The sequence below is a fragment of the Mesorhizobium sp. M0074 genome (genome assembly GCF_040322975.1).
Taxonomy (GTDB): domain Bacteria; phylum Pseudomonadota; class Alphaproteobacteria; order Rhizobiales; family Rhizobiaceae; genus Mesorhizobium.
Genome location: NZ_JAMYUM010000014.1, coordinates 1 through 55,090, shown reverse-complemented (window position 1 = coordinate 55,090; position 55,090 = coordinate 1). Strand labels below are relative to the sequence as shown.

The 55,090-nt window shown below is 59.9% G+C and carries 56 protein-coding genes, 1 tRNA gene and 2 pseudogenes; 28 read left to right on the top strand and 31 right to left on the bottom strand.

Translation table 11 applies throughout. The features are described 5' to 3' along the window. Positions 1-127 precede the first annotated feature (127 nt). Positions 128-244, bottom strand: a pseudogene (locus NKJ73_RS34280) (NAD(P)-dependent oxidoreductase); the annotation flags it as partial. A 158-nt stretch (positions 245-402) separates the two neighbouring features. Then, a complete protein-coding gene (locus NKJ73_RS19550) occupies positions 403-594 on the bottom strand; it encodes a DUF6494 family protein (protein WP_023679340.1) in 192 nt (63 codons plus the stop codon). Positions 595-1,067: 473 nt separating this feature from the next. Here NKJ73_RS19550 and NKJ73_RS19545 point away from each other — a divergent pair, with 473 nt between their 5' ends. The 3 genes from NKJ73_RS19545 to NKJ73_RS19535 all read left to right on the top strand — a co-directional run bounded on the left by NKJ73_RS19545 (position 1,068) and on the right by NKJ73_RS19535 (position 2,229). Beyond that, the gene (locus NKJ73_RS19545) at positions 1,068-1,538 is read left to right on the top strand and encodes a tyrosine-type recombinase/integrase (RefSeq protein WP_502905390.1); all 471 of its coding nucleotides are present in this window, start codon (positions 1,068-1,070) and stop codon (positions 1,536-1,538) included. 166 nt (positions 1,539-1,704) lie between these two features. Further along, positions 1,705-1,947 carry a helix-turn-helix transcriptional regulator gene (locus NKJ73_RS19540; protein ID WP_352570690.1) on the top strand — a complete coding sequence of 81 codons (243 nt, stop codon included), beginning with the start codon at positions 1,705-1,707 and terminating at the stop codon, positions 1,945-1,947. A gap of 78 nt (positions 1,948-2,025) precedes the next feature. After that, complete coding sequence (locus NKJ73_RS19535) at positions 2,026-2,229, top strand: helix-turn-helix domain-containing protein (protein WP_352570688.1); 204 nt, start codon at positions 2,026-2,028, stop codon at positions 2,227-2,229. Positions 2,230-2,316: 87 nt separating this feature from the next. On the opposite strand, the gene NKJ73_RS19530 is transcribed toward NKJ73_RS19535, so the two are convergent. From NKJ73_RS19530 to NKJ73_RS19520, 3 genes are all read right to left on the bottom strand, one after another. Further along, on the bottom strand, positions 2,317-3,030 hold the full coding sequence (locus tag NKJ73_RS19530; RefSeq protein WP_352570832.1) for a HoxN/HupN/NixA family nickel/cobalt transporter: 714 nt from the start codon (positions 3,028-3,030) through the stop codon (positions 2,317-2,319). 21 nt (positions 3,031-3,051) lie between these two features. Beyond that, positions 3,052-3,696 (bottom strand): DUF1007 family protein, encoded by a 645-nt coding sequence (locus NKJ73_RS19525; RefSeq protein ID WP_502897230.1) that lies wholly within the window; start codon positions 3,694-3,696, stop codon positions 3,052-3,054. 115 nt (positions 3,697-3,811) lie between these two features. After that, positions 3,812-4,696, bottom strand: coding sequence for a class I SAM-dependent methyltransferase (locus tag NKJ73_RS19520; RefSeq protein WP_352570686.1), 885 nt, complete (start codon positions 4,694-4,696; stop codon positions 3,812-3,814). Between the two features lie 152 nt (positions 4,697-4,848). Between NKJ73_RS19520 and NKJ73_RS19515 the strand changes: the two genes are divergently transcribed. Then, positions 4,849-5,430: a TetR/AcrR family transcriptional regulator gene (locus NKJ73_RS19515; RefSeq protein WP_352570684.1), complete on the top strand. Its 582-nt coding sequence runs from the start codon at positions 4,849-4,851 to the stop codon at positions 5,428-5,430. Here NKJ73_RS19515 and NKJ73_RS19510 read toward each other — a convergent pair whose 3' ends face one another. The 4 genes from NKJ73_RS19510 to NKJ73_RS19495 all read right to left on the bottom strand — a co-directional run bounded on the left by NKJ73_RS19510 (position 5,431) and on the right by NKJ73_RS19495 (position 9,832). Continuing rightward, positions 5,431-5,952, bottom strand: coding sequence for a hypothetical protein (locus NKJ73_RS19510; RefSeq protein ID WP_352570682.1), 522 nt, complete (start codon positions 5,950-5,952; stop codon positions 5,431-5,433). A 149-nt stretch (positions 5,953-6,101) separates the two neighbouring features. Then, the gene (locus NKJ73_RS19505; RefSeq protein WP_352570680.1) at positions 6,102-7,283 is read right to left on the bottom strand and encodes an MFS transporter; all 1,182 of its coding nucleotides are present in this window, start codon (positions 7,281-7,283) and stop codon (positions 6,102-6,104) included. 140 nt (positions 7,284-7,423) lie between these two features. Then, entirely contained in the window at positions 7,424-8,839 is a 1,416-nt protein-coding gene (chrA, locus tag NKJ73_RS19500; RefSeq protein ID WP_352570678.1) for a chromate efflux transporter, read from the bottom strand. 15 nt (positions 8,840-8,854) lie between these two features. Next, the gene (locus tag NKJ73_RS19495; RefSeq protein ID WP_352570677.1) at positions 8,855-9,832 is read right to left on the bottom strand and encodes a chromate resistance protein ChrB domain-containing protein; all 978 of its coding nucleotides are present in this window, start codon (positions 9,830-9,832) and stop codon (positions 8,855-8,857) included. Positions 9,833-9,943: 111 nt separating this feature from the next. On the opposite strand from NKJ73_RS19495, the gene NKJ73_RS19490 reads away from it, so the two are divergent. The 5 genes and pseudogenes from NKJ73_RS19490 to NKJ73_RS19470 all read left to right on the top strand — a co-directional run bounded on the left by NKJ73_RS19490 (position 9,944) and on the right by NKJ73_RS19470 (position 13,380). Beyond that, positions 9,944-10,918, top strand: a complete 975-nt coding sequence (locus tag NKJ73_RS19490) for a Fe-Mn family superoxide dismutase (RefSeq protein WP_352570676.1) — start codon at positions 9,944-9,946, stop codon at positions 10,916-10,918. Then, positions 10,915-11,385: a chromate resistance protein ChrB domain-containing protein gene (locus NKJ73_RS19485; RefSeq protein WP_352570675.1), complete on the top strand. Its 471-nt coding sequence runs from the start codon at positions 10,915-10,917 to the stop codon at positions 11,383-11,385. The genes NKJ73_RS19490 and NKJ73_RS19485 overlap by 4 nt, the downstream gene beginning before the upstream one ends. Before the next feature lie 11 nt (positions 11,386-11,396). Continuing rightward, a complete protein-coding gene (locus NKJ73_RS19480; protein ID WP_502905389.1) occupies positions 11,397-12,311 on the top strand; it encodes a DUF1259 domain-containing protein in 915 nt (304 codons plus the stop codon). 63 nt (positions 12,312-12,374) lie between these two features. Further along, positions 12,375-12,461 (top strand): annotated as a pseudogene (locus NKJ73_RS34275) (ATP-binding cassette domain-containing protein); the annotation flags it as partial. A 151-nt stretch (positions 12,462-12,612) separates the two neighbouring features. After that, entirely contained in the window at positions 12,613-13,380 is a 768-nt protein-coding gene (locus tag NKJ73_RS19470) for a TSUP family transporter (protein WP_352570824.1), read from the top strand. Positions 13,381-13,409: 29 nt separating this feature from the next. Here the strand turns inward: NKJ73_RS19470 and NKJ73_RS19465 are convergent, their stop codons facing one another. The 3 genes from NKJ73_RS19465 to NKJ73_RS19455 are packed head-to-tail and all read right to left on the bottom strand — an operon-like array spanning position 13,410 to position 15,496. Further along, complete coding sequence (locus tag NKJ73_RS19465; RefSeq protein WP_352570674.1) at positions 13,410-13,844, bottom strand: YqaA family protein; 435 nt, start codon at positions 13,842-13,844, stop codon at positions 13,410-13,412. Between the two features lie 24 nt (positions 13,845-13,868). Continuing rightward, on the bottom strand, positions 13,869-15,206 hold the full coding sequence (locus NKJ73_RS19460) for a cation diffusion facilitator family transporter (RefSeq protein ID WP_352570672.1): 1,338 nt from the start codon (positions 15,204-15,206) through the stop codon (positions 13,869-13,871). A gap of 8 nt (positions 15,207-15,214) precedes the next feature. Further along, the gene (locus tag NKJ73_RS19455) at positions 15,215-15,496 is read right to left on the bottom strand and encodes a metal-sensing transcriptional repressor (RefSeq protein ID WP_352570671.1); all 282 of its coding nucleotides are present in this window, start codon (positions 15,494-15,496) and stop codon (positions 15,215-15,217) included. A 104-nt stretch (positions 15,497-15,600) separates the two neighbouring features. On the opposite strand from NKJ73_RS19455, the gene NKJ73_RS19450 reads away from it, so the two are divergent. Genes NKJ73_RS19450 through NKJ73_RS19440 form a run of 3 tightly spaced genes read left to right on the top strand, consistent with a single transcriptional unit; the run spans position 15,601 to position 17,568 of the window. Next, complete coding sequence (locus tag NKJ73_RS19450) at positions 15,601-15,984, top strand: hypothetical protein (RefSeq protein WP_352570670.1); 384 nt, start codon at positions 15,601-15,603, stop codon at positions 15,982-15,984. Between the two features lie 48 nt (positions 15,985-16,032). Further along, complete coding sequence (locus NKJ73_RS19445; RefSeq protein WP_352570669.1) at positions 16,033-16,767, top strand: HupE/UreJ family protein; 735 nt, start codon at positions 16,033-16,035, stop codon at positions 16,765-16,767. Positions 16,768-16,779: 12 nt separating this feature from the next. Continuing rightward, positions 16,780-17,568, top strand: coding sequence for a hypothetical protein (locus NKJ73_RS19440; protein WP_352570668.1), 789 nt, complete (start codon positions 16,780-16,782; stop codon positions 17,566-17,568). A 150-nt stretch (positions 17,569-17,718) separates the two neighbouring features. On the opposite strand, the gene NKJ73_RS19435 is transcribed toward NKJ73_RS19440, so the two are convergent. After that, positions 17,719-18,789 (bottom strand): NAD/NADP octopine/nopaline dehydrogenase family protein, encoded by a 1,071-nt coding sequence (locus NKJ73_RS19435; protein ID WP_352570667.1) that lies wholly within the window; start codon positions 18,787-18,789, stop codon positions 17,719-17,721. 315 nt (positions 18,790-19,104) lie between these two features. Here NKJ73_RS19435 and NKJ73_RS19430 point away from each other — a divergent pair, with 315 nt between their 5' ends. The 8 genes from NKJ73_RS19430 to NKJ73_RS19395 are packed head-to-tail and all read left to right on the top strand — an operon-like array spanning position 19,105 to position 25,717. Next, positions 19,105-20,076 (top strand): LysR family transcriptional regulator, encoded by a 972-nt coding sequence (locus tag NKJ73_RS19430; RefSeq protein ID WP_352570666.1) that lies wholly within the window; start codon positions 19,105-19,107, stop codon positions 20,074-20,076. Continuing rightward, entirely contained in the window at positions 20,073-21,542 is a 1,470-nt protein-coding gene (locus tag NKJ73_RS19425) for an NAD(P)-binding domain-containing protein (protein ID WP_352570665.1), read from the top strand. The genes NKJ73_RS19430 and NKJ73_RS19425 overlap by 4 nt, the downstream gene beginning before the upstream one ends. Continuing rightward, a complete protein-coding gene (locus NKJ73_RS19420) occupies positions 21,536-22,021 on the top strand; it encodes a CMD domain-containing protein (RefSeq protein ID WP_352570664.1) in 486 nt (161 codons plus the stop codon). Before NKJ73_RS19425 ends, NKJ73_RS19420 begins: the two co-directional genes overlap by 7 nt. Beyond that, complete coding sequence (locus NKJ73_RS19415; RefSeq protein ID WP_352570663.1) at positions 22,018-22,581, top strand: peroxidase-related enzyme; 564 nt, start codon at positions 22,018-22,020, stop codon at positions 22,579-22,581. The genes NKJ73_RS19420 and NKJ73_RS19415 overlap by 4 nt, the downstream gene beginning before the upstream one ends. 56 nt (positions 22,582-22,637) lie before the next feature. Then, positions 22,638-23,378 (top strand): amino acid ABC transporter ATP-binding protein, encoded by a 741-nt coding sequence (locus NKJ73_RS19410; protein WP_352570662.1) that lies wholly within the window; start codon positions 22,638-22,640, stop codon positions 23,376-23,378. A 24-nt stretch (positions 23,379-23,402) separates the two neighbouring features. After that, entirely contained in the window at positions 23,403-24,230 is an 828-nt protein-coding gene (locus NKJ73_RS19405) for a transporter substrate-binding domain-containing protein (protein WP_352570660.1), read from the top strand. A gap of 59 nt (positions 24,231-24,289) precedes the next feature. Next, positions 24,290-25,006, top strand: a complete 717-nt coding sequence (locus NKJ73_RS19400; RefSeq protein ID WP_352570659.1) for an amino acid ABC transporter permease — start codon at positions 24,290-24,292, stop codon at positions 25,004-25,006. An 18-nt stretch (positions 25,007-25,024) separates the two neighbouring features. Continuing rightward, on the top strand, positions 25,025-25,717 hold the full coding sequence (locus tag NKJ73_RS19395) for an amino acid ABC transporter permease (protein ID WP_352570658.1): 693 nt from the start codon (positions 25,025-25,027) through the stop codon (positions 25,715-25,717). A 190-nt stretch (positions 25,718-25,907) separates the two neighbouring features. Here the strand turns inward: NKJ73_RS19395 and NKJ73_RS19390 are convergent, their stop codons facing one another. Beyond that, the gene (locus NKJ73_RS19390) at positions 25,908-26,390 is read right to left on the bottom strand and encodes an Lrp/AsnC family transcriptional regulator (RefSeq protein WP_352570657.1); all 483 of its coding nucleotides are present in this window, start codon (positions 26,388-26,390) and stop codon (positions 25,908-25,910) included. A 100-nt stretch (positions 26,391-26,490) separates the two neighbouring features. Here NKJ73_RS19390 and NKJ73_RS19385 point away from each other — a divergent pair, with 100 nt between their 5' ends. Continuing rightward, complete coding sequence (locus tag NKJ73_RS19385) at positions 26,491-27,990, top strand: aminotransferase class V-fold PLP-dependent enzyme (protein ID WP_352570822.1); 1,500 nt, start codon at positions 26,491-26,493, stop codon at positions 27,988-27,990. Next, on the top strand, positions 27,977-28,855 hold the full coding sequence (locus NKJ73_RS19380; protein WP_352570656.1) for an MBL fold metallo-hydrolase: 879 nt from the start codon (positions 27,977-27,979) through the stop codon (positions 28,853-28,855). Before NKJ73_RS19385 ends, NKJ73_RS19380 begins: the two co-directional genes overlap by 14 nt. Before the next feature lie 618 nt (positions 28,856-29,473). Here NKJ73_RS19380 and NKJ73_RS19375 read toward each other — a convergent pair. From NKJ73_RS19375 to NKJ73_RS19335, 9 genes are all read right to left on the bottom strand, one after another. Next, a tRNA-Leu gene (locus NKJ73_RS19375) sits at positions 29,474-29,558 on the bottom strand. A 447-nt stretch (positions 29,559-30,005) separates the two neighbouring features. Then, positions 30,006-30,476 carry an aminotransferase class I/II-fold pyridoxal phosphate-dependent enzyme gene (locus tag NKJ73_RS19370; protein ID WP_352570655.1) on the bottom strand — a complete coding sequence of 157 codons (471 nt, stop codon included), beginning with the start codon at positions 30,474-30,476 and terminating at the stop codon, positions 30,006-30,008. Positions 30,477-30,693: 217 nt separating this feature from the next. After that, positions 30,694-32,187 carry a PAS domain-containing sensor histidine kinase gene (locus NKJ73_RS19365; protein WP_352570654.1) on the bottom strand — a complete coding sequence of 498 codons (1,494 nt, stop codon included), beginning with the start codon at positions 32,185-32,187 and terminating at the stop codon, positions 30,694-30,696. Between the two features lie 180 nt (positions 32,188-32,367). After that, complete coding sequence (locus NKJ73_RS19360; RefSeq protein ID WP_352570653.1) at positions 32,368-33,255, bottom strand: response regulator; 888 nt, start codon at positions 33,253-33,255, stop codon at positions 32,368-32,370. Positions 33,256-33,329: 74 nt separating this feature from the next. Beyond that, positions 33,330-33,737 (bottom strand): response regulator transcription factor, encoded by a 408-nt coding sequence (locus NKJ73_RS19355; RefSeq protein WP_352570652.1) that lies wholly within the window; start codon positions 33,735-33,737, stop codon positions 33,330-33,332. Positions 33,738-33,807: 70 nt separating this feature from the next. Next, entirely contained in the window at positions 33,808-34,467 is a 660-nt protein-coding gene (locus tag NKJ73_RS19350) for a response regulator transcription factor (RefSeq protein WP_352570651.1), read from the bottom strand. After that, positions 34,464-34,676, bottom strand: coding sequence for an ATP-binding protein (locus NKJ73_RS19345; RefSeq protein WP_352570650.1), 213 nt, complete (start codon positions 34,674-34,676; stop codon positions 34,464-34,466). The genes NKJ73_RS19350 and NKJ73_RS19345 overlap by 4 nt, the downstream gene beginning before the upstream one ends. Positions 34,677-35,142: 466 nt before the next feature. Further along, positions 35,143-36,144 (bottom strand): SLAC1 anion channel family protein, encoded by a 1,002-nt coding sequence (locus NKJ73_RS19340; RefSeq protein WP_352570649.1) that lies wholly within the window; start codon positions 36,142-36,144, stop codon positions 35,143-35,145. Between the two features lie 338 nt (positions 36,145-36,482). Next, positions 36,483-36,767, bottom strand: a complete 285-nt coding sequence (locus NKJ73_RS19335; protein WP_352570648.1) for a hypothetical protein — start codon at positions 36,765-36,767, stop codon at positions 36,483-36,485. Between the two features lie 865 nt (positions 36,768-37,632). On the opposite strand from NKJ73_RS19335, the gene NKJ73_RS19330 reads away from it, so the two are divergent. Both NKJ73_RS19330 and NKJ73_RS19325 read left to right on the top strand, forming a co-directional pair. Continuing rightward, positions 37,633-38,211 carry a helix-turn-helix domain-containing protein gene (locus NKJ73_RS19330; protein ID WP_352570647.1) on the top strand — a complete coding sequence of 193 codons (579 nt, stop codon included), beginning with the start codon at positions 37,633-37,635 and terminating at the stop codon, positions 38,209-38,211. 346 nt (positions 38,212-38,557) lie between these two features. Next, entirely contained in the window at positions 38,558-38,983 is a 426-nt protein-coding gene (locus tag NKJ73_RS19325; RefSeq protein WP_352570646.1) for a DUF983 domain-containing protein, read from the top strand. A 112-nt stretch (positions 38,984-39,095) separates the two neighbouring features. Here the strand turns inward: NKJ73_RS19325 and NKJ73_RS34270 are convergent, their stop codons facing one another. The 8 genes from NKJ73_RS34270 to NKJ73_RS19290 all read right to left on the bottom strand — a co-directional run bounded on the left by NKJ73_RS34270 (position 39,096) and on the right by NKJ73_RS19290 (position 44,946). Further along, positions 39,096-39,239 carry a hypothetical protein gene (locus NKJ73_RS34270; protein ID WP_502905388.1) on the bottom strand — a complete coding sequence of 48 codons (144 nt, stop codon included), beginning with the start codon at positions 39,237-39,239 and terminating at the stop codon, positions 39,096-39,098. Then, entirely contained in the window at positions 39,239-39,625 is a 387-nt protein-coding gene (locus tag NKJ73_RS19320; RefSeq protein ID WP_502905387.1) for a cyclic nucleotide-binding domain-containing protein, read from the bottom strand. The genes NKJ73_RS34270 and NKJ73_RS19320 overlap by 1 nt, the downstream gene beginning before the upstream one ends. Positions 39,626-39,648: 23 nt before the next feature. Further along, positions 39,649-40,245 (bottom strand): pyridoxamine 5'-phosphate oxidase family protein, encoded by a 597-nt coding sequence (locus tag NKJ73_RS19315; RefSeq protein ID WP_352570645.1) that lies wholly within the window; start codon positions 40,243-40,245, stop codon positions 39,649-39,651. A 272-nt stretch (positions 40,246-40,517) separates the two neighbouring features. Then, complete coding sequence (locus NKJ73_RS19310; RefSeq protein WP_352570644.1) at positions 40,518-40,991, bottom strand: nuclear transport factor 2 family protein; 474 nt, start codon at positions 40,989-40,991, stop codon at positions 40,518-40,520. Positions 40,992-41,065: 74 nt separating this feature from the next. Then, complete coding sequence (locus tag NKJ73_RS19305; protein WP_502905386.1) at positions 41,066-41,815, bottom strand: SDR family NAD(P)-dependent oxidoreductase; 750 nt, start codon at positions 41,813-41,815, stop codon at positions 41,066-41,068. A gap of 138 nt (positions 41,816-41,953) precedes the next feature. Next, on the bottom strand, positions 41,954-42,922 hold the full coding sequence (locus NKJ73_RS19300; protein WP_352570642.1) for an MBL fold metallo-hydrolase: 969 nt from the start codon (positions 42,920-42,922) through the stop codon (positions 41,954-41,956). Positions 42,923-43,025: 103 nt separating this feature from the next. After that, positions 43,026-43,937: an alpha/beta fold hydrolase gene (locus NKJ73_RS19295; protein WP_352570820.1), complete on the bottom strand. Its 912-nt coding sequence runs from the start codon at positions 43,935-43,937 to the stop codon at positions 43,026-43,028. Between the two features lie 181 nt (positions 43,938-44,118). After that, positions 44,119-44,946: an alpha/beta fold hydrolase gene (locus NKJ73_RS19290; RefSeq protein WP_352570818.1), complete on the bottom strand. Its 828-nt coding sequence runs from the start codon at positions 44,944-44,946 to the stop codon at positions 44,119-44,121. 397 nt (positions 44,947-45,343) lie between these two features. Here NKJ73_RS19290 and NKJ73_RS19285 point away from each other — a divergent pair, with 397 nt between their 5' ends. The 4 genes from NKJ73_RS19285 to tnpA all read left to right on the top strand — a co-directional run bounded on the left by NKJ73_RS19285 (position 45,344) and on the right by tnpA (position 55,011). Next, entirely contained in the window at positions 45,344-51,760 is a 6,417-nt protein-coding gene (locus NKJ73_RS19285; RefSeq protein ID WP_352570641.1) for an AAA family ATPase, read from the top strand. A 296-nt stretch (positions 51,761-52,056) separates the two neighbouring features. Beyond that, positions 52,057-53,727, top strand: coding sequence for an aminotransferase-like domain-containing protein (locus NKJ73_RS19280; protein ID WP_352570816.1), 1,671 nt, complete (start codon positions 52,057-52,059; stop codon positions 53,725-53,727). Positions 53,728-53,992: 265 nt separating this feature from the next. Beyond that, on the top strand, positions 53,993-54,490 hold the full coding sequence (locus tag NKJ73_RS19275; protein ID WP_352570640.1) for a Crp/Fnr family transcriptional regulator: 498 nt from the start codon (positions 53,993-53,995) through the stop codon (positions 54,488-54,490). 47 nt (positions 54,491-54,537) lie between these two features. Continuing rightward, a complete protein-coding gene (gene tnpA, locus NKJ73_RS19270; RefSeq protein ID WP_352496699.1) occupies positions 54,538-55,011 on the top strand; it encodes an IS66-like element accessory protein TnpA in 474 nt (157 codons plus the stop codon). The last annotated feature ends 79 nt before the right edge of the window (positions 55,012-55,090 follow it).

Here is a 55,090-nt window from a genome sequence, read left to right as displayed (position 1 = left end):
AAATGGGTAAACACACTACTTCGATTCAATAACCCCGTTCGAGGTCGATTTTGTTGGACAGAGGCTCTCCTCTTGCGACTTGACCGCAGAGATCGGCGACCTAGTCGATTCCAGAATCCACCCAGAAGCTCGCGACATGAGGTGTGATGGTCACCCTGGGATGAGTCCACAACGACGATGAAGCTTCCGGCGGTTCACGCTCAAACACGTAAAGGGTGATGGCCGTGAATTGACCCGGAGCGAGCGAGCTTCCGCTTAGGGTCGGTCTTTCGCGTTCCCTCGAGTCGCAAGAGCGTGGGGTGAGCGGTACTACATCGACCCGGCCAGACGCCATTCCAACCGCTGATCCGTCTCGACCGCTTTCGGCCGCGTCGGCCGTTTCGCTAGGTCGCTTCGCCCGGCTTATGGAAGTTCGATCTCGCCGTCCACCACGTGGTTGAGGCCGGTGCCTTCCGCCGTCAGCGTCATGCGGACCTTCAGCTTCTTGCCGCCGATTTGCCCTTCGCGCACCGTCTCCTCGATCTTGCGCTGGGAGGTGACGCCGACTTCCTTCAGGAACTTGCGGATCGACATGTTCACGGCGTCTTCGCTCATGGCGGAACTCCTCTGTGTCCGGAAGGGATTGTAACGGAAGGCAAGGGATCAAGGAAGCAGGACGGTGACGCACGGTTTTATTGAAATAGACCTCGAGCCGGGAGGAGACGTCGGGTCCTTAACTTGATCGACCCTGGCAGGAGGAGTGAACCGATCGACGTCTTGCGCAGAAGGAGCACTATGACGGCCATCTCGGCCTTGATCTGACCGATCAGGAAAAGGGTGATCTGATCGAGTACCTCAAATCGATCTGATCAGCACTCGGCGCTTCTTTGGGTTCGATTGGGAGGGCGCAAGCTCTTCACCTATCTCGATGCGGCGGAGCAGGACGGGCTCGAACATCCGTTCCTGACCTGGCGATCCGCCTGCAATTCGAATTCGCTGCTCGAATGTCAGAAGTGCTGTCACTAGAATGGTCCTGAATAGACCTTGAACAGCGCCGCGTCACTTGGCCGGACAGCAAGACCGGCGACATGATCAAACCGCTCAGCGACGAAGCCCATCGTCTTTTATACGAAGCGCCACGCTTCGAAAACTCGCCATTCGTCTGCCCGTCCATCTTCAACCCAGCAAAATCGATGACGGCGAACACCTACCATCACGGATGGCGACGTGTCCTGAAGCGGGCGGGCATTCCCCATGCCGGAACGCACGGCATCCGGCATCGCGCCGCTACGGACATTGCCAATTCCGGCGTGCCGTTGAAGGTCGGTATGGCCCTGACCGCCCATAAGACCGTCGCGATGTTCATGCGCTACATCCACAACGAGGACGACCCGGTCCGCTCGGCCGCCGACGTGGTCGCAGCTCGTCGCCGATCGGTACTGACGCCCCGTGCGCCGGCCATCATCCGCGCCGGAGACAGTCAAAGCCGAGCCAAGCAAAGTTCCGGGGTCGGCCAAGGAGGTCAGGCCGTCAGCCCCGCTCGCGGGCCTCGACGATGAGAAATACCAGCCTCGTATCAAGGTCGGAAATTATCGGCCGTTCCGCCACCGCAAGGGCGACAACCGCACTGCACCACCTGGAAGTCGGCGCGGGCCTGTCAGCGCGGAGGCGGCGGAATGAAAACCTCCAAACCCGTAGCCACAGGTCGGATATGGTCAGACCGCGATGGCCGATCGCGCAATCGCGCTCGGCTCGCGGTGGCTCCGCACGCGCCAGGCGGCGCTTTATCTCAACCTTTCCTATCGCACCCTAGAGAAGCTTCGCTCCTCCGGGGGCGGGCCTGCCTATCGAAAAGTCGGCGGGACCGTCCTCTATCGCATGGATGAACTCGACACCTGGGTCGACTCCCGCCGCTTCGCTTCAACGTCTGAGGAATCCCAGGCGGGTCGGGAGGGGCGCAATGCCTGACCGTTCGCACTCCGATGGCCCTCAGCCGATATTCTGAAACGCGCAGTCTTCATCAAAGACGCTGGCCCGATCCGCTTCGTGGACACTGAAGCCGCCGCCAAATACCTAGCCCTGGAGGCCCATTCTCTGGAATGCTACCGTTCCCTTGGCGGCGGCCCGATCTTCCACAAGTTCGGCAAATATGTCCGCTACGCGGTCGACGACCTCGACGCCTGGGCGGAAAGTTGCCGGCGTATGACGACGGCCTCGCCTGCAGCGCCCCGCATCCCCGCACAGCGTTGACACTCTGCGCCACCCACGGAGGACAGAAATCGCTACAGCGGAGTTCGGGTGCAGCGCTCCTGCACCGACAGTCGTGTCTTCATCAAATCAGCGAAGCAAGATTTCATGGATCGCGAGGGCGATCAGGGCAGCGCCAGCCAAGCCCTCGATAGAACGCGTGATCGCTTCGAACAGACGCGACCTGCCTTCGACAAACCAGACCAGGCGTTCGCGCAGTAGGATCGAGAGAATTGCGACGGCTGACAGCGTGATCGCCACGCCAATCATCATCGTGCCGGCGAACAGGATGCCGGCCGCCGGCACGCCGCGCGCGATCGCAAACGTCATGACGAACAGCGTGAGCGGACAAGGAATCAGTCCAGCCATGACTCCGACGGCTTCGCCTTCGTGCTTGTGATGATGCCCATGGCTGAGTGCCCGCCACAGCATCCATAGGCCGATCAACCCAAGCAGTCCGCGGCTGATGTCTTCCAGCAGAGGAGCGCGGCCAACACTACCCAGGGCGATTGAGACAAGCGGCAAGGAAAGGACCGCAATCAGAACCGCTGTTGTCACATGGGTGATCGATAGGGTTGTCGATACGAGGAGGCCTCGAGAAACCTTTGCGTCCGAACCCGCCAGATACGTGGCCAGGACCGCCTTGCTGTGTCCTGGTGTCAGCGCATGCGCTGCACCGAACAGAATGCCCATCGGCAGAAAAGCCGTGAAGGCCAGCCAATCGCCGCCGGCCGCAAGCAGTTTGATCTGCTCGGCAAGCGCCAGGTAGATCGTGCGTTGGAACTCGACCAGCGTCTGGAACATGGCCATCGAACCGGCTCCGCTTCAGCCGCAGGTCAGTTCGAGGCGTGTCGCGAAAATCTTGCCGAGATCCGTCCCCGTCGGATCACTGAAGAACGCGTCTGTCAGGCTCTTCTGGTTCTGCGCGATGGCCGTGTCCGGATCTGGACGCACGATCGCGCGTGAGCATCCTTCAGGCAGGCCAGCCACAGCAATCTTGTCGTCGTTCGTAAAATCGATCGCCGTGTAGAAGGTCGGGTCGTACACGCCGATGCTGACTTTTCCAGCTAGGGCCAAAGGGTCCTTCGGCTGCGTTTCGAACTTGACGACGAGTTGATCGTTTTCATAGCTGACGCTGAACTTCGGCGGTGGCGCCATCGTCACGTCCTTGCCGTTCAAGGTCACCATCTGAAAGTAGTTGTACTCGGCCAGCGACGCATGGACGGTGAGAGCGACTTCGTCGAGTTCCTTGGCATCAAGGACAAGGTCGGAATTCTTGTCGAATTCCATCAGCACAGTGCTGGAAAAGAGGTCGTCGAAACGCCAGGAATGCCGAAGCGACTTGACCGTCCTGTCTGGACCGACGGTCAGGTCCAGCTTCGCTTCGGCAAACACATGCGGATGAGTGTTCGCTGCCGCGGCGGAAGCGAGCAACAGCGCCGCGCCTGATACCATGCCCGTCAGTTGCATTTTTCACTCACATTTCGCTCGTCGATTCCGCATCGGGTAGGACACCTGCCATTGCAAGCAGGCCGAAATGGGTCATATCAGAACAGGTCGCCATGCAACCAGCGTCTGAGCATCATCACGACGCCTGACTTGGCTGGTCCTTTTTCATCGTTGCGCGAATATAGTTCAGGTTCTTGGTTCCGACGGCGCCGATGTCGCTGACCTGGAATCCGCTCTTGGTCAACAGCGAGGCGACCGAATGCATATCGACATGACCATGCTTGTGAAGCCTGGGCAATCTGGATTTGCGCACCGGCCTGCCGAAATCGATGAGCAACAGCCGGCCTGCGGGCTTCAGGACGCGTGCTGCCTCGCCGACGAAGGTCGATCGAACGGGCTTCGACAGGTGATGCAGCATCAGCGTGCCGACGACGATGTCGAATTGCTCGTCCTTGAAGGGAAGCTCCTGCGCCGTCCCGTTGACGAAAGTCAGATCGAGACCGGACTGCTCGGCCTTGGCGCGCGCCCTCTCGACCATTTCGGCCGACGCATCGACGCCGGTGACGCTTCCGTCCGAACCGACCAGTCGCTTCGCCGCAATGGCAAGGGTTCCCGTTCCACAGGCCACATCGAGCATCGCTTCGCCGGCCTGGAGCTTTGCCAGGCGAAGCATGAATTCGCGAAACCGGCCCTCCCGCCCAAAGGTCAGAACGCGCGCAAGTAAGTCATAGGCCGCCGCCCGATGCAGGACGATGCCGATGCCCCTGTCGCTCGCGCTCTGCGCACCGTTGCCAACGAGCCCCATGTGACGCAGGCTGCCCCACAGCGCCAATCCCGCGATCACCGCAAGGACGAGGCCGTGGAATGCCGCGGTCCAGGCGCCGGCCTCGATATAGCCCATGCCCAATTTGGCGAGCACGAGGAAGCCGGCGACCAGCGACAGTTTGGCAAGCAGGGCCAACGCTATCACCCTCTTGCGCGAATGCGGTCCGTTAACGGCGTGATGATCAGATGAGTGCATGTCCGGCGACCTTCTGCTTCATTGCGGCGTGCCCAAACCCGATTTGAGCTCCTGGACTTGGCGTATCATAATGGACACACTGTCTGGAAATGCTGTTGTCGGACACCGGACCGCCGAATGTCCGAAACCGGGCACTGCAGAAGGCCATGGCCATGAAAATCGAACGTGCGGGTGAGCGGAACACGATCGATCGACGCGTCGCGCGGACGCGCGGCCTGCTGCAGGACGCGCTCATCGCCCTGATCCCGGAGCAGGGCTATGCTGCCATCACTGTCGATGACATTTGCCAGCGGGCCAATGTCGGCAGGTCGACCTTCTATACGCACTATGCCGACAAGGATGCTCTGCGCAGCGCGACCATCGAGGCGCATCTGCGGTCGATCGGCCGCAGGCGCGAGGCGGCAGGTCAAGAAACAGGTAGCCGCCTGTTCGAGTTCAGCCTGCCCATGTTCGAGCACGCCCATGCATTCCGACCGCTTCATCACGCATTGCTTGCAAGCAGCGGCGATACGATCCACGACGAATTGCGAGAGCGTATCCGGCGAGCCGTCCGGGAAGAACTCGTCGAGAAACGGATCAGCGATCGCGGCATGCCCGCTGAATTCGCCATTCAGTTCATCGCCGGGGCATTTCTTGCGGTCCTCGCATGGTGGGTCGCCACCGACATGAACCTTTCACCGGCACAAGCAGACGACCTGTTCCAGAGGATGGCCGGAAAAGGCATTGGCGCCTGACTAGTCGTCGGCTATCGAGCTTGCAATGATCGAATCCGATCGCCCCGTGTCGACCCGCGAAGTCAAATGAACAAGCTGCCTGCGATTGCCTGCAATCAATATGTAAAGTTTGGAGACCTGATCTCCATTCCGGTCCTCGCCGATCTTTTCGGCGTCGGTCCGGGCGAAGAAACGCTGTTCGAATGTTGGGCGGTCGACGTCGAACAGTCTGATGGAGCAGGTCTGCACGGCCTTGCCGCTTAAGGTGGCTTTGGTCACCGCGATCATGGTTCCGGCAGGTAGATCATTGCCAGTCACCGTCCATCCCTGAAAGGCATCCACGTCATCGACTGGAGTAAGCGCTGCGTCACCGGATAGCGGTGTCCATCCACGCGTCTTGGCCACTGCGGCGGTTCGCTCGAAGTCTGGACCATGGGCAAGACAGGTTTCGTGAAAAGCTTCTAGCGCCAGATCGACATTGTCGGCATGCGCCGGCGTCAGGCAGACGCCTGCGAGCGCAAAAGCCAAGAGGGCTTTCCACATATCAGTTCCACCTCGCGCTGAAGAGCGAGCCATCGGTACGATTAAGATGGACCAATTGGTACCCTGGTCAAGCGGTGGCCAAGGCCTCGACCTGCAGAATGACGTGGGGCGCGCGCCGCTCATGTTGGCTCGGGCATGTCGTGGAGCAGCTACAGACCTTCCCACCGTTCCTCCGGCGGGCGAACCTTGCGGAACATCGCAAGCAGAAGGAGGTCGTAGACAATCTTCAAGGCGCCGGCGATCAGCAGCGGCCAACCGAAACCGGACATTGCGAGCAGCGAGCCGGCAAGCATCGGGCTGGCGGCTGCCGCGAGGCTGCGCGGGACAGCGGTGACACTCGCGGCGGCGGCCCGCTCACCAGGCGATACCACGGCCATGACGTAGGAGATGCGGGTCGGCACATCCATCTGCGACAACGCGCTCCTGATCAGCAGAAGTACGATAACGGGACCGAGGCTCGGCATGAAGGGAATGAACAAAAGGCAAAGACTGGATGGCAGATGTGTGAACACCATCGTGTTCACCAGCCCGATCCGTTTAGAGATTTGCACGGCCACCAGATACGACCCAGCCGAAAGGATACCCGTCAAGAAGAAGATTGCGCCCGTCGCAGCGAGCGATAGGCCGAACCGTTGGAAAAGCCAAAGAGCCAACAATGACTGAACCACGAAACCGCCCGCAAAAGCGTCAAGGCTGAAAAGTGCAGCGAGCGTGAGGACGATGGTTCGAGATTTGCGTAGTGGTTCCGCCGGTACCGCACTCGCATCGAGCGGCTCATCCGGCAGTTTCCGATAGAGGAGCAGCGCTCCTACTCCCAGAAAGGCATAAAGCAGGAAGGCGATCTGGAGACCTTGCTTGATGTCCAGTCCGACAATCTGGCGGAGTAGGTCTGGGACGCCAGCCGCCAGAGCACCGACCGCCCCTACTACTGAGCCGACAAGGCTGTAGCGTGCGAAGAGCGCGGTGCGGTCGCGGTCAGTGACACTGTGGGCGAGTTGCGCATGCTCCAGCGGCAGAAACACACTAACGTCGCCAGAGGATGGATTGAGCGTTCCGACGAATGCGACAAGGAGCAGCGGCCAGAAATCCTGAACCAACGCGAAGGCGATCCCGGTGACGACCATCAGGAGGGCAGCTGCGATCAGCAGGGAGCGGCGGGAGAAATGATGTGCGACAAACCCGACGGTCAAGGTGAGCGCCGCCGAACCCGCGAGCGTCGCTGTCGTGAGAATCCCGATCTTGAAAGCGTTGAAACCAAGTGTGGCCAAATAGGCGGGAAGCAGAAGACTGACGAGTCCGTCGCCGAATGCCCTCAATCCCCTGGAAATCAACAGAAGGGCAGCTGCCGGCCTGGCACCGGCAGGCAGCAGCGAAAACCTCTGTTTGACCGCTGGTTCGCGCGAAGCATTCGTCGGCGTCTGGGCTGTCAGGGATGCCTCCTGCCGCAGAGTGGTTGCGCCTATGGCACTGCTTAAATCGATCCCGTGGCAACGCCATAAAGCACGCCCAGGACAGAGCATGTCGCGAGCACGGGGATCATACCGATCTTGAAACGAAACACGGCCAGCAGCGCACCGACTGTCAGCACCAGCGACGGCAGGTTAACGGAGCTGAATACTGGCACATCCACCGTCGTGCCCAGCCAGCTGACCTCACGCAGTTCGCGGAACAGCACATGAAGCGCGAACCATACCGCCAGGTTCAGGATCACACCGACCACCGCCGCCGTGATGGCAGACAACGCTGCCGACAAGGCCTTGTTGCTGCGCATCGTTTCCATGAACGGCGCGCCGAGGAATATCCACAGGAAGCACGGAACGAAGGTGACCCACGTCGTCAGCAGACCGCCGAGTGTTCCGGCGACCAGCGGGCTGAGCATTCCTGGCGCCCGGTACGCGCCCATGAAACCGACGAACTGGGTGACCATGATGAGCGGACCGGGCGTGGTCTCGGCCATGCCGAGGCCGTCCAGCATTTCTCCTGGCTTGAGCCAGCCGTAGTGCTCGACGCCTTGCTGAGCGACATAGGCGAGCACTGCATAGGCGCCGCCGAAAGTGACCATCGCCATTTTCGAGAAGAAGATCGCGATGTCGGTGAAGACATTGCCTTGCCCAAGAAACACCAGAAGTGCCAGGACCGGAACGAACCACAGCAGCAGACATACCGCTGCGATCTTCAGCGACCAGCTGACGGATGGCCGGGTATGCGCAGGCACCCCTTCGCCAAGCGCCGTATCAGCGTCGGCAACCTGCTTGCCGCCGACCTTGCCATGTCCGTTGGCCGACTGGAATGCAGCCCACCCTGCCCGTCCCCCGACGTAACCGATCACACCCGCAGCCAGGATGACCAGCGGGAATGGCGCGTGGAAGAAGAACAGAGCGATGAAGGCCGCCGCCGCAAGCCCGATCATGGCATTGTTCTTGAGCGCCCGTCTGCCGATCCGCAACACCGCTTCGAGCACGATGGCAAGGACCGCCGCCTTCAAGCCGAAGAAGAGGGCCTGAACTGCTCCGACATTGCCCAAGATTGCATAGATCCAGCTCAACGCCATGATGGCGATCGCACCAGGCAGCACGAACAGGATACCGGCGACGAGGCCGCCTCTGGTTTTGTGCATGAGCCAGCCGATGTAGATGGCAAGCTGTTGTGCCTCCGGTCCGGGCAGCAGCGTGCAGTAATTGAGCGCATGCAGGAACCTGGTCTCGCCGATCCAGCGTTTTTCCTCGACGATGATGCGGTGCATCATGGCGATCTGACCGGCCGGACCGCCGAAGCTGAGAGCGGCCACACGCGCCCACACCCGCGTGGCCTCAGCGAACGAAATGCCATGGCCGGGCGTGTCGTTTGGTCGGTTCGGTGCCGTCACGGTGCTTTCTACATTGGCCATAGTTAGATCCTCGAATCACCCGCGCTTCGAGCGGAAATATCGGTAGAGGTTGTCGAACACCGAAGCGCCCTCGGCGATCCTTTGCTCGTCGCTCGCCTGCGCCATCGCTATACCGGAGATCAGGCTGGCAATCCCCGTGGTTTCCTCGCGGCCGAACTTGCTGTCCTTGAGATCAATATCGTGGACGACCTCGGCGATGGCCTGCAAAGCCGCATCCGTAATCCCGGCGCGGGCCAGCAGCACCTCAAAGCTGCAGCGGTCTCCCTCATGGGTGATTTCGCCCTCGAACATGTCGAAGCGCAATTCGCCCTCCTTTGGCACGTATCCCTTGCCAGCGACGAAGCGGATTGTTGCATTGGCATCGATAAAGCGACGGATCAGCCAGCTGCAGGCGATGCGATCGACATGCACGTCCCGGCGCGTGACCCAGGTCCGGCCCTTGAGCTCACCCGGCTCGGCCACCTTCTTCGGTTCCTTGGTCATGGCGTTGTCCTCTATAAGCTGTGCCTCGAGCTCGGCGATCAGTCCCTCGGCGGCGAGCCGCCCGCTGGCGCCGAAGAAGTCGATCGTCACGACGTCGGCGAGCCGCTTGCGCAAGCGGCCGAGTTGCGGACGCGCTTCCGCCTGTTTTTCCGATGTCGCGTCGGTCTTGATCGCTGCGGCCAGATCGCGCGCTTCCTTGACGATCTCCGCATAGTCGGCGTCACGGGCTGCATCGAAGAGCGCTCGGACCTGGGTGTCGGACAAACCGTCGATGAGGCGCGCCTCGCACATCATCGCCTCGCCGCCGCCCTCGATGATCTCCTTGAGAAGCCATTCGAAATCCTCCTGCATCTCGGCATTGGCCGGCAGGGCGTAAACGGTGCTTTTGACTGCGACCGCGCCGATGCCTTGCAAGCGTCGCCAGATCTTCACCCGGAAGTAGGCGGGTTTGCTTGGCAGCTGATGGATCAGGAGCAGCCAGCGCTGCTCCTGTGATTGCCCCTCACTCATAAGTGAACCGTATCACGAACAAAGCCAAATGCAACACTTGTATCATCTTTCATTCAGGCATAGCCTTCGCCTCCTCACGGATGGGCCGTGCCGCAGAGCGGGGGGGAACCGATGCCACACCAGATCATGCCGCTGCCGTTCAAGCCGCCTCGGCTCGTCGGCCTCTCCGAGCGGCTGTTGGCAAGCCACTACGAAAACAACTATGGCGGTGCCGTTCGTCGCCTCAACGCCATCGAACAGCGGCTCGACGGGCTCGACTGGGGCGCGGCGCCAGTCTTCGACATCAACGGTCTGAAGCGCGAGGAACTGGTCGCCGCCAATTCAGCGATCCTGCACGAGATCTATTTCGATGGGCTCGGTGGCTCCGGCGATGCCGGAGGCGACCTCGCCACAGCGCTGGAGCGCGAATTCGGCAGCGTGGCCGCCTGGCGCGCCAAGTTCATGGCCTGTGCCAAGGCGCAGGCCGGAGCCTCGGGGTGGACCCTGCTGGTGTGGTCGGAGCGCCGCGATCGGCTGACGATTCAATGGGCGGCGGATCACACCAACTGTCTTGCCGGCGGCATGCCGATCCTCGCGCTCGACATGTACGAGCACGCCTACCACATGGATTTCGGGACCAAGGCCGGCGCCTATGTCGATGCCTTCATGAAGAACATCCATTGGGAACGGGTGGCTGCCCGCCACCGCCGGGCCGTCGCGCAACGTGATCCTTCAACAGGATCGGCATCGGACGAAACGGTTCCAGCGATTGCGCCGGAGGAACTGCGGGCTCGCCTCGACCAAGGAGAAGCCCTGGTGGTGCTTGACGTCTGCCTTGTCGAGGATCTGGCCAAACGCAGCGATATGCTGCCGGGGGCCAAGCTCCGCGCGCCCGAGAAGATCGCCGATTGGGCGGATGAACTGCCGAAGGACAGGCCGGTAATCGTCTATTGCGTCTACGGCTTCCAGGTCAGCGGCGACGCCGTCGCCGAACTGCGTCGCCGCGGCGTCGACGCAAATGCGCTTTCGGGCGGCATTGCCGCCTGGCATGCGATCGGCGCGCCAACCGTCCCTCTGGTGATAAGCGAAGAAAGGATTGTGTCATGAAATGGATTACCCGCGAACGTCCGGTCATCGACCGCATCGCCTGCCCCTGGCTGATTGCGCGCTTCATCGACAAGGAACCTGAGTTCCTCTTCGTGCCGCCCGATCAGGTGATCCGCGTTGGCCAGGAAACGGGCGCCACGCCTTACGACGTGCCCGGCGTTGAATTCACTCATGTCGGCGACGGCTGCAGTTTCGACACCTTCGTTTCCAAACATGGGCTCGAGCGCGACCCGGCGATCGTGACCATCGCGGCGATCGTGCGCGGCGCCGACACGGACCGGCACGATCTCACGCCGCAATCGGCGGGGCTGCTGGCGATCTCCATGGGTTTGCGGGACCTGACGCCCGACGACCACGAGGTGCTGAAGCATGGCTTCATTATTTATGATGCGCTCTACGCGTGGGCTTCGGGCCGCAAAGCGGAAACGCATAGCTGGCCACCCGCCATCAAGCCGGCGGCCGCGTGACGAATTGGGCAATGGGGCAGATCACAAGGAGAAACCTCATGCATGCAAAACTCGTGACCGGAGCAATGCTGATCGCGATGTCGGCGCTGCTCCAACCGGCATCGGCGGCACCCGATTGGCAAACAATCGCTAAGGCGCTCGGCAAATCCGGAACCGAGACGCCTGATGGCGTCTACCGGGTCGGGCTGCCGCGAACGGACCTGAAGGTTTCGCTCGACGGCGTGGCCCTGAAACCCGGATTTGCGCTTGGAGGCTGGATCGCGTTCGAACCCATGGGAGATCAGGCAATGGTTATGGGCGACATCGTTCTGACGCAGGACGAGGTGAACCCGGTCATGAAGAAGCTTGAAGAAAGCGGGATCGAGATCACTGCGGTACACAACCACTTGCTGCGCGCGGAGCCGATGACACTCTACATGCACGTCTTCGGCCAGGGCGACCCGGTTACGCTCGCCACAGCGCTTCGTGCCGGATTGGCGCTGAGCAAAACACCGATGGGAGGCGGCGCCCAGCCGCAAGCCGCACCACCGATCGAGTTCGACACGGCCGGTGTCGACCAAACCATCGGTTATAAGGGTAAGACCAATGGCGCGGTCTACCAGTTCACGATCTCGCGCGCTGAGCCGGTCGAGGAAAATGGAATGGAAGTGCCGGCGGCCATGGGCTCGGCAATAGCGATTAACTTCCAATCGACAGGTGGCGGCAAAGCGGCGATCACGGGTGATTTTGTGCTGACAGCAAAGGAGGTCAATCCGGTTATCAAAGCCATGCAGGACAACGGCATCGAGATCACCGCACTGCATAGCCACATGCTCGATGAGCAACCGCGGCTCTTCTTCATGCATTTCTGGGCGTACGACGATGCGCAGAAGCTGGCGAAAGGACTGCGCGCAGCCCTCGACAAGGTCGCCGTCAAAAAGAGCTAGATTGGGCGTCCGCGCGCGTTCGTCCGGCCAGCAAACAGCGTTGGTGGATGTTGCCTTCACGGCCGAGCCGGCGAAGTTCTCGGCCTTATTGGCCCGAATGGCGCTGGCAAGACCACGCTGCTCGAGCGATCGTCGGCCTTCTTCCCGCCGCCTCGGGAATGGTTCTCTGGCACGGCGTCTCTCCGCCACCAGCATTGCGCCTGAGATCACCTTTCCATCGCACACGAGACTCAAGGGGCGGGCCGGGCTTTTGCGAACCGACGCGTTCGGAACGATCAAAGGTCCGCTTCGTTCTGATCGGATGGACTGGATTAGACTAGGCCTCCTGGCGTTGGCGGGGTTCCTCACCTGGACACTGAACACCCTCTCGGCTGGAGGCGGAGGTCTATTGCTGATCCCCGCCGTGACTTTCATCACAGGGAGCGCCGCGGTTGCGCCGGTCATCACCTTGACCGAGCTCATCGGCAATCCCATCCGCGCCCTGGCCTTTCGGCGCGACATCGATTGGAGCCTGGTCCGTTGGTACCTGCCCGGCGCCATCGCCGGTGCCGCGGCGGGCTCCTGGCTCTTCGCCAACAGTCGGGCGGAATGGCTCCAGATACTCATAGGGATCTATCTGGTCAGTGCAGTCTGGGAATTTCGCGGCGGGGCGCGCGAGCGGAGCTACCGAGCCCGCCGCTGGTGGTTCCTCCCGGCCGGCCTGGTCGTCGCGCTGTTGTCGGCGCTGATGGGTACGGTTGGACCCGTCCTGAATTCGCTCTATCTGAACTACGGTTCGGAGAAGGAGACGTTGGTCGCCACGAAATCCGTGAACTCGTTTGTGACCGATGTCGTCAAGATCGCGGTATTCACCGGACTTAGCGCGCTCGGTGGTCAGGCCGCCATGTACGGCGCAGCCGCAGGTTTGGGCGCCGCGCTTGCCAATCTGCTGGCCAAGCCCTGGCTCGAAAGCCTGAGTGGACGACAATTCCGCGGCCTTGTAGTCGCGCTCATGGCTGTGAGTGGAGCGCTGATGATCTGGAACCAGCACAGCTTCGTTGTGCAGGCCTGGCGGGCGGCCGGGCCCTAACCCGCTCAGGTTGGAGAAGCTTCGCGAGGTCAGATGACGCTCAGCGTCACGGCGGCAAGAACAAGATAACGGCCGACCTTGGCGGCAGTGACCAGCAAAAGGAAAACCCGAAAAGGCTCGCGCAGGACGCCCGCGATGACGGTTAGCGGATCACCGACAACCGGCAGCCAACTCAGCAGGAGCGACCACTTTCCGTAGCGGCGATACCACACTTGCGCGCGCTCCAGTTGCGCTTGGTTCATCGGAAACCACCGTTGGCCCCGAAAGCGCTCGATGCCTCGCCCGAGCAGCCAATTGATTACCGATCCAAGCACGTTGCCGACGCTCGCGACTGCGATGAGCAGCCAGGGCGAGTAATCCGCAAGCAACAGCCCGACCAGCACTGCTTCCGATTGCATCGGCAGGATCGTGGCGGCGAGCAAGGCCGCCAGGAACAGACCAGCATAGGCCGCGAGATCGGTCATTGAACCGCATATCCGCCAGTCGACCTAATGATGGTGACCTTCGGGTTCGACCATCTTGAACGGCAGCACCTGTTCGCGATCTTTCGCGGTCAGCACCAGACTTGCCTGGAACTCATGCGGCTCGGCCGGAGCCACCGTACTCTCAAGCCGATGATGGTTGTCGGCGACGGCTTCGAGGCGAAGCGTCTCTGGCCCGTTGGGCCGGTCGATGATCACCGTCGCTGTCAAATCATCGGTGTGCCGTTCTATGGTCAGCCGCATCCGCTCACCGGCCGGTGTGTCGACGATTTCCAACGTCCCTTCAGCCAGATCGCAGGCGACTTTGAAGGGCTCCGGCGCATGATGGTGAGCATGAGAGGCTTCCGCGCCAGTGACGGCCAGCCCGGCTGGGCTCACCAGGCGGACATTGGCTTCCGCCAACGCCGGCAAGTGGGCGAACAGCTCCTCCTTGAGGGCTTCGGTTACGCCCAGCACGTCCTTGGCCGTCGCCATCTCCGGAACACTGATGGCCACGTCGGCATGCAGACGATGTCCGATCCAGCGTGCCTGCACGCTTTCAACGCGCCCGATGCCCGACACGTGTTCGGCGGCATGATGGATTTCATCGACGATGGCGGGCTCGACTCCGTCGAGCATGCGCGTCAACACGGCTTTCGACGACTGCCAGACGATGGCGAAGATCGCCACGGTGATCAGCAGCCCGACGATCGGATCGGCAAGCGGAAAGCCCAGCCAGACGCCGATAGCGCCCAGGACAACCGCCAGGCTGGTAAAGCCGTCGGTGCGGGCATGGTAGCCGTCCGCGATCAGCGCAGCGCTGTTGATCTCTCGCCCGACGCGGATACGAAATACGGCGACCGCTTCATTGCCGATGAAGCCTATGAGCCCGGCGATGGCGACCCAGCCAAGAAACGTGATGGGACGCGGATTGATCAGGCGCTCGATCGCCTCGTAGCCAGCGACGATGGCGCTGAAAAGAATGATGAGAACGATGACGATCCCGGCCAGATCCTCGACGCGGCCCAGCCCGTAGGTGAACGTCTTGCTCGGTCTGCGGCGGACCAGCATGAAGGCGATCCACAGCGGGATGGCAGTAACCGCGTCGCCAACATTGTGGATCGTGTCGGCCAGCAGCGCCACGCTGCCGGAGAGGAACACGACCACGAGCTGAAGCGCTGCCGTAATGGCCAGAACGACGAACGACCATTTGATCGCCCAGATGCCGCGCGTCGTCGTGGCGATCGTCGGATCTATGACGCCATGGGTGTGGCCATGGCCACCATCACCGTGATCATGTCCGTGCCCCCCCATGCCATGCGTCATCGGGCCAAACCCAAACCAATCGCGAACTTTGTCCATCATGGCGCTTCTCACAGGTACTTGGTGATGTCCTTGAACTCGTCGATCGAGCGGCGCTGCTCGCGCGCCAACGGCCCGACAACGTCTTCAAGGCAATGGTTGAGATGATCCTGGATCAGGGTCTTCTTGGCTTGCGAAATGGCCTTCTCGACAGCATGAAGCTGCTGGGCGAGGTCGAGGCAGGGCCGGCCCGCTTCGATCATTTCGATGACGCCCTTGAGATGTCCATCGGCCCTTTTCAGGCGCTTGACGATATCGGGATGGGTTTCGTGGATGTGGGGCTGATCGCTCATATCCAGATACTATCCTCCTGGAGGGGATACGCAAGTCTCAAAGAGGCCTCGATTCTTACGTAGCAAAAACCATTCGTTAGGATTTTAGAGAATAATCGCCGTTCATGCCGAATCGGATCCACCGCACAGTTTTTTGTCTGGTCATTGCTTTAGCGATGACGTTCGGCGTGCTCCGTCCTTTCGGCTATTCGACCTCACACGATCCGATCGCGATTGCCACCGCGGTTGAACGTCACGGCGGAGCCGCCGCGCAGATCGAAGATCATGGCCACGCACACGATGATGGCATTTCGGGCGAGCAGAGCTCTGACCATTTTCACGGACACAATGCGGCAGACCACTCGCACGAGACGGCGAGTACGCCCGCCGACTTCGCACCGACCGTTCCGCAGGTCGAACGGGGCTGGCTGAACTATCCGCCGACTTTCGTCGATCCGGGCACGACATTTCCGCTCGAGCGACCGCCGAGACCATTCCTCGCCGCATGATCGCGGCCGCTCACGCGGCCACCCTCAACGACGAAGATTGGAAATCTTATGCAAGGATCCTTCAACCGGGGGTCAGGCTCGAATAGCGCGCGCTGGCGACCCACCCTGCCGCTGCTTATCGCTCTCCTGACCCTGCCGCTGCTGACCGGAGCAGCCTTTGCCCATGCCGTCGCTGCCGGCGACAAGGGCTACATCCAGGAAATCTCGGGCATCAATGTGCTGCCCCTCATCTATCTCGGCGCCAAGCACATGGTGACCGGATACGACCACATCCTGTTCCTGTTCGGCGTGATCTTCTTCCTCTACCGGATGAAGCACATCGGCATCTATGTCAGCCTGTTCGCGCTCGGCCACTCCACGACCATGCTGCTCGGCGTCTACTTCAATGTCGGCATCAACAGCTACATCATCGACGCGATCATCGGCCTGTCCGTGGTCTACAAGGCGCTCGACAATATGGGCGCTTTCCAGCGATGGCTCGGGTTCCAGCCGAACACCAAGATCGCGACGCTGGTCTTCGGCTTCTTCCATGGTTTCGGCCTGTCGACGAAGCTCATTGAATACAACATCTCGCCGGACGGCCTGGTGCCCAACCTGCTCGCCTTCAATGTCGGCGTCGAGATCGGCCAGTTGATGGCCCTGGGCGCCATCCTGATCGTCATGGGCTACTGGCGCCGGACACGCAGCTTCTGGCGCCATGCCTACAGGGCAAACGTCATCATGATGACGGCCGGATTCCTGCTGATCGGATATCAGCTCACTGGCCTGTTCGTCGCAGCATAAGGAACCGAAACCATGTACAACACCGATCTTCCCGGACGCGCCGATCTGCCGACTTCAGCGCAGCTGAAGCGCTCCACCTTCATTGCCGCGCTGACGGCGCTTGCCCTGCTCGTCACGATCGTCATGCCATCCGAGTATGCGATCGACCCGACCGGAGCAGGCAGATTGCTCGGCCTCACCAATATGGGTGAAATCAAGACGCAACTGGCGGCAGAGGCGGCAGCGGACGAAAAGGCCAGCGCGAAGGCTACGGCCGAGCAGATGACGCAAATAGTCCCTCCAGCCGAGTTGATGGCGCGCATGGACCGAATTGAAAACCTCCTCGTCGCCCTGACCGCCGAACGGCCTGCTTTGCAGCCGTCGCCAGCTGGGGAGGCCATATCCCAAGACAATGTGACAGTTGGAGAGATCGCTCCTGCCGAGGCTCCGGCCATTGCTACAGCGCCTGCCGCCGAAGCAACCTCGGAAGCCCCGATCCGGCCAGATGGAAGGCAAGACGAGCTATCCTTCACATTGGCGCCAGGCCAGGGTGCCGAAGTCAAGCTCGTGATGCGGCAGGGCGCCAAGGCAAACTTTTCCTGGACAGCTGACGGTGGCGTGGTGAACTTCGAGACGCACGGCGATGGCGGCGGTCAGTCCGTAAGCTACGAAAAGGGTCGCAGCGTTCCAGCTGACGAAGGTGCCATTGAAGCCGCCTTCGATGGAAATCATGGTTGGTTCTGGCGGAATCGCGGTGACAGAGAAGTAACGCTGACCATCACGACAGAAGGGAACTACATCGACATCAAGCGCGTGATCTAGCCCTGCGCGCCCCCGATATAAGAACGGAAGCCGATCCGTCGGCTTCCGCAACAAACTTGCAGCGGATTGATCAGAGATGAGAGCGGTTTGATTGACGCGCCACGGGAAGTGTCCAGCCGATTGCCTGCTCATCATCTGTAAAGAGGCGCGCTAAAAACCCTTACGGCAAAGGTTCTCCAGATCCACTTTTCCTATTTCTTCGATGCCGAGCGCAGGAAGGATATCATTGTCTGACTTTAAATCGCGACCGTAGGCTGCCGAGAATATCGCAATTCCAGCCTCATGGAGGATCGCTGGGTTTCCGCTGATCTTCCCCAAAAGTACCGTCGGTAGCAGCCCGAAAGGAACGTCCTCCAGAACATAGCGGCTTTCGATAGTTGACGGGCCGAAGCCGCCGCGGCCTTGGCGATCCATCTCCTGGTTCATTTCCGAAACGGTGCCCATAGGGATGTGAAACGACAATGAAAAATGCTCTTCAACTGTGCGCACAGCAATTCCGAAATGGGCGGCGATCGCCAATCGTTCGACGTCCAGAGCCTCGACAAAGCGCCCGACAGCCGGCGTGACGTTTCCGGCCTGGCTCCACTGCTCTCCCTTTTCCATGCGCGTGAGATTAAGAAGGGCGATCCCGAGATGGTTTTGGGGATTGAGGTTGCTGAGCGCAATTGCAAGCAAACCGTCGCGCTTGACGAAACGATCTCCAAACAGGGTCGTGCAAAGTTGGAACCCTTGGTCCATCGCATCGAAAGGCAGCGTCGCGACATCGAGCTTCTGGCGAACGCTGGCAACATGGACTTCTGTTGGTCCGGACTGACGGCCGGTCACCAGCGTTGTGCCCCAGACGACGATCGGCAGGCGAACCTTGAGTTCCGCCAACCGCCTGGAGAGATACAGCGCTCCGAAGGAACTGTGCGAGCTGATGATGACCGGCATTCCCTCCCTCAGATAAGGAGCGGCAGCATCCATCACTTTCCTGTGGCCATTAGCCGGCAGCGCGATCATCACAACGTCTGAATTGGCAATAGCCTCTTTACAATCCTTGGCGATGCGCACCGACACCGTTGCCTCGATAGCGCCCGTGGCCGTTAGCGATTCGCCGGTGGCCAGTGCCTTGGTGCGCTCTCCCGACGGCGACCAAAGCATTGGATCGTGCCCCGCCTCCGCCAGGTAGGCAGCAAGGCCGTTAGCGATTGCACCGGCCCCCAGAATACTCACCCGCATTGGATTTCTCCTGTTCCAGTCTTTATGTATCGCAGCGCGGCGAACGCCATCGCATGCACGGCCAGCAGGCAGGCACAACTCGATCGAAACCCATGCCTTCCTTGAGCCTGGCTACCCATGAAATCGTCATCCATGGGATTCAGCTGGAACGCGGCGAGCCACATGGCTGAGAGGCCGACGACGCTCTGTGGGCTTGCGAGTCCGACCGTACGGCGAATCACCGAGGCGTCTCGGGCCATATTTCATTTCAGCCTTGACATATATCAAATCTGCATGAGACGATCTTACTCATACACAAAGCGCATGTAGGCGTAAATGGAAACTCGAGATCTCCAGGCCTTTCTTGCTGTTGCTGCCAGTGGCAGCATCACCAAGTCTGCCGAGATGCTCGGGTGTTCCCAGCCTTCGGTGACACGTATCATTCAAGATCTCGAGGCAGAGCTCGGCTTCGAATTGCTGCACCGTGTCGGTCGGCGGGTGCAGTTGTCCGAGGAGGGCGTGGCCTTCGAGGAGGAAGCGCGACGCCTGCTAATGTCCTTCACCGAGCTAGCGGCGCGGGCCAAGATGATTGCCGCCGGCAAAGGTCGGATTCTGCAAATCGTTACGACCTCTGCGATCGGAACTGGCTTGATCCCGACGGCCCTGGCTGAGCTCAACGGTGTCGAACTTCCACACGAGACGCATCTCGGGCAATTTCTTCCCTCGATCGTCGCGCAGGAAGTGCGCAGCGGACGTGCCGAGATCGGGTTTTCGAGCCTGCCGCTCGACACGCCCGGCCTGGATGTCCTGAGGCTCTATTCGGCGCCTGATGTGGCTGCCGTGCGGAAAGACGATCCGCTGGCTGAGCTTGATGTGATCCCACTTTCGGCTTTTGCCGGTCGACGCGTCGCCACGCTTCTCAATCCGCTGCGTTTTCAGTTGCATGTCTCCAAGGCACTGGCGGCCAGGGGCATCGACACCGGTCCAATGATCCGGACCAATACCGCGTACGGCGCGTTGCAGATCGTGCGCCAGACTGGTGCTGCGGCAGTCATCGATCCCCTCACCGCTTATGGCGTGGCCCTGCCTGATGTCGTCATCCGCCCGATCGACGTAACTGTTCTCTTTTATTGGGGTGTTGTGGCTGCCGAAAAACGTCCCCTTCGCCCAGTCGCGCAGGCGTTGATGGATGCAGTCGAAGTGGTGGCGGAACGGTCGATCGCCGGTTTTAGGAAACTTGATCCTGCCTTGGCCGGCCGGCTGGTGACCGATTCCGTATCGGGCACAAATCATGGAACTGGAATATGAAGCATATCCCCACACCACCAACCCCAGCAGGTCTCGCTGCGCTGGAAGCACAGCTTGCGCAGGATCTCGAGTTTCTCGAGCTGCCAGCCAAGCCTTGGGTTCCTGCGCGTTCGCACGATGGCGTGCCGGTCCGTGATGTCGTGGTGATCGGCGCCGGCATGTGCGGACTTGCTGCCACGGCAAAGCTGGTGCTGACCGGGATAACCAATGTCGTGGCCTATGATGCGGCTCCGGCCGGGCTCGAAGGACCATGGGTAACGTTTGCCCGCATGCAAACGCTCCGGTCGCCGAAAACCCTGCACGGTCCGTCGCTCGGCCTGCCGCAATTGACGTTCCGCGCCTGGTTCACGGCGCAATGGGGCGTTGAGGCCTGGCGGTCGCTGGACAAAATCCCCAAGGGGCATTGGATGGACTACCTGGTCTGGTATCGCAAGGTTCTCGGTCTGCCGGTGCGCAACAGCGTGCGGATGACCGGACTGGCACCTGTTGGAGATCTGATTGCGATTGATATCGAGGGCGCGGAAACGGGCCGGGTTCTCACCCGTCGTCTCGTTCTGGCCACCGGTCGGTCTGGTTTGGGCGGTTTTGCCGTGCCCGATTTCCTCAGCGGCGTCGATCGCGCCTATTGGGCCCATTCTGCCGACGACATCGACTTCGACACGCTGAAAGGCAAGCGTGTGGCGGTGATCGGCGCCGGCGCCTCTTCCATGGATAATGCCGCAACGGCCCTCGAGGCGGGAGCCGGCTGTGTCGACATGTTGATCCGTCGCAAGGAAATGCCGCGCATCAACAAGCTGACCGGCATTGGCAGCCCAGGTGTCGTCCTCGGCATGCATCACTTGCCCGATGCCTGGAAGTGGAAATTCTTCGATTATACCGCCTCGACCCAGACACCGCCGCCGCGTTCATCGACACTTCGCGTGTCTCGCCATTCGAATGCTCGGTTCCTTCTCGACTGCGGCATAGTTGCGGTGAGGGAGGAGACAGGGACCCTGCTGGTGGAAACCACGCAGGGGCCGATGCGCTACGACTTCCTGATCGCGGCAACCGGCTTTTCAAATGACTTCAGCGGCCGCCCGGAATTTGCGGCGATCGCCCCACATATCCGCACCTGGTCGGATGGCCGATATAGGCCGGATATGGGGCCGGCTCGTGCAGGCATGTCGGACGCGCCGGATCTCGGTCCGGCCTTCGAGTTTCGCGAACGCGTCCCCGGCTCCTGCCCGATGCTGGCGCATATCCACTGCTTCAACGACGCCGCGATGCTGACCCATGGCAAGGTCTCCGGCGACATCCCGGCCGTCAGCGCCGGGGCCGACCGTCTCGTCCGCGGCATTGCCGCATCGCTGTTTGCCGAAGATGTCGAAACCCACTTCGCCAATCTGATCGCTTACGACACGCCCGAACTTCTGGGCGACGAATGGGTCGATTCAACTCCCTTGCTGCAGAAGGAGGCCGCGTGGTGATCGACGCGATGGACAAGGCTGCCGGCCTTTCACCGGATGATACCCTTTTCGCCGCAAGGCGGTTTCGGCCCGAATTCGTGCAGGGGGCGGAGGAATGTCGCATCTCCGTACTGAACCCGGCCCACGACCAAGGATTGGCGCCGAATTTGCGTGTTGCTCTTGCCCGTCGCATGGCCGCCCTGAATGTCGATGCGACCCTGTTGAACGAGTATGACATGCAGTTGGCTCAGCTTGATCCGACAGAGCAGCTTCTGGCGGTGGCCCAGGGCGAAACGGATTTGATTGAACCCCTGGCGACCATCGTCCGTCATGTTGATTTGATCACCCTGACGCCGAAAAAGGCGGAAGCGAGCCATATCGCTCTCCTGGAGAAGGCTGGATTGAACAATCCTCAGATCGTCGCGCTCTCCGAACTGATTGCCTTCGTCAATTTCCAGACGCGGGTAGCGACCGGCTTGCGATTGATGAGGTCGTCATGATTTCGTCGGTGCGCCTGAAGCCGCTGAACTGGCAGCCATACATCGCGCCGGTCGAGTTATCCGAGGCCACGCCGGAACAGCTCGATGCGATGAAGGTTACGCCCTCCGCCAAGAAAGTTTCGGAATATGTACGGACCCTTGTGCATGATCCGGAAAGCTATCTTGCCCGCACCATCTTGTTCAACGCGATCATGTACGTCGACGGCGGGCTCGCCCGTCCCGATCGCGAGCTTGGCGCCTTGGGCGCCTCGATGGTCAATGGTTGCAAATTCTGTGCCGTTGTTCACGCCCGTCGACATGCGGAGCTGACCAAGAGCGACGATGTTGTCACCGCGCTGTACCTCGACAAACCCGAAAAGCTTGGGACGCGAGATGCGGCAATCTACAGCTTTGCCCGCCGCCTGTCGGCGGCGCCGTCGGAAGCGACGGCAGACGATATCGCCTCGCTGCGATCCGTCGGCATGAATGATGCCGAGATCATCGACCTTATCCACGCCATATCGATCTTCGGCTGGGCGAACCGGCTGATGCACGTTCTCGGCTATGCGGAGAGCGGGTGATGATATCGCATGCGGTCAAGGCACTCCGTCCCACACTCTGAAGGGCACCAACCAGAATGCTTGAACTCAAAGATATAAAGCTGTCCTACGGAAGCACGCAGGTCCTGAACGGCGTCAATCTCTCGGTAAAGCGAGGTGACGTCGTGTCAATCATCGGCCCAAGCGGCACCGGCAAGACCACCCTGCTGAAATGCATCAACTACCTGGTTAAGCCTGCATCTGGAACCATCGCGTTCGACCAGATTCTGATGGATTACCAGCGCGCCGACAAGGCAGCCATCCAGGCGATCCGGCTCCGGACAGCGATGGTCTTTCAGCAATTCAACGTCTTCAAGAACATGACCGTCCTCCAGAACGTCATGGATCCGCTGGTCGTCGTGCAGCGCAAGTCCACGGACGAGGCGCGTGAAATCGCGCTGCGAGAGCTCGAAAGGGTCGGCCTCTCAGCGAAGCGGGACAGCTATCCGTCCCAGCTCTCAGGCGGACAGCTGCAACGGACTGGAATCGCACGAGCGCTGGCGGTTCGGCCGGATGTGATGCTCTTCGACGAACCGACATCATCGCTTGATCCTGAACTGGTCGGTGAAGTTCTGAAGGTGATCAAGGACGTCACCTCGTCCGGGATCACTTCGCTGCTTGTGACCCACGAGATGCAATTCGCAAGGAACATCTCAAACCGGATCGTCTTCATGGATCGTGGCGTGGTTGCCGCCGACGGCAGTCCGGCTGAGATCTTCGATGTACCATCCAGCCCACGACTTGCTCAATTCCTGCAGTCAGAACTTGCTTTTCAATAGCTCAACAAGAAGGGAACCTAAGAAATGTCTGCAATCAAATCCAGTTTTTCTCGTCGTTATGCCCTGGCCATCGCCGGCGGCATCGCAATTACCCTTGCGACAGCAGGGATCAGTTATGGTCAGACCGTTCGGACCATCAAGATCGCGACTTCTGCCGAATCCAAGCCATTGGCTTGGGGCGCGCTCGGCGTCGAGCCGCAAGGGTATGAACCCGATCTGCTGAGGGCGATCAACGCAAAGCTGCCGCAATACAAGTTCGAAATGGAAGGTGTCTCCGACATCGCGCAGGAAACCGGCCTGGCCACTGGTAAATACGACATCGCGGTCGGTGGCTACTACAAGTCGCCCGAGCGCGCCAAGCAGTTCTTCATTCCGAAAAACCCCATGGGCGCCAGCCTGATGAAGATCTACAGCAAGAAAGGCAGCGGCATCAATGAAATGAAAGACCTGGTCGGCAAGAGGATCGTTCCGACCACGGCCGGCGGCGGAACCTACAAGTTCATTATGAATTGGCAAAAAGAAAATCCGCAATACAAGCTCGATGTCACGGCATCGAGTGCCGGTATTCCGTATCCGAACCGACTGGACGAAGTTCAGAACGGCAAGTTCGACGCGCTGGTCCTGCCATCAAATCTGGGTGAGCAGACTGTCATCGATGAAAAGAAGCTCGACATCGTGGCATCCGAACCAGTCTTCACCAACAACACCTATATGCTTATTCACAGGTCAGATGAAAACAAGGTTCTGGTCGATGACGTGAACAAAGTTCTCAAGGAGTTGAAAGACGACGGCACGATCGAAAAGCTATCGCAGAAGTGGTTTGGCGAAGGCATCGTCAAGTATATGAAATGATGTGATCTGAGTAGATATCGTCAGCGGCAAGGCTGAATTGCAAGAAGGAGTGTTTCAAAGTGGATGTTTCTGCTATGATTCCCGAGTTGCTCTCGGCATTGCCGCTGACGCTCGCTATCACGTTTACCGCCATGTTGGTCGGCTTTTGCTTGGCGCTCGTTGCGACAACATTGCGGATTCGCAGGATACCAGTGGTCAGCCACCTCACCGACCTCTACGTGTCCTATGCCCGCAGCGTTCCCGTCGTCCTCCAGTTGTTCGTCGCGTTCTACGGGCTCCCCCTATTGGTGGCCCTGTTCGGCTCCGCAGATTTCTTCTCGCCGACGATCGCTGCGATAGTCGGACTGAGCTTTTACCATGGCGGCTATCTGTCGGAAGTCCTTCGGCCCGCATACCTGGCCGTCGATCGCGGCCAGCATGATGCGGCCGACAGTCTAGGATATACCTTTCGCCAGAAGATCACCCGCATCGTGGGCCCGCAAGCGGTGCACTTCGCATTGCCTGGCTATGGAAATTCCATCATCTACCTGATCCATAACGTTGCGCTGGTCATGTACATTGGGGCTGCCGACGTGATGGCGACCGCGCACTTGATCATGGAGCGCGACTATAACCAGTACCAGTTCGAAACATACCTCGTCCTGGCCGTCATCTATGCGCTGATGTGCCTGATTGCCTGGTTCATCGTGCACTTGTTCGAGCTTCGCTCGCCGATGCAGGCGCCTGAGGCCACGACAACAGCTCAGATCAAGAACGCGGCCATCGCCAGCGTCTGACCTAAAGGGTATTAAAGCATGTTCGATACCGAAATTTTGCTCCAGGACACCCAGGAAATTCTGGGCGCCGTACCTGTAACGCTTGGAATGGCGCTGACGATTTTCGTCTTGTCGACGATAGTCGGCAGCATTTTCGCACTCGTCGAATATAGACGAGTCCCGGTGCTGCGAGAGCTCATCATGGCTTACAAGATCGTCTTCAAGGGCGTTCCGATGGTCATCGTGATTTTCCTCGCCTATTTCGGTCTGCCCCCGGCATTCCAGTTCCTGCTCTCGTTGCTCGGGGTCAACTTCAACGCCCATGAAACACCCAACTCGGTCATCCTTGTTATTGCGGTGACAGGCTGTATCGCTGCGTTCCAATCCGAGATTATCAAGGGAGCCCTGAACGCCTTCGACACCGGTCAGTCAGACGCCGCCCATTCGCTGGGCTATACAAACGGCCAACTGTTTCGACGGATTCTGTTTCCCCAGGTGGTTCTCACGGCAATTCCTGATCTTACAACCTCGATGATGGTCATCATGAAGGCGCTTTCTCTCGGATTCGCCATCGAGGTTGTCGATATCTTCGCCCAGTCCCAGCTGACCGCCGCGCTGAACTACTACTACCTCGAAGCCTTCGTGATTGCCGTCGTGATCTACATGGTGATTGCCTATATCGTCACCCAGATTGCCGACAGGCTGGAGCAAGCCCTTAGGGTACGGACGTGAGCGAAGCGTCGTCAGGACCCGCGCAGCAAGGGCGGAGGAACTCAAGGCTCAGTTGAGGCCTGCAAACAGCTGATGGGGCGAACTCGCAGCCAGACCTGCGGGCTCATGTAATCGACACCTCACCCTGGTGGGTGCCACGGTCGACGGCTTGGCGACGACGAAGGCGAAGTTTCCAACAGCGGGCGCCGCATTATCGCAGATTGGTCAGATCCACTGGACGATTGTTGATGATCGCTTCCATGGAAAAGAAGCCTGTCACCGTAGCCAGGTCGAAGTTCGTAATCAGTTTCTGGTAGAATGCATCGTAGCCGGACATGCCTTGTGTCACGACCTTGATCAGGTAGTCCCAATCTCCTCCGATCCGATAGAAATCGATCACCTCCGGCAACCGTTCGACATGGGTACGGAACGCCTCACTCCACTCCTTGGAATGGTGGCGAGTGCGGATCATTACGAAAACCGTCAGATCGAGCCCCATGGCGCGGAGATCGATACTGCTGTGCGACCCGCGGATAACACCTAGCGACTGGAGGCGCTGGATCCGCCGCCAGCACGCATTCTGGGACCGGCCGACCCTCTCCGCCAAATCACGCTGCGAAAGGCTTGCATCGATTTGCATGGCCGTCAGAATCTTCATATCAAATGCATCGATTTTCGCCCGATCTTCGATCATCTGACACGCTCTTTGCAAGAAAATGCAGAAAATAGGTGAATTTTTTCGACCGTGGAGCAGGCTACAATCGGAGTCAATATCCGAGCCGGGGAGAATGACCGTGCAAGCAGTTCGCCCAACGACGAGGCAGACCGAGACCCCTCTGTCAAAGTTCCGCCAGGGGTTGAAGAAAAAGGCTGACGTGACCGCCGACCTCCGGGATGGGCTTGTGGGATCGACGGCGAAAATCGTGGGTCCCTACGGGCAAAAGGACTTGGTGTACGCCGACTATGTCGCGTCAGGCCGCGCACTCCGTCAGATCGAGCGCTTTGTGCTTGAGGAGGTCCTGCCGTACTACGCCAACAGCCACACGGAAGCCTCGTATTGCGGAGGCTTCATGACCCGCATGCGTCGGGAAGCGCGCGCCCTGATCGGTCAATTCTGCGGGGCCACCGAACGGCATGCTGTGATCTTCACCGGCTCCGGCGCTACGTCGGGGATCAACCGCCTCGTCAAGCTATTCGGCGTCGCTGAAGCCGTGGCAGCGGGCAAGCGCGCTCGGATCATTATCGGTCCCTATGAGCATCATTCCAACATTCTGCCCTGGCGCGAGAGCGGGGCAGAAATCGTGGAAATCGCTGAGCATCCGTCTGGCGGGCCGGACCTGTCTCAGCTCAAGGACGCGGTTGGCGGGGGGTCGTCAGATCTAACGATATGCTCGATGTCCGCGGCCTCGAACGTCACGGGCATCACCAGCGATGTCGCGGCCATCACCGTGATCGTGAAGGCCGCCGGCGCAAAGATGATCTGGGACTATGCGGGCGCAGGTCCTTACCTGCCGATTTCCATGTCGCCCGCCCCAGATGCCGAGATCGACGCAATAGTTGTTTCGCCTCACAAGTTCCTCGGAGGCCCCGGCGCTTCCGGCATCTTGATCGTTCGACGCGACGTATCTTCGACGAAAACGCCGTCGTGGCCAGGTGGTGGGACGGTGAAGTTTGTCTCCCCGAAGACACACGATTACAGCGACAGCCTGGAATCCCGCGAGGAAGCCGGCACGCCGAACGTGATCGGCGACATACGAGCCGCGCTGGCCTTCATCGTCAAAGATGCGATCGGACTCGACGCGATGACAGCACGCAATCGCGAGCTGGCGCGTCGTGCTTTTCGCGCATGGAAAGCCCTGCCGCGGCTGGAGCTCCTCGGTCTATCGGATCCTGAGCGGCTTCCGATCTTTTCCTTCCGGATCAAAAACGGAAAGGACGGCTACGTCCACCAGCAGTTGATCACGCGCATGCTAAGCGACCGGTTCGGGATCCAGGCGCGCGGTGGCTGCGCCTGCGCCGGCCCGTATGTTCACAGACTGCTGTCGATCGACGACGAACAGTCCGAGGAAATCAGGCAAGCCATTCTCTCCGGCGACGAAATGAAAAAGCCGGGATTCACCCGGCTGAATTTCAGCGTTCTGCTGCCGGACGAGAAGGTGCAGTTCATACTCGATGCCGTGGCGCAGATTGCGTCCGACGCAACGGACTTCGAGCATGACTACGACCTCGATCCTGGCCGGGCGATCTTCTTCCCGCGAGCCGCAGTCGAGGGCATTGCCCATGCAGCAGCCTGAAGTCGCCGGGTTCTGTGATGCACGGACGGGCAGCATCCAATATGTCGTTGCATGCCCGAGTTCACGAAGATGCGCCATAATCGACCCCGTACTCGATTTCGACGAAAAGTCTGGCTCGACAGCAACGACAAACGCGGACGCGATCCTCGACTACATCAACAGCCGCAATTTGAAGCTCGAGTGGATCCTGGACACCCATCCGCATGCGGATCACTTTTCGGCCGCGCGCTATCTCAAGGCGAAAACCGGCGTGCCGACAGCGATCGGCGAGCGCGTGAAGCAAGTACAGCAGATATGGCGGCAAATCTACAATTGGCCAGATCTCGCATGCGACGGCTCACAGTGGGATCGGCTGTTTCGCGACGGCGAGACCTTCAACATCGGCGAGTTGGAAGTGCGCGTCATGCAGTCGCCAGGACACACCTTGGCGTCGATCAGCTATGTCATCGGCGACGCGGCGTTCATTCACGACACACTTTTCATGCCAGATAGCGGCTCCGCCCGCGCCGATTTTCCAGGCGGCAGCGCAGCTGATCTGTGGCAGTCCATTCAGGATATTTTGAGCTTACCCGACGAGACCCGTCTCTTCACCGGTCACGACTACAGCCCTGGAGGGCGCCAGGCTCTGTGGGAGAGTTCGGTGGCGGAGCAGAAGGAGAAAAACCCGCACGTCGCCGGTCAATCTCGGAGTGCGTTCATCAGGCTTCGAGAGGCGCGAGACAGGGCATTGCCGATGCCAACGCTCATGTTGCATGCCCTCCAGGTCAATATTCGCGGAGGAGAGCTGCCTCAGATCCAGGAAAATGGCCTGCGTTATCTGAAAATCCCGCTCAACGCGCTGCCAGGATCGGTCTGGGGTCAGTGACGAGTTGGAAGGGCTCCCTCCAGCAGCTTCAGCTCACGATCGGTTCAGGATTGCTGCCGGATACACGCTCGTCCGAATTGGCGCAGGCGGGTCGATCCTCGCCATGTACGTCGTCGGGATGAGCAATCCTCGGAGCGCTCTCGGAGGTGATCGCGGTAAGCAATTGCGGTGGCGCGCCTGCAACACTATTATCGATCATGTTCTGAGGAGGTATCTCGGATGTGGAATAGGATCGCCAAGCTTCGGTTGTCGAGCCGCACCTGGGAGGCAATTCTTTTGGGGATGAAAAGCTTGAGGCGAACCTCAAATAGCCGATGTATGTACTGGTGATTTGACGCGATTCCATAGACAGCGGTCCTCCGCCATCACTATCCCCCTGACGCTACGATGTGCATGCTCGGACAGGCGTTTCGCCGCTGCCCTATTCTGCAGCTCGAGCTTTAAACCCATCCAACCGAACATGCTGAGTGCTGCCTTCGGGAGCAACGCTCATCCTTCCGCTGGATCACCGGACATTGCGGAGTATCCTGATAGAGGTGGGGTGGCAGACACGATTCGATTCGGACTCTGGTGCGACGGTGAAATGATCGCCGTTCTCAAAGTTCGTTGGCCGATAGTTGGTGCGGGTGGTCGGCATCGAACCGACACTCCTTTCGGAACTGGATTTTGAATCCAGCGCGTCTACCAATTCCACCACACCCGCATGCAACCACCAAGTCCGTTCGCGGTGTTTGCGAGACCCCGCGACTCCTGTGTGGCTCCTGGAGCGCGTATGTGCCACAAGGTATTCCATGAAGTCCGGAGCGATTTCCCCGCGAAATTCGTGCCTTTTAATTCGCTCACGAGCCGAACGCTCCCAACCTAGCCATTTGGCACCGACTCCTAGTACGACCCTCGTTCACTTGGCATGGTCCAAGGCCGAGTTTGTTTCGCGGGCGAATGGCTTCCGAGCCGGCCTTTCCGGACGATAACTCGCGCCACCTACGGACAATCCCCAAGCAGACAATGACCGCCAAGCCAGCGGTGGCTTCGACTTTCAGGGACCCCGACCCGACCTGTGCGAGGCCGTCGAGCAGAGTCTGCCGCCGAGACGCGTAGAGGCGCTTCATGCGTCGCAGATGCCGAATATAGTGCCCCTCTCGCGCAGGAACTAGGCCACCGCGCCTTGGAGCGCTAGAGCTGGAGCCGGCGCCAGGCAGGCGCATACGTCACCGAATCGGCCAGTCAGTTCGATGGGCGTAACGACGAACCCGAGGCGCAGGACTGGGCTGATCGTCTTGCTGAAGCCGCCAATATGAAGGACCCGCCCACCGTGATCGAGCGAAGCGAGCGCTGGAGCCGCCCGGCCGGTCAGCTGCAGCTCGCTCATATAATTGTCATCGATGATCCAGGCGTGGCTCCGCCGAGCCCAAGCGAGCAACACAAGCCTGCGGGTCAGCGACATCGTCATCCCAAGCGGCGCATGTTGCCCTGACGTGACGATCGCCAGCGCTGCGTCCTGAGCGCTCCGGACGCCGGAAGCCACATCCAGGCCTTCGGCGTCGACCGGAACGGGCGTCACGGTGATGCCGGCCAAATCGAGCGCTTTGCGCGTGATCGGGAAGCTCGGATCCTCGATCAAGGCTCGCGATCCCTCGACCTGCAGAGCGCGCACCGCCAGACCCATCGCCCCGGAATGGAATAGCCTGCCGCGATGAACACCTGGTAGGGACTGCCTGGGACAGCGCCCCTTGGCTCCGATAGAGGATTTCATGGGCACGGCCATGGCAAAGATATTTCAGTTACGCTCCTCGATTTCAGGCGGTGGAAGCAATTAGCCGTCGCGCTGCGGACAGGCTTCAGTGGGATGGTACTGTCCCCGGACCCGAGATAACGGGCACCGTGAATTGAAAAGCGGCACCTTTTGGAAAATTCGCGGCCGCCCACAATCGTCCTCCGTGAGCTTCGACGATCGAACGGCAGATCGATAGTCCCATCCCTAAGCCGCTCGACTTCGTCGTATAGAACGCCTCAAAGGCTCGCTCCAAGGCGACTTCGGGCAGCCCAGGGCCAGAGTCCCGCACCGCAACGAGAACGCAATCCTCCTCGGGTTGGGTGCTGATCAGCAGTTCTCGACGGTCGTCACTCATTTGGCTCATCGACTCGACGGCGTTCATGATCAAATTCAGCATGACTTGTTGAAGCTGTACGCGATCGCCTTGAACCACTGGCAAGCCCTCCGCCAACTGGATCTGCATCTGAACACCATTTTTCGATACTTCACTGCGAGTGAGTCCAACAATTTCCGAAATTGCAAGATTTATTTCCAGGTTGTCCTTTCGTGCAGGGGCCTTCTTAATCAGCGCGCGCGTCCGTTCAATAATGTCGGTGGCGCGCATGCCGTCGTTCACGAAGCGGTTGATCGCCTCTGTCGCGTGTACGACGTCTGGCGGCTTGCGAGTGAGGCAGCTCAGCGCGGTCTCCGCGTTGAGGAGCGCGGCCGCGATCGGCTGGGTGAGCTCGTGGGCAATAGAAGCCGTGAGCTGCCCCAAAGTCGTAACGCGGCTCATGTGAGCGAGGTCGGCCTGCGCTGTCCACAAGGACGCCTCCGCGCGCTCGGCGCGAATGATTGCCGTCACATCGGACCCTGTGCCGCGGTAGCCGCTGAATTCTCCGGCGGCGTCAAACACGGGCTTGCCGCTGGCTTTCACGTACATCGGAGAACCGGTGCCGTCCGCAGAGCAAAATACGAAGTCGCGAAACGGTTTGCGCGTATCAAGGGTCTCAAGAACAAGCCGCCATTTCTCCGGTTCCGTTTCGAAGTCGAGAGCATGATCCCAGCACTTCGTGCCAATCCGATCCGCTGGGTCTGAACCAAACGCATTCTCGGTCAACAGCGTGTAATTGTAATCCGTACCGATTTCCCACAGCCAATCGGAGGCAGTTTGGGCGTAGTCTCGGAATCTCGCTGCGCTCTCCCGCAGCTCTTCTTCGGCACGCTTTCGATCGTCGATGTCGGTGCTGAATCCCGACCACTTGATGACTTGGCCGGCCGGGTCAAGAGAGGGGCGAGCGAGAAACAGGAACCAGCGATATTCCCCGTCCGCCCCACCCAGACGAACTTCCGCTTGAACGGGCGCACTCGACGCTAGAACGCTTCGCCAGCCGGCGAGAAGTCGGGGAAGGTCCTCCGGGTGGACGCGAATCTGCCAACCTCGGCCACGTAACTCTGCTAACGCCACACCAGTGTATTCGCGCCAGCGCTGATTCAGAAAGTCAATTTGTCCGTCGGGCGCGGCCGTCCATACAAGTCCGGGTAACTCATCAACGGCACCGCCAAGCTCACCCTGCATTGCAGGTCCCTTCCCGACCACGGCCGGCCGAAACGCGCCACCATACAAACGATGATCGACATCGTTTTTGTTATATGCCCTCCACTTAATATATGTTCTCCACCGAAGCCAGTGCGAATGGGTTCAAGGTCCGGTGAGCTGGATATCTCAAATTGTTTGGTGACCAGAGACTTCGCTAAATCACGACCTCAACTGCCTCACATGCTCTGGTGGCGAACCAGGTCGGAAAGCGGCAATGTCAGCAGCCATTGCAAATTTGATCGCGTTCAGGAGCTCCTCGTGCCGGACTGGCTTGGTCAGGAATTCAATCGCCCCTGCTTTCATGGCGCGCACCGACATTGCCACATCGGCGTGACCGCTTATGAAGATCAGTGGAAGCCGCACCTTTGCTTTGGCCAGGTCGGCCTGAAAATCCAGTCCGCCGTGTTCGGGAAGCCATGCGTCCAGCACAAGACAGCTTGGCGGCGAAGGACGATCGCTATCGAGGAAAGCGCGTACGGAGGGGAAAGCCTCAGCGCATAGGCCCGCCGACTCTATTAAGCCGACCAAGGCCTCCCTAATCTCGGGCTCGTCGTCTACCACAGCTACATAGGGCGCCGCGGTGCGAGACGGGGCTTCGGGACTCGGAACCAGCCGCAACCATTCCGGCACAGTCTCGTGTTCCGATGTTTTCTCCATGGGTGGAGGCGCCGGATTCTCTGTGACGTCATCGTCCGCGAAAAGGTAACCGCGGCCAGGAATGGTCTTGATCATATCTCCGTCCGACCCGAGCACCCTTCGCAGCGCAGCCATCTGAAATCGGAGGTTACTGTCGTCGACGATAGTGGACGGCCATACGCACTTCAGGATGCCATTCTTCTCGACGATCGTGCCACGCACCCGCAACAATGCCGTCAGGAGATCGAAAGCTCTGCTGCCGATCGGGACCGGACGACCGTCACATAGCAAGACACGCGATCGAGGCAACACGCAGAACCGTCGGAAACGCAAAGGGCGCTCCCCAAATGACTCCGGCTCCTCACCTGTCCGGCCGATAGCCGTGGATATCTGCGATTCCGACCCGTGCATGTACGCATCCCTCAGGCTTTCTTAAGATACTGCCTCTGACTTTATTAGATCTCCCGGATGAACTTTCGATACAGTCAAGCCTTGCCGCGATTCAGAGCCGTGTTCACGGCGGCTAGGAGCCTATTGGCAGTGATCGGTTTCAGCAGCATCGCTATCGCTCCATTCTCCATCGCTGATTCGCGAAACCCTTTTTCGGAGAATGCGGTAATGACGATCGTCGGGATCAGACGGCCTCTGGCGATCAGGCTCTTCTGAAGCTGCAACCCGGACATTCCGCCAAGCCTCACGTCGGTTATTAGGCACGAAACGGAATCGATGGAATTTGATGCCAGAAAACTCTCAGCTGAAGCAAATGTGGCGACCTCAAAATTGAAGGCCAATAGGAAACCTTCCAGCGCTTCCCTCACGCTGGCATCGTCATCTACACAGGCAATCAGCGGCGCCCGCGTCGTGGCTTCTTTTTGTTTCTTCACGCTGGCCATGATGGAGCGAGGATCGATGTTCCGCAACTGGACGGGAGTCCGGCGCTGCTAGTTCATAGTGGGGGCGGGACTAGACTCTAGTCGAGGTTCCGGTGGGCTTTGCTTGGCTCTGGCCCAAACCGTCAGCCATTCTTACGAGTTCCACGACGGAGCCCGCCTCCATCTTACGCATAACCTGGCCACGGTGAAGCTTCACGGTTGCCTCGGTTACCGCCATGGCGGCCGCGATCTGCTTGTTTTGCATCCCCGTAACGACGAAGGCCATAACCTGACGCTCGCGCTCGGTTAGTTTGCCAAATCTAGCCTTAATCAAAGCGCGGACCTGCGCGTTACTTCGGCGAGCTGAATCCTGTTCGATCGCCCGTTGCACGGCCTCGAGAAGTTCCTGCTCTCGCACCGGTTTGGTCAGGACTTCGATGGCCCCGGCTTTCATTGCCCGTACTGACATCGGTACATCGGCATAGGCGCTGATCAGGATAATAGGGCTGGTGCTCTCTGACTGGGCCAGCGCCTCCTGAAACTCCAGTCCGCTTTGCCCCGGCAGGCGAATGTCGAGGATCATGCAGCCCGGTGACGCCGGCCGCTTCGCATCGAGGAATTCCTGCACCGAGCCAAAAACCTCGACATACAATCCCACGGATTCCAAAAGGCCCTGCAACGCCTCCCGGACGCCTTCGTCATCGTCGATTACGATGACGGTCGCCTTGCTCGGCCTGGAGGGCTGGGTCATGGACGCTCATCCCGATCTGCAGAAGGCACCGTGAAGTGGAAGATGCTGCCACGGAATTTCTTCCACGCCCACAAGCGACCGCCGTGAGCTTCTATAATCGAGCGGCAGATTGAAAATCCCATGCCTCTTCCGCAGACTCTGGTCGTGACAAATGCCCCAAACATATGGTCGGCGTCCGAAACCGCTCCAACTGACACTGCGACGTCCATTTGAGTTGGTCCCCGGGTGGTTCGGCAATCTCTCTTACAGCTCTATCTCCTTCTCCGGAACGCCGATAGGCCGAACTCGCCTGACACTGTCCGCCGACGTTGCACTTCATACGGTCTCACGCGTGCTCACGCGCTCTAACACTCGAACTGGGACCATGATGCTCCCGCACCGTCGCGGGATCGGCAGCGGGGTATTCGAGTGCTTATCAGTGCCGATTTCCGCCAATGGCCGTTGCGACAGTGATTTTCCCGTCGCTGCTCTCGCCTCAAGGTGGTTGTCGAGAATTCATCGGGCAAACACCTGCGTGGGATCGCGGCAGCAAGGTTCTGGTCCTGAAGTTCGTCCTCGACAGCCACGTGTGATCCTCTCCTTCAATCATGGTCTCGGCACAGAATTCCTGACATTCCTTGTTGAACCGGTGGCACCGAATGGGATCGTCCGCGAGATCGTCTCGAGCGCGCTCAATCAGCTGCTCAGGGTCCTCAGTTCGCCGAGCGCGATGCCGCCCAACGTGCGGATGAGTAGCCACACAATGATCACCGTCGCGAACGCCAACAGCATGAGAGCGATAGCGTCCGTAAGCCACCCGGGCTCTGCTTGAGCAAATCGCAATGCTGCAATGGCTGATGCTGCCAGGGGAAAGCTCACGGCCCACCACGAGATTCTAAATGGACAGCAGATCGGGAGATAGCGCAACCTTCCGACCAACACGACAAGCAAGAAGAGAGTTATGACGTACAAAGCTTCGGCAAACAGATCGACTTTTCCGACCGTCGAGACATACGCTGAAAAGCCAACCGCAAATGGTGCCACAAGGATCATCAGCGACGGCTGCAGTGCGTCAGCCATTGGGGGCCCAAACACCAGCCGGGAGAAGATGATCGTAAATAGCGGAACGGCGAAAAACAGACCGACTGACAGCCCTAGGACCATCACGCCATGCATGGGCGGTAAATTGAGCAAAGGGACGGCAAGCGGAACATCCAGCAGGCCGACGACCGGCACTATCCATGCCGGCGTGGCATGGACGATCTCTTGGCGATTATTGATCCAGCGACTGACGATCAACAACGCAAAGACAAGCATGCCCAGCGCGCCCAGCGCCCACATTGTCTGAGCAAGCGCCAAACATACGGGAGCGAGTACGAGTGGCAGCAATAGCAAACTAACAAGCAATGTGCCGAACATGGTGCCCGCAGTCGGATGGCCCAATTCGGCTTGAACCGTATCTGGCGCAATCGAGACCTTCACAGCGTATCCGACCGCCACCATTACGAATGCAATCACAGCGAACCCACCGACCCATACCGAAATAAACATGGGTACCTCAAATCTTACGTGAGCAAGGCGCCAGGCCACGCTGAGGCCGGTCAACCCCATAACCCCACCGAAGAGTGCGACCGGCAACGATTCAAGCGCACGCCAGCCAGCGATTGATGCATCTGGCTTCAAACTATTGTTTTGCATCTCGCTCTTTCCGCAATTGCCCGCGGTATATGCCGTGCTGCGATCGAGGACTGGAGTTCCCTGATCCTGGAATGAGGAGGCGCCACGATTTGCTCCCGCCTAGCTATTGCGAAGCGGAGGCTGATGTCTTGTGCACAGTCCCATTCGAATTCTTCGAGGTTCACAACAAACGGAGCGTTCCACTTGAATGCGGTATGCAGTGAGGGCCTCTGCCAATATTTCGCTTTTTCGATAACTGCCGGCGGGAGCGGCTCCGCTATGAAGTCAAATGATGGCAGGTGCCGTGGCCCGCCATCAATCAATCGTACCAACAGGGCTTCAGGCCAAGCTAGGGCGAGTCACGAGCCGGCAAGCGCGTTCAGATCCCCACAGAACTCGGCGTAGGGCTTGCTCATGGCCGCGTCCTGGCACTTTTTCATAATTTTCTCGCGCTTGGCTTTCGGCATCGCCATGAAGGTTGCCTTGAATTTCGCTTTCGAAGTGGAGCCCGTGTAGGCTTGTATGGAACCGGTGGAGAACGGCCTTGTGGCGAGGGGGTCGTAGACGTCCAGCGCGCCGGCAAAGGCAATGCCACCGGCGGAAAGAGCAAGTGCCGTACCGATATAGATAACTTTGATGTTCATGGTTTCATGGTATTGTCTTTCTCTGGGGTTCAGCGATCGTCCCATCGACGGCCGGTTTGGTAATCTGTCGTTGGCTAGGGCTAGCCGGACCGGCGCTGGGCACTAGGTGTGCACGCCTCCGTGATGGCCGGAGCGACTTAACGCTCCAAGCCCGCCAGACTGATGTTGAGACGAGCCCTCAGGAAATAAGCATCGCCAGTTTTTCGGGTCGCAATCCTCACCGCACCTTCAAAACAGACTGACCAGCCAGCGGCGAAGATCTGCTCCTGATAGGCGCCACTGCCATGAGCACCGGGAGGCGAAACCCCTACGTCCAAGTGGCTGTGAGCGCTGCGGGGCACGCTGGCGTCCCGATCGCCATCAGTGTGGCGTTTGCTGGTATGCAGTGAGTTTCTTGTTTGCGCCATTTTAGGTTCCATTCTAAATGACTCGTTATATATCGACCGCCACGCCCTAGTTCGTGAGGCGATCATTAAATCTAGATACGCCATTAAGAGCTGTTGGATATTTCCTATTCGGATGGGATTTTGGCTATATTTCTGGAAGTGACAAATTCTCAGGATTAATGCGGAGCGGTCGCATTTTAAGAACCACTTCGTCCATCGAGGCGAGGCGGTAATCTGCCGCCCGATATATCGCGTCGATGGCTGCAAGCGGCTCGGTGGCACTTTCGCGCGGCCGCACGGCGGCCCGTTTGCCCGCTGAGAAAGCGCACTAAAGCGGCCGGCTGGAGGCATCAGAACCGCTAACTTCTAGCAGCATTCCACAAGGCCTAACGGGCGCATCTCTGCGATCTCTGATTGAGTAATTGGGCACAACGAAACAGGACCTGCCGCAACTCGCGACGGCTCACTGGAGATGTCTGATGAATACGCACACGAGCATCTACTCAAAGGCCACCAGTCAAAGAGAGTATTCAGTTGAAGCGATGACGCTCCTCGATGATGTCCGCAGAGCGATAGGGCGAAATAGGGAGGCCGGACGCGTTGCTGCCTTGCGTTTGGTCACGCTCTTTACTCTACCAACGACGGCAGAATCGGCGCTCGTTCGCGGCGGCTTGGCGCCTTGGCAGATGCGCAAGCTCGATCACTACCTCAGAGAGCATCTGGAGCGGCCTCTTCGCCTGGAGAAGCTCGCCGAGCAGGTCCGACTAAGCGTCAGTCACTTCTGTCACACCTTCAGAGAAAGCTTTGGGACGAGTCCGCACGTCCACATTACGCGCCTGAGGCTGGAATTGGCTCAGCGGCTAATGCTGTCCACAGATGACCCGCTAAGTCAGATCGCGCTCGAGTGCGGCCTATCAGATCAAGCGCACCTTTCGAAACTCTTCCGGCGCGAATTAGGCGACACCCCAGGCGCGTGGCGTCGGCGAAACCTCACCGATGGTCAGGCCGAAACGAGCCGCCCTCATCCAATCGGAAGCCAATCCGCCGGTGCAGCATGAACGGGGCACCATCGGAACCTCTTGGTCCTGCACTGCGTGCGGCCAAAATCGGTGTCAGGAGACACGAGACAACGGACGATCGGCACAACAGCATTTTGGAGGCTCGTTGGCTTCTTGCTGTACCCCTTTCGCTTTTGCTTGCGGTGCTTTTGGCTGGCTTCGTGCTCACCTGATCGTCCGGTCAGCGTAAAAGGCGATTGGCAGGAGCCCGACGACCGAGCGGCGTTGGGGCGAAGCTCAATAAAAGCCAGCCAGCCTTAATCGCTGTCAACTTGCGGAAGTCTTGGATTTTGCTGGTTCGCTGCGCGGGCGTGAAACGTCCCGTTCTTTACAAAGGAGAATGGACATGGCTGACGCGAGCTATTCCCCGACCACAAACCCGATGCTCACCGGGATCAAGGGGCTTTGTCCCCGCTGCCAAAAAGGCTCTTTGTTCGCCGGGTATCTGAAGCTGGCGCCTCGCTGTGAGGTTTGCGGTTTGGACTACTCGTTTGCAGACCCGGCTGACGGCCCAGCGTTCTTTGCCATGACAATCGCGGCGGTTCCGGCGCTGGCATTTGGTATCTGGTTTCAGACCAGCTTCGGGCTGCCGCTGTGGGTTCACGGCCTCACAACATTGCCGCTGACGATTTTCTGCTGCATGGCACTGCTTCGCCCGCTTAAGGGGTGGCTCGTGTGTTCGCAGTACTTCCACAAGGCGCACGAGGGCTTGATAGATGTGGAATGGCACGCCGATGCTGCGCGCAGAGCGGCGAAAGCAGAGGACGCATAAATTCGCAACCGGATACGGCACGGCAATTTGTGGTGCCGAAGCACCTAGTCGCGTGCGACGGCCGTCGTGACTAACAACGCTTTATCGCGTCATCAGCATTGACAGGATTCCCTCACGCCTGGACAGCCGCGCTCCGCATAATTGGCGAGGAGGGTCCGATGATGATCGGCCCGCTGGTGGCGCTTTCCAAGAGCCCAACACGGCGCAGGATCAGCGCCCGCATGATGCGCTCGCCGAGGTTAGCTTCCTGAACCATCAGGTCACGCACCCTCCGGAGGGAATGACGAACGCCTCGACCGGCTCGGCGACCTCGGCATTGACCAGCGACGGGCGAGCCGAAAGCTGCGCCAGTTCGCCAACGAAGCTGCCCGGGCCATGGCTGACAATCGTCTCGCGCCGCCCAAGGCCATCCTGGTGATGTCCACTTTGCCCGACAACACCACAATCAGGCCGGGCGCCACATCGCCGGCCTTGATGATGTGCTCGCCGGCGGCAAAGCCGCTGGCTCCGCCGAAGCGGCGCATGCGTCGATATCCGCTTCCACCAGCGTGGGGAACGCTTGGGGCGGAAGATCGGCACCTCGCCGGCGGCTAGAACTAGGCCGAGGATCGGCGCTTCCGACGTCTGGTATTTGTTCTGCATCCGTCCACTCCTCAATGGGTTCGCTACGATGACGGCCCGCAATTCTTGGCACTGCCCTCCAGGTGACTCGCGAAAGCCGCCGCAATCTCGTTTTCGGTAAAGCGGGGCGTTATGTGTTGCGGGCAGTTCCAGTCGAAGGCCTCGATCGTGATGAGCATCACGCGTTCGACCACTGAAGCATAGTCCGCGAGTGTCAGCCTTGCCGTGACCGCCGCATCATCTCGGGTACCGATGACATGCATTCGACCGAATATCTTGAGACGGCGCCTGTTCGGATAGTCCATCAGCAGCAGCGAAATACGGTCGTCCGTGGCGACGTTGCCGGTAGTAATGTACTGCCGGTTGCCCCGAAAATCCGCAAAGCCCAGAGTCTGTTCATCAAGAACCTTCAGGAATCCAGCCGGCCCACCACGGAACTGCACGTAGGGCCATCCGATCTCGGAGACCGAAGCGATGTAGAAGCTGTCGCGCTCGGCGACAAACTTGATCTCATCTGGCCCAAGCTGGCCGTTAATATCGGAGCCGGCTTCACGGCGGGCATATGCGCTGCGGCTGCCCATCGTTTGCTGCACGGACTTCACTGCGTCAGTGAACGCAATTTCGGCAAATTTGTGGGCCATTCATTGCTCCCTGCGAGCCGCTAGGACGGTTGGCTAGATGGCACGAGAACCGGACGATCTGGCAGATCCGTGGGTCCAACTTTGAGATCTTCCTTGCTTCCCGGAAGAGCGAAAGGGTGGTGGCGTCGTCACGCACTGGTTGCCGACCGGGAGGGAAAGGTCGGCCCGTTGCCGAGTCCGGTCTTCTGGCCGATGGCGGCTCGCGCCTTCGAAGCCATGTTCGCGGAGGATCTCGGCAAGGACCGGAATGACGTCCGAACGTTCCCCGATGATTACAATCCTAAATCCGACAGGCCCGGATGATCGGCCGGACGTGGTCCGGAGCGGTCCCAGAAGAATTTGCGTTCTGATTCCTGAATTGGCAAATCATTGATGCAGGCAAAGCGCTTTTGCATCAGGCCGTTTTCATCGAATTCCCAATTCTCATTGCCATAGGCGCGGAACCAGTTGCCGGAATCGTCGTGATATTCATAAGCGAAGCGAACGGCGATGCGGTTGTCCGTGAAGGCCCAAAGTTCCTTGATCAGCCGATAATCCAGTTCACGCACCCACTTGCCGGTCAGGAAGGCGACGATAGCCTTGCGTCCCTGCACAAAAGTCGAGCGATTGCGCCAATAGCTGTCAACAGTATAGGCGAGCGACACGCGTTCGGGATTGCAGCTGTTCCAGCCATCCTCTGCACCGCGAACCTTCTGGATGGCGGATTCGCGGGTGAATGGCGGCAGCGGCAGGCGTTGTTCAGGCATGATCTTTCTCCTTTCAGTCAGTGTTCCCGATTGGTAAGCGGTTGGGTCACGGTCCCAACGACGTAACCTGAAACCTAGATCTGCGCGGAGCCGCCATCCACAAACAGCTCGCTTCCCGTGACGAAGCTGCTGTCGCTGGAAGCAAGGAAGAGGGCTGCGCTTGCGGTTTCGTCGGGCTCAGCGAGACGCCCTAACGGCGTTCTTGTCGACACGAACCGGATCATCTCATTGTGTGCCTCCTCGGATGGCGCGAGCTCGTGCCAGCCGGCAGTAGAGGTGGCGCCGGGAACAAGTATATTGACGCGGATCCCTCGGCCGGCCAGATCAAGTATCCAACTGCGCGCGAAGTTGCGAATTGCTGCCTTGCTGGCGCCGTAGACGCTGAACCCAGGCGTGCCAGTGGTCGCAGCGGTCGATCCGGTAAGGATGATCGAGCTATCGTCACGGAGAAGCGGCAGCGCCTTCTGGACTGTGAAGAGCGTGCCTTTTACGTTGACTCCAAAGGTTCTGTCGAAATGCTCTTCCGTAATAACGCCGAGAGCGGAAAATTCGCCGCCACCTGCGTTGGCGAATAGAATGTCGATGGCGCCGGCTTCATCCTTCACGATCTCAAAAAGGCGGTCGAGATCGGCTAGGTTCGCTATGTCACCCTGAATGCCTCGCGAACCATTGCCAACTTCGTCGACGGCCGCATCGAGTTCCCTTTTTCGGCGGCCGGTCATGAATACACGGGCGCCTTCCGCCGCAAACCGTTTTGCCGCGGCCAAACCGATGCCGCTCGTTGCGCCGGTGATCACTGCAACTTTTCCGTTGAGCTTGCCCATCACGAAATCTCCTGATCCAAGTTGGCCGCGGCAGCGATAAAGAGAGACGGTATGGTCCGAGCTTGCGGCTGGCGCGCGAACCTCATCGACGGCGCTCAGGTTTCAACTGAGCAGATCCATCGAATTGCGCCTTGGCGTTCACACCCCCTCGTAGACCAACCGGGTGAAAAAACCGGGGTCGATCACGAAGTTGCCCCACTTGCCGTCGAATGCAGCGGTAGGTTTAGCCGCCACGGTTTCGTCGCGCGTTCGTCCTTGCCGCTTCAGCTTCGCGACATTCTCCCGGATCGCGACCAGCATGTCGCGAAAGTCCTGGAGCTCCGCTCGGTTGCTGACCGGATGGCCGTGACCCGGAATGATGATCGTCTTGCCGGCTGTCGCGGCGAGATTAGCGTCGGACGCAGCAATCATTCCGTCGATGCTGCCGCCCGTCGAATAGTCGATGAAAGGATAAATGCCGTTCCAATAGGTATCACCGACATGGACGATGTCTGCTTCGCCAAACCTGACGGAGATGTCGCTGTCGGTGTGCGCCGGGCCGCAACGTTTCAGTGCGATGGACGCCCGATTGAGCTGCAGATCGCGCCTGTCGGCGAACACTTCGCTTGGTAGTCCATCCGGGAGCAATGGCAGGAAGTTATAGTCCCATTCCTCGACGCGCTGGGTCTGTGAGAGATATTTGCGGGTGTTTTGGTGAGCGATGATCTTCGCTCCGGCCGAGCCCAGCCATGCATTGCCGTCGGTGTGATCGAAATGCCAGTGCGTGTTGATCAAATGTGTGATCGGCTCGGGGCCGAGATTGGCGAGCGCCCTCGTCATTTGAGGGCGGGAAACCCCGATGCCGGCATCGACAAGCACCTTGCCGTCGGGTCCAGTGAGGACCGCGACGTTGCCGCCGGAACCCTCAAGCACACTGACGTTGCCGCGCAATTTGTGGGTGCCTATGGGCGATACGGCGGCACCGTCCTTGATCAGGCTGACGATGCCGCGTGCCTCGGCAAATGCTTCGCGAGGTGTAAGCCAGCCGCCGGGAACAGCGCCGGCGGAAGCGGCCAGGCAGCACAGGCAAAAGCCGCGACGCGAAAGTAAATTCTGGCGGGCGTACATGATTGTTCATCCTTGATGTGCGTCATGTCGTGTTTGTGCGTTTTCGCGGCCATCCGCTGGCGGCCGTAACGCCGCCAGCGCTCAGATCGCGGCTGACGCCGGCTCAGTTAGTAGCCACCTTGCGCTCCAGGAAGTCCCGGATAAGCGGAACCATCTCGTCCAGCTTGTCTTCGAGCGCGAAATGCCCGGTATCCAGCAAATGAAGCTCGGCTCCTGGCAAATCACGAAGATATGGGCCGGCGCCATCGGCGGGGAAGATTTTGTCGTTCTTGCCCCAGACGATCAGCATCGGCGGCTTGCGCTCGCGGAAAAATGCCTGGAATTTGGGGTAGAGTGGAACGTTGCTGCCATAGTCGTGGAAGAGATCGAGCTGAATGTCCTTGTTGCCGGGACGGTCGAGCAGCACCTGGTCATGTCCCCAATTGTCCGGGTCGATCCGGGAAACGTCGGCTACGCCGTCCGTGTATTGGAATTTCGTGACGGCAGGCGTGACAAGGAAACTCAGCGCCTTCCGATGCGCGGCCGAACCGTCTGCCCAATAGGCCTTGATCGGATCCCAGAATTCCTTCAGGCCCTCCTCGTAAGCGTTGCCGTTTTGCACGATCAAGGCGGTTACCCGTTCCGGATGTTTGAGCGCGAGCCGGTATCCGACCGGAGCGCCGTAGTCCATGACGTACATCGCGTAGTTGTTCGCGCCGAGTCGCCCGAGCAAGCCATCCACCAGATCGGCGTAGTGAGCGAAGGTGTACGCGAATTTGGTGTGATCAGGTGCCGCGCTCTCGCCAAATCCCGGGTAGTCGGGCGCGATCACGTGATAGCGGTCGGCAAGCGCCGGGATCAGATTGCGGAACATGTGTGAAGAGGTCGGGAAGCCGTGAAGCAGAAGCACAACCGGCGCGTTCGCCGGCCCTGCCTCACGATAGAAAACGTCGACGCCACCGATCTTGACCGTATGGTAGTGGGTGGTCGAGTCCACGGTCTCAGCGGCGGCACTTGCAGGGGCATTGACCATCATCGGCAGTGGGGTCGAAGAAAGCAGTGCAGCAGCAAACACCAGCGCGTTGCGACGGGTATTGAAAGTGAACATTTGATCTCCTTTGTCCGGCGGCTGCCGGGATTGTTGAGGAAAGGCGCTACGCGGGCACGCGGTTGCCCGCCTAGCGCAGTCAACGGCCTGTGGGGGAGGAGGTGGGGAGTCAGGCCGTTTGGCGTATGAAGGCGAGGAGCTCCGCGTTCACCTCGTCTTTGTGTGTCGTGCATAAACCGTGCGGTGCACCTTTGATCACCTTCAGTTTCGCGTTCTTCACAAGCTTCGCCGACAGCAGCGCCGAATCGGCGATCGGGACGATCTGATCGTCGTCGCCGTGCAGCACGAGCGTCGGCACGTCGATCTTCTTCAAATCCTCGGTGAGGTCGGTTTCGGAGAAGGCCTTGATGCAGAAGTAAGACGCCGGGAAGCCGGCCATCATGCTCTGGAGCCAGAACGACTCGCGAACTCCTTCCGATATTTTCGCGCCAGGGCGGTTGTAGCCATAGAAGGGGAGACTGAGATCCTTCCAGAATTGCGAGCGATCTGCCAGAACGGCTGCGCGCAACTGATTGAATGCTTCGATCGGTGTGCCGCCCGGGTTCTTCTCCGACCTGAGCATGACTGGCGGGATGGCACCAATCAGCACGGCCTTGGCCACTCGTCCCGTGCCGTGCCGACCGATATAGCGGGTGACTTCACCGCCGCCGGTGGAATGGCCGACATGGATTGCATCCTTCAGATCAAGCGCGGCGGCGAGTTCGGCGAGATCGTCGGCATAGGTGTCGAGGTCATTGCCGTTCCAGGGCTGGCTGGAGCGGCCATGTCCCCGGCGATCATGTGCAATGCAGCGATAGCCATTGGAGGCCAGAAAGAACATCTGGTCCTCGAAGGCATCGGAGGAAAGCGGCCAGCCGTGGCTGAAGACGACAGGCTGTCCCGAGCCCCAGTCCTTGTAGTAAATCTCGGTGCCGTCATTGGTTCTGATCATGCTCATAGTCTGTCCTTTCTGATTGAAACCGACGGCGGTGACAGTCGGCTCGGTGGCGGCGGCGAACGCCGGAAGCGCTAATTTTGTCGGTGTGAGTTGGCTCGCGTCGCCGATCACGATGCTCTCGTGAAGGCCTCGAAACTCGAACCCGGTTTGCTTGGGCTGTTCACTCCCTTCGTCGCTTTCTTCCGTCTTGCTATGCCTCCAACTTACGTCAGGGAACCGCATAGATCGAAGGAGATCGCGAGAGATTGCGTGAGGACTTGTTAGGCGGCCGCCGGCAGCTCGCTTGGGCAAAAAATGCTTTCTTCTAATGAAAGGTAGTTTGGTTTTTGGCTACCAGCCGCCTTGCGGAACGACTACGGTTGTAAGGTTAACTGCCGCGAAGCGGGGGCCGCCTGTGATGGACATTTCCGGATATGTGCTGGAAAGGTTGCGCGAAGACGGCGAGACCGCTCTCTATCGCGGACGAGCGTCTGGCAAAACGATCCTTGTTCTGTCGTCAATCTCCCTCCAACCGCAAAGGTCGACTCTCGAACGGCTCGAGCGAGAGCTTGCGTTGTCGGACCAGCTTGACCCCGCCTGGGCGGTCCGGCCGGTGGCGCTTGCACGCCATGAAGGCCGTATGGCGCTCGTGCTTGAAGACCCGGACGGCCGTCCACTTGACGGGCAACTCGGCGCGCCTCTGCCACGAGGAGATTTCCTGAACTTGGCCATTGGGCTTGTCGCAGCGCTTCGGCAGGTCCATGCCTGCGGCCTGATCCACAAGGATATCAAGCCGGCGAACGTACTCGTCGACGATAACTGGCATGTTCGGCTCATGGGCTTTGGCCTAGCGACCCAACTGCCCCGCGAACGCCAGCCTCCAGCGCCGCCGGAACTGATGGCAGGATCGCTTCCTTACATGTCTCCCGAGCAGACAGGCCGTATGAACCGCTCAATCGATTCGCGCAGTGACCTCTATTCCCTCGGCGTCACCCTTTACGAGATGTTGACCGGAGAGCTGCCGTTCACCGCCTCTGAACCCATAGAATGGATCCATTGCCATATCGCGCGCCAGCCAATCCCGCCGCGTGAACGTGTGCCCACTGTCCCCCAAACCCTCGAGGCGATTTTGGTCAAACTCTTGGCCAAGACAGCGGAAGATCGATACCAGACCATCATCGCGGTCGAATCCGACCTGCGGCGTTGTTTCGATTCATGGACGACATATGGACGCGTCGACGCATTCGTGATTGCAGCGAGTGATCGCCCAGACCGGCTTCGGATCCCGGAGAGCCTGTACGGACGCTCCAGTCAGCTCGACAGCCTCCTGAAGGCCTTCGGTCGCGTCGCCAGACTGGGAGAGACGGAGGTCGTTCTAGTGTCGGGTCCCGCGGGAGTCGGCAAGTCGTCGCTGGTGGGGGAACTGCGCAAGGCGCTGGTTTCAAAGCCAGGCCTGTTCGCGGCCGGCAAGTTCGATCAGTACAAGCGCGACATTCCATACGCGACCATTGCCCAGGCTTTCCAAGGCATCGTCCGCCAGATCCTGAGCCTCGAAGAAACGGACCTTGATCGGCGGCGGCGAGAACTACTCGAGGCGCTGGGGCCGAACGGCCAACTGATGATCAACCTGATCCCGGAGCTCGCCGTCATCATTGGCGAGCAACCGCCGGCGCCCGATCTCCCGCCTCAGGACGCGCAGAATCGCTTTCACCTGGTTTTTCAGCGGTTCCTTGGGGTCTTTGCCCGGCCGGACCACCCGCTGGCGTTGTTCATCGACGATGTGCAGTGGCTGGATGCGGCCACGATCGAGCTCATTCGGCGTCTTGCTGCGGAGTCGGACGTTCGACATCTCCTGTTGATCTGTGCGTATCGGGACAATGAGATCGGACCGACTCATTCCCTCGCTCCGACCCTGGAGATGATGCGGAACGCCAATCGCAGGCTTGAAGAGGTGCGTCTTGGATCTCTAGGGCGCAACGAAGTATCGCTTCTGTTGGCGGACGCTCTACAGTCAGATGCCAATTTCGTTCGGCCTTTAGCCGAGCTTGTGTATGACAAGACCGAGGGTAACCCATTTTTCGCTGGGCAGTTCCTGGCAGCGCTTGGAGACGAAGAACTGCTCGCTTTCGACCGGGACGCGGGCACATGGCGGTGGGATGTGGCCCGTATTGGCGCCAAGGGGATCACCGACAACCTCGCCGAGCTTATGGCCGGAAGACTTGCACGCCTGTCCGGCGCGGCATTGGAGGCGGTGAAGCTTCTGGCCTGCCTGGGAAATGGTGCGCGGCTGATGACGCTGAGCATCGTCGTCGGGCGGTCCGAGCAGGCAACGGATGACGCGCTTTGGGAAGCCATTCTCGCGGGCCTTGTCCTGATTGTGGACGGCGGCTTCGCATTCACCCATGACCGTGTGCAGGAAGCGGCTTATGCACTCGTCGCGGAAGGCGAGCGTGCCATGGTGCATCTTCGGATTGGCCGACTGCTTGCAGCGCGGGCCACGACAGAGGAACTCGAGGAGAGCATCTTCGAAGTCGTGAACCAGTTCGCTCGCGGCGCGGCGCTAATTGCCACGCCGGAGGAGCGCGAGCAAGTCGCCGGGCTTGACCTCATAGCGGGCAAGCGGGCCAAGGCGGCAACCGCCTATGCCTCGGCCCTGCAGTATTTTACCGCCGGCCGCGCTTTGCTGGCGAACAACGAATGGGAACGGTGCTACCGACTCACGTTCGACCTTGAGCTGAACTGGGCTGAGTGCGAATATCTATCCGGAGAGTTGGCGTCAGCGGAAGCACGTCTCTCGGCGCTGTCAATGCGCCCGCAGACCACCGTTGACGCTGCTGCCGTGACCTGTGTTCGCCTCAATCTCTACACGACCTTGGACCGCAGCGACAGCGCTGTCGAGGTTGGCCTGGACTATCTCCGGCGAGTTGACCTCCAGTGGTCGCGGCATGCGACGGAGGAGGACATTCGCCAGGAATATGGTCGGTTATGGCGGCCGATCGAGGCTGGCTCGATCGAGGCCCTGGTCGATCTGCCACTCATGACCGACCCCGACCGGCGGGCGACCATGAACGTGCTCACCGCGCTCCTATCGCCGGCCCAGTTCACCGACTTGAACCTGTTCCGTCTCGTCATTGTACGGATGGCAGCGCTCAGCCTCCAGTTCGGCAACACCGATGGATCATGCCTCGCTTATGCGCTGCTTGGCAGCGTCCTCGGCATCTACTTGGGCAACCCCCGGGCCGGTAGTCGCTTCGGCAGGCTTGCCTTGGATCTGGTCGAGAAGCGAGGTCTCGACCGTCTCAGCGGCAGCGTCTATTCGGTGTTCACGCTCCACCTTGCCCATTGGACGCAGCATTTGGCGACCTGCCGAGTCTTCCTGCGACGCGCCTTTGAGGCGGCGCGGGACGCGGGTGACCTTACCTTTGCCGCCTTTTCCCGCGTCGACCTGGTCACCATCCTTCTCGCCTCCGGCGAGCCGCTCGGCGAAGTGGAACGAGAGGCGGAGAGTGCGCTCGAATTCGTGCGGCGCGCGCGCTTCGGTCTCATCAGCGATGTCATCGTCGCGCAACTCAGGCTTATCCGGACCCTCCGCGGGCAAACGCCGGATTTCAACTCTTTCAATGACGCAGAGTTCGATGAACTCCGGTTCGAGCAACATCTGGAGGACAACCCGCGACTGGCGATCGCCGCCTCCCGCTATTGGATTCGCAAGCTGCAAGCCCGCGTCTATGCCGGCGATTACGCATCTGCCGTCGCAGCAGCATCGAAGGTCGCGTCTTTGCTTTGGACGCTGCCGACTCAAATCGAGCTGCCAGAATACCATTTCTATGCGGGACTCGCTCGGGCGGGGCGCTACGACTCCGCGTCGGCGGAGGAGAGATCCAGCCAATTGGAGGAGCTTGCAGCCCATCACCAGCAAATCACGGCCTGGGCGGAGAGCGGCCCCGAAAACTTCACGCACCGCGCGGCCCTCATCGGGGCCGAGCTGGCCCGTCTTGAACGACGGGACTTGGACGCCATGCGGCTTTACGAGGACGCTGTGGGGTCGGCGCGCGAGCAGGATTTCGTCCATAACGAGGGCATTGCCAACGAGCTTGCCGCGCGGTTCTACGCAGAGCGCGGCTTCGAGACGATCGCCGACGCTTATCTACGCAATGCGCGGTCCTGCTACCTTCGTTGGGGTGCCGACGCCAAGGTAAGCCAACTCGATCGGCTGTATCCCCAACTGGGCGGCGAACTATCGCCGCGCGTAGGAACAGCCGCGAGCGGGATCGAGCTGAAGCACCTGGATCTGGCTGCTGTGATCGAGGTGTCGCAGGCAGTGTCCGGCGAGATTATTCTTGAGCGGTTGATCGAGCGATTGATGACAGCGGTGGTTGAGCACGCCGGCGCGGTCCGTGGGCTCCTGCTCCTGCCGCTGGAAGGGGAGATGCGCATCGTCGCGGAGGCCATCACCAGCGCCGAAGGCGTAGTCGTGCATCCGCGGCGTCAATCCAAACCGGCAAGCGAGCTGCCTGAGTCCATCTTAAACTTTGTCACGCGCACGCATGATGTCATCATCCTGGATGACGCTTTGACTGCCAATCCGCATTCGGCCGACCCCTATCTGCTCCGCGCGTGTCCACGGTCTGTCTTATGTCTCCCGCTGGTCAAGCAGAAACTGCTTGTCGGTGTCCTCTATCTGGAGAACAACCTATCGTCCCATCTGTTCACACCGAACAAGCTGTCGCTATTGCGGGTTCTTGCCTCCCAGGCGGCCATATCGATCGAAAACGCGCAGTTATTCCTGGATGTCAAGACAGCGCAGGAATACGCGCGAGGGGCGGAAGTCGAGTTGCGCCAGTCATTCGACATGATCCCCGCGCTGGCCTGGAGCGCACTACCCGACGGCTCGATCGAGTTTGCAAACAAGCGGTGGCACGATTTTACCGGGATCCCGCCACAAGCAATGACGGGCGATGTATGGATCTCCACCTTCCACGCTGCCGATGTCCACAAGGTAGTAAAGAAATGGACGGACGTTCTGGCGACTGGCGTTGGAGGAGAAATCGAAGCGCGCATGGTACGGTTCGACGGCGCGACCCGCAGGTTTCTGGTGCGGGCCTCGCCTATGCGGGATGAAAGCGGCGCAATCGTAAAGTGGTATGGCACGAACACAGACATCGAAGACATCAAGCGGGCCGAAGAGCTGATTTCCGCAGAGAAGCGGCTCCTTGAAATGATCGCTGACGGCTGCGATCTGATGCCAATTCTGGACTCCTTGGTTCAAGCTATCGAAGATATGACCGGCGGATCTCCGGCAAGCTTGTTGGTCCTGGATGCAGCGGCCAACACACTTCGACATTGTATCGCTCCAAGCCTTCCGGCGAGCTTCACGAAGGCTATCGACGGCGGGCTGATTGGACCTGCAGCCGGATCGTGCGGCACGGCAGCCTATCGCGCGGAGAGGGTCTTCGTCTCAGATATCAAAACCGATCCGCTCTGGATTGATTATCGCAACTTGGCCCTGGATCATGAACTGAGAGCCTGCTGGTCAACGCCCATACTCTCAGACACCGGCGGCGTTTTCGGTACCTTAGCGCTCTATGCTCGTGAAGCGCGTGAGATCACAGCATGGGAGGAAAGGATCTTGGAACAGTTTACCCATCTCGCCAGCGTCATCGTACACCGGAAGAACGCCGAAGACGCTCTAAGCAAGAGCGAGTCGATGCTGGCAGAGGGCCAAAGGATCAGTCATACCGGGAGCTGGAGCTGGAGTGCCGGGACAGACCGTATATCGTGGTCTGAGGAGTGCGCACGGATCTTCGGGTTCGACGTAAGCGAAAGCGACGTCACCTATCAGGCGCTATTGGCGCGTGTGCATCCGCAGGACCGGGACCACGTCGAAGCCGTGCATGCAACCGCAATGGCAGGCGGAGGAGAATTCGAATTCGAGCACCGCATCGTACTGCCCGACGGATCGGTCAAGTTGGTTCAGAGCCGCGGGCGATTGGCGTTGAATGAAAGCGAGGCTCCAAGTTACGTGGGGACGATTTTCGACATAACCGAACAACGAACCAAAGAGGAGGACGCGCATCGGTTCGAGATTACGCTTCGAGAAGCCCAGGCAGGCCTTGCCCGCGCGGGCAGATTGACCGCCATGGGTGAACTGACAGTTTCGATCGCCCATGAAGTCAACCAGCCGCTGATGGCAATCGTGACAAATGCCGCAACTTGCGTGCAGTGGCTTACAGACGAACATCTCAATATCTCGAAGGCACGGCAAGCCGCAGAGCGCATTGTGAGGGACGGCCACCGCGCCGGTGATATCATCGCCAGCATTCGGGCTTTGGCCAAGAAGTCTCCACCGCAGATGAGCGAACTGAATCTCAATCAAGTGATCCTCGAGGTGCTGCTGCTGACGCGTGGCGAACTGCGCCGACATGAGATAGTCGCGGAGACAGACCTCACGATGGACGCCGACATCCTTGGGGACCGTATCCAGATGCAGCAGGTCCTCTTGAATCTGATCATGAACGGTATTGAGGCGATCTCTGCGAGCCAGCATCAGCCTCGACGTCTGCATATAGACACTCAACCGGGTGACTCTGGCTACATCTTGGTGACTGTTTCCGACACAGGAGTCGGGTTGGATCCGGACAACAGCGCGCAACTCTTCGAAGCCTTTTTCACTACGAAGCGCGAAGGAATCGGCATGGGATTGTCGATTTGTCGCTCCATAGTCGAAGCGCATGGCGGTCGCATATGGGCCGAGCCGAGAGTGCCCTTGGGAAGTGCCTTTTGCTTTACCTTGCCCATTTTCGTCGATGACAAAGCCCATACCTCCTCGCATTGACGATACAAGGCCGACAGTCTCCGCCGATCGGATCTGCACTTTACGCGGCGAGCGGCTGGCCGCGATCGCACTCGCGACGGTCGGCCTGCCGCTTGCGACGCTGCTTGCCATCCTGCCTATGCGTGGCACCAGTCTTGCCGCGAGCGCCGCGCGACAGTCATGGACGAGCGTGGCGCAAGCGGTCTGGTCCCTTCACCGCTTATGCCGCTTCGCTGATCGCGGCAAGGCTGTGCTTCGGCCACCTGCCTGACAGCTTAGGGAGCGCGGGCTTCGTGGCGGTCGAGGCGGCAGGGCTGATGCTGATCTGGCTTGCGCCCGGGCCCATTCTAGCCGCCATCGGAGCGGGCCTGACTGGCCTCGGCTACTCGCTGCTCTATCCCGGTCTTGGCGCGCGGCACCTGCGCCAGCCTGCCGCCCTCGCCGATGCTGACGAAATAGATGCTGGTCCACCTTTCCTTCCCGTCAGGCTCCGGCTCCACCACAGATTGGCAGGATCTGCTTGGCAGCGATGTTTACTGCATACGCTTCTACTGATCGCCTCAGTTGCGCGGGGTCGGTCGGCGCCGGCGCGGCGGGCACCCGCGTCGCCGAGGGCCCGTCGCCTTCGTCGGCACCCTTGTGGTCACCAGACGTGCCGCCCCTGCCGGAACTGTTCCATACCTATGGAACGCCGCCCCTGCCCTTCCAGATGGGCGTGCCCTCGCAAGACGCCTTTCCGTTCAAGCTGTGGTCGCGCGTCTTCGCGCGAGCGGCGCGGCGGGCGGCGCTGGTCGCGCGTCTTCGCGCGAGCGGCGCGGCGGGCGGCGGCCGCGCCGGTCAGCTACCCCGATCCCCGGGGTGATCCGCAGCTGCGAAAGGAGATCGCGGCCTATGTCGGGATCGCGCGGGGTCTTCGGTGCAGTCCCGCCCAGGTGTTCATCACGGCAGGCTATGCCGGGGCGATCGGTCTGGCGGTGCGCGCTCTGCAGGTCGAGGGATCGCGAGCCTTGATCGAGGATCCGAGCTTCCCGATCACGCGCAAAGCGCTCGACCTGGCCGGCATCACCGTGACGGCCGTTCCGGTCGACGCCGAAGGCCTGGATGTGGCTTCCGGCATCCGGAGCGCTCAAAACGCAGCGCTGGCGATCGTCACGCCAAGGCAACATGCGCCGCTCGGGATGACGATGTCGCTGACCCCGCAGGCTTGCGCTGCTCGCTTGGGCTCGGCGGAGGGACGCCTGGTCATCGAGGACGATTATCTGAGCGAGCTGCAGCTGACCGGCCGGGCGGCTCCAGCGCTCGCTTCGCTCGATCACGGTGGGCGGGTCCTGCATATTGGCAACTTCAGCAAGACGATCAGCCCAGTTCTGCGCCTCGGGTTCGTCGTTGCGCCCATCGAACTGACTGGCCGGTTCGGTGACGTATGCGCCTGCCTGGCGCCGGCTCCAGCCCTAGCGCTCCAAGGCGCGGTGGCCGAGTTCCTGCGCGAGGGGCACTATATTCGGCATCTGCGGCGCATGAAGCGCCTCTACGCGTCTCGGCGGCAGGCCCTGGTCGATGGCCTCGCACAGGTTGGGTCGGAGTCGCTGAAAGTCGAGGCCACCGCTGGCTTGGCCGTTATTGTCTCGATAACCGCCTCTCTATCGGACGTGCAGATCGCCCGCCGCGCCCGCTCGTTCGGCTTGGCTCCGTCGCCTCTCTCTCAATGGTGCGTCCGATCACCCCCGTGGCAAGGGGCTCCTGCTCGGCGTGACCAACTTGGATGCGCGTACGCTCACACAGTAATTGCAGACAGCTCGCAGAAGCGGTGCAATAGCGCCACTTGCGCTCAGCGATCCTTGAAGGGCCCTATCCTGCAATGGACTGCTCCTGCCCTTTCGCTCGGGAACAGGGCGGTATCCGCAAGCCACACCATTGCGGTGATCCCGCCGGACCAGTCAGAAGGACCGTTTAAGGGTCAGCTTCAGACCTTGGTCCCGCCGGGCTGAACGTCCGCAATCTTTCTTCAGACGCCAAAAAGCCGCCCTTCCTCTGTCGTGACCCGTTTCAGACATTCGTGACCGGCGTCATAAGAAGCGCCCATTACCGACGGGACTCCACTGAGGGAAGCCGACCTTCCCCCAGCCTTTCGCCAGGCACGGACTCTTTGCCAACCGCACATTTAAAGCCTATGCTTCCCAGATCGGCCGCCAGCGCTTCGGACGCAGCCGACAGTAAGAGGTACGTGCTCTTGCCCATATGGGAGAGAGAGCCATGCCCCAATCCCTTCTTCGCAACCATGTATTGAAAACCCTCTCCTCGGAGGATTTCGCGCGATTGCAGCCATCAATGCATCACGTCGAACTGGGCATCAAAGCCCAGCTTGAGGTCTCATATCAGCCGATCGAGCGTGTGTATTTTCCAGAGAAGGGCATCGCGTCAGTGGTTGCCACCATGACCGGTGGACGGCAAAGCGAAGTCGGCATCGTCGGCCATGACGGCATGACAGGAGTTGCCGTTATTCTCGGCCAGGACAAGTCGCCCAATGAAACCTATATCCAAGTCGCAGGTAATGGCTGGATCCTCCCGGTTGAAGCTCTTCGCTTTGCGATTGCAGAGAGCCAATCCCTTCGCGAGTCACTGCTTCGCTATGCCCACGCGTTCTTCATCCAGTCGTCCCGGACGGCACTCGTCAACGGCCACTCCAAAATCGAGGAGCGGCTGGCCCGCTGGTTGCGTAAGCGCGAATTTCCCCGCACCTTTTGCTGTTGAGTGCTCTGATGCATGAGGTGTCCACCAAAATAGGTGGACACCTTGTGATGGAAGAAGATGAGCAGAAACTGCGGGTGAGGCTTGTCGGTCGGGACGGGCGACGCCGATACGACCCGGCATCGAAGGACCGTCTTGTCTCGGCCTGTCTTGAGCCTGGCGTGTCGGTATCGAGGCTTGCGCTCGAACATGGGGTCAATGCGAACCTTCTTCGGAAGTGGATAAAGAAGCGGGCGGAGACCCAGTCCCTCCCACAGCCCCCACCATCGGCGTTCATCCCGGTTCAGATTGAAAGCACTTCCGATCGGGCCTTGCTGCGACAGAGCAGCATGGCTGCGGTGGATTTGCCGGGGACTTGCGATGGGGCACGTAGATCGGCATCGAAAAGGACAGCGCCTTTTTCCTCTCCAGCCAAGGTGAGCGCGTCGCTGCCGAACGGCGTGACGTTGACGCTGGAATGCGGTGATGTGGATGCGTTGACGGCGACCATCGGAGCACTGGGTCATGTTCAGACTGGGCGCTGACCTGAAAGTCTACCTGCACCGCGAGCCGATCGACTTCCGGGCCGGCATCAACAGCCTTGCGGTTCTGGTCCAAGAGACG

Bases quoted from the DNA above. Each gene is read 5' to 3' on its own strand.
- NKJ73_RS19550 (WP_023679340.1), bottom strand. From the start codon at position 594: ATGAGCGAAGACGCCGTGAACATGTCGATCCGCAAGTTCCTGAAGGAA.
- NKJ73_RS19545 (WP_502905390.1), top strand. From the start codon at position 1,068: ATGATCAAACCGCTCAGCGACGAAGCCCATCGTCTTTTATACGAAGCG.
- NKJ73_RS19540 (WP_352570690.1), top strand. From the start codon at position 1,705: ATGGCCGATCGCGCAATCGCGCTCGGCTCGCGGTGGCTCCGCACGCGC.
- NKJ73_RS19530 (WP_352570832.1), bottom strand. From the start codon at position 3,030: ATGTTCCAGACGCTGGTCGAGTTCCAACGCACGATCTACCTGGCGCTT.
- NKJ73_RS19525 (WP_502897230.1), bottom strand. From the start codon at position 3,696: ATGCAACTGACGGGCATGGTATCAGGCGCGGCGCTGTTGCTCGCTTCC.
- NKJ73_RS19520 (WP_352570686.1), bottom strand. From the start codon at position 4,696: ATGCACTCATCTGATCATCACGCCGTTAACGGACCGCATTCGCGCAAG.
- NKJ73_RS19515 (WP_352570684.1), top strand. From the start codon at position 4,849: ATGAAAATCGAACGTGCGGGTGAGCGGAACACGATCGATCGACGCGTC.
- NKJ73_RS19510 (WP_352570682.1), bottom strand. From the start codon at position 5,952: ATGTGGAAAGCCCTCTTGGCTTTTGCGCTCGCAGGCGTCTGCCTGACG.
- chrA (WP_352570678.1), bottom strand. From the start codon at position 8,839: ATGGCCAATGTAGAAAGCACCGTGACGGCACCGAACCGACCAAACGAC.
- NKJ73_RS19495 (WP_352570677.1), bottom strand. From the start codon at position 9,832: ATGAGTGAGGGGCAATCACAGGAGCAGCGCTGGCTGCTCCTGATCCAT.
- NKJ73_RS19490 (WP_352570676.1), top strand. From the start codon at position 9,944: ATGCCACACCAGATCATGCCGCTGCCGTTCAAGCCGCCTCGGCTCGTC.
- NKJ73_RS19485 (WP_352570675.1), top strand. From the start codon at position 10,915: ATGAAATGGATTACCCGCGAACGTCCGGTCATCGACCGCATCGCCTGC.
- NKJ73_RS19480 (WP_502905389.1), top strand. From the start codon at position 11,397: ATGGGGCAGATCACAAGGAGAAACCTCATGCATGCAAAACTCGTGACC.
- NKJ73_RS19470 (WP_352570824.1), top strand. From the start codon at position 12,613: ATGGACTGGATTAGACTAGGCCTCCTGGCGTTGGCGGGGTTCCTCACC.
- NKJ73_RS19465 (WP_352570674.1), bottom strand. From the start codon at position 13,844: ATGACCGATCTCGCGGCCTATGCTGGTCTGTTCCTGGCGGCCTTGCTC.
- NKJ73_RS19460 (WP_352570672.1), bottom strand. From the start codon at position 15,206: ATGATGGACAAAGTTCGCGATTGGTTTGGGTTTGGCCCGATGACGCAT.
- NKJ73_RS19455 (WP_352570671.1), bottom strand. From the start codon at position 15,496: ATGAGCGATCAGCCCCACATCCACGAAACCCATCCCGATATCGTCAAG.
- NKJ73_RS19450 (WP_352570670.1), top strand. From the start codon at position 15,601: ATGCCGAATCGGATCCACCGCACAGTTTTTTGTCTGGTCATTGCTTTA.
- NKJ73_RS19445 (WP_352570669.1), top strand. From the start codon at position 16,033: ATGCAAGGATCCTTCAACCGGGGGTCAGGCTCGAATAGCGCGCGCTGG.
- NKJ73_RS19440 (WP_352570668.1), top strand. From the start codon at position 16,780: ATGTACAACACCGATCTTCCCGGACGCGCCGATCTGCCGACTTCAGCG.
- NKJ73_RS19435 (WP_352570667.1), bottom strand. From the start codon at position 18,789: ATGCGGGTGAGTATTCTGGGGGCCGGTGCAATCGCTAACGGCCTTGCT.
- NKJ73_RS19430 (WP_352570666.1), top strand. From the start codon at position 19,105: ATGGAAACTCGAGATCTCCAGGCCTTTCTTGCTGTTGCTGCCAGTGGC.
- NKJ73_RS19425 (WP_352570665.1), top strand. From the start codon at position 20,073: ATGAAGCATATCCCCACACCACCAACCCCAGCAGGTCTCGCTGCGCTG.
- NKJ73_RS19415 (WP_352570663.1), top strand. From the start codon at position 22,018: ATGATTTCGTCGGTGCGCCTGAAGCCGCTGAACTGGCAGCCATACATC.
- NKJ73_RS19410 (WP_352570662.1), top strand. From the start codon at position 22,638: ATGCTTGAACTCAAAGATATAAAGCTGTCCTACGGAAGCACGCAGGTC.
- NKJ73_RS19405 (WP_352570660.1), top strand. From the start codon at position 23,403: ATGTCTGCAATCAAATCCAGTTTTTCTCGTCGTTATGCCCTGGCCATC.
- NKJ73_RS19395 (WP_352570658.1), top strand. From the start codon at position 25,025: ATGTTCGATACCGAAATTTTGCTCCAGGACACCCAGGAAATTCTGGGC.
- NKJ73_RS19390 (WP_352570657.1), bottom strand. From the start codon at position 26,390: ATGATCGAAGATCGGGCGAAAATCGATGCATTTGATATGAAGATTCTG.
- NKJ73_RS19380 (WP_352570656.1), top strand. From the start codon at position 27,977: ATGCAGCAGCCTGAAGTCGCCGGGTTCTGTGATGCACGGACGGGCAGC.
- NKJ73_RS19365 (WP_352570654.1), bottom strand. From the start codon at position 32,187: ATGCAGGGTGAGCTTGGCGGTGCCGTTGATGAGTTACCCGGACTTGTA.
- NKJ73_RS19360 (WP_352570653.1), bottom strand. From the start codon at position 33,255: ATGCACGGGTCGGAATCGCAGATATCCACGGCTATCGGCCGGACAGGT.
- NKJ73_RS19355 (WP_352570652.1), bottom strand. From the start codon at position 33,737: ATGGCCAGCGTGAAGAAACAAAAAGAAGCCACGACGCGGGCGCCGCTG.
- NKJ73_RS19350 (WP_352570651.1), bottom strand. From the start codon at position 34,467: ATGACCCAGCCCTCCAGGCCGAGCAAGGCGACCGTCATCGTAATCGAC.
- NKJ73_RS19345 (WP_352570650.1), bottom strand. From the start codon at position 34,676: ATGGACGTCGCAGTGTCAGTTGGAGCGGTTTCGGACGCCGACCATATG.
- NKJ73_RS19340 (WP_352570649.1), bottom strand. From the start codon at position 36,144: ATGCAAAACAATAGTTTGAAGCCAGATGCATCAATCGCTGGCTGGCGT.
- NKJ73_RS19335 (WP_352570648.1), bottom strand. From the start codon at position 36,767: ATGAACATCAAAGTTATCTATATCGGTACGGCACTTGCTCTTTCCGCC.
- NKJ73_RS19330 (WP_352570647.1), top strand. From the start codon at position 37,633: ATGAATACGCACACGAGCATCTACTCAAAGGCCACCAGTCAAAGAGAG.
- NKJ73_RS19325 (WP_352570646.1), top strand. From the start codon at position 38,558: ATGGCTGACGCGAGCTATTCCCCGACCACAAACCCGATGCTCACCGGG.
- NKJ73_RS34270 (WP_502905388.1), bottom strand. From the start codon at position 39,239: ATGGTTCAGGAAGCTAACCTCGGCGAGCGCATCATGCGGGCGCTGATC.
- NKJ73_RS19320 (WP_502905387.1), bottom strand. From the start codon at position 39,625: ATGCAGAACAAATACCAGACGTCGGAAGCGCCGATCCTCGGCCTAGTT.
- NKJ73_RS19315 (WP_352570645.1), bottom strand. From the start codon at position 40,245: ATGGCCCACAAATTTGCCGAAATTGCGTTCACTGACGCAGTGAAGTCC.
- NKJ73_RS19310 (WP_352570644.1), bottom strand. From the start codon at position 40,991: ATGCCTGAACAACGCCTGCCGCTGCCGCCATTCACCCGCGAATCCGCC.
- NKJ73_RS19305 (WP_502905386.1), bottom strand. From the start codon at position 41,815: ATGGGCAAGCTCAACGGAAAAGTTGCAGTGATCACCGGCGCAACGAGC.
- NKJ73_RS19300 (WP_352570642.1), bottom strand. From the start codon at position 42,922: ATGTACGCCCGCCAGAATTTACTTTCGCGTCGCGGCTTTTGCCTGTGC.
- NKJ73_RS19295 (WP_352570820.1), bottom strand. From the start codon at position 43,937: ATGATGGTCAATGCCCCTGCAAGTGCCGCCGCTGAGACCGTGGACTCG.
- NKJ73_RS19290 (WP_352570818.1), bottom strand. From the start codon at position 44,946: ATGAGCATGATCAGAACCAATGACGGCACCGAGATTTACTACAAGGAC.
- NKJ73_RS19285 (WP_352570641.1), top strand. From the start codon at position 45,344: ATGGACATTTCCGGATATGTGCTGGAAAGGTTGCGCGAAGACGGCGAG.
- NKJ73_RS19280 (WP_352570816.1), top strand. From the start codon at position 52,057: ATGCTGATCTGGCTTGCGCCCGGGCCCATTCTAGCCGCCATCGGAGCG.
- NKJ73_RS19275 (WP_352570640.1), top strand. From the start codon at position 53,993: ATGCCCCAATCCCTTCTTCGCAACCATGTATTGAAAACCCTCTCCTCG.
- tnpA (WP_352496699.1), top strand. From the start codon at position 54,538: ATGGAAGAAGATGAGCAGAAACTGCGGGTGAGGCTTGTCGGTCGGGAC.